Annotated in this window: 17 protein-coding genes and 2 rRNA genes (2 of these 19 only partly in view); 12 read left to right on the plus strand and 7 right to left on the minus strand. The window is 47.0% G+C overall.

Annotated features, from left to right (window positions below; translation table 11 throughout):
* From GSF04_RS05610 to GSF04_RS05620, 3 genes are all read left to right on the plus strand, one after another.
* A 23S ribosomal RNA gene (locus tag GSF04_RS05610) occupies positions 1-961 on the plus strand (it extends 1924 nt beyond the left edge of the window).
* Positions 962-1078: 117 nt separating this feature from the next.
* Positions 1079-1192, plus strand: a 5S ribosomal RNA gene (gene rrf, locus GSF04_RS05615).
* 1118 nt (positions 1193-2310) lie between these two features.
* Positions 2311-5202, plus strand: a complete 2892-nt coding sequence (locus tag GSF04_RS05620; protein ID WP_211858981.1) for a TonB-dependent receptor — start codon at positions 2311-2313, stop codon at positions 5200-5202.
* 128 nt (positions 5203-5330) lie between these two features.
* On the opposite strand, the gene GSF04_RS05625 is transcribed toward GSF04_RS05620, so the two are convergent.
* Positions 5331-6143, minus strand: coding sequence for a helix-turn-helix transcriptional regulator (locus GSF04_RS05625; RefSeq protein WP_211858982.1), 813 nt, complete (start codon positions 6141-6143; stop codon positions 5331-5333).
* Between the two features lie 80 nt (positions 6144-6223).
* On the opposite strand from GSF04_RS05625, the gene GSF04_RS05630 reads away from it, so the two are divergent.
* Positions 6224-7396, plus strand: a complete 1173-nt coding sequence (locus GSF04_RS05630) for an MFS transporter (RefSeq protein WP_211858983.1) — start codon at positions 6224-6226, stop codon at positions 7394-7396.
* 34 nt (positions 7397-7430) lie between these two features.
* On the opposite strand, the gene GSF04_RS05635 is transcribed toward GSF04_RS05630, so the two are convergent.
* The gene (locus GSF04_RS05635) at positions 7431-7574 is read right to left on the minus strand and encodes a S24 family peptidase (RefSeq protein WP_249122437.1); all 144 of its coding nucleotides are present in this window, start codon (positions 7572-7574) and stop codon (positions 7431-7433) included.
* A 1048-nt stretch (positions 7575-8622) separates the two neighbouring features.
* On the opposite strand from GSF04_RS05635, the gene GSF04_RS05640 reads away from it, so the two are divergent.
* From GSF04_RS05640 to GSF04_RS05650, 3 genes are all read left to right on the plus strand, one after another.
* Positions 8623-9642, plus strand: coding sequence for a TauD/TfdA family dioxygenase (locus tag GSF04_RS05640; RefSeq protein WP_039491545.1), 1020 nt, complete (start codon positions 8623-8625; stop codon positions 9640-9642).
* 299 nt (positions 9643-9941) lie between these two features.
* Positions 9942-10109, plus strand: a complete 168-nt coding sequence (locus GSF04_RS05645; protein WP_211858984.1) for a transposase — start codon at positions 9942-9944, stop codon at positions 10107-10109.
* A gap of 416 nt (positions 10110-10525) precedes the next feature.
* Positions 10526-10774, plus strand: a complete 249-nt coding sequence (locus GSF04_RS05650) for an integrase core domain-containing protein (protein ID WP_211858985.1) — start codon at positions 10526-10528, stop codon at positions 10772-10774.
* A gap of 200 nt (positions 10775-10974) precedes the next feature.
* Here the strand turns inward: GSF04_RS05650 and GSF04_RS05655 are convergent, their stop codons facing one another.
* The 5 genes from GSF04_RS05655 to GSF04_RS05675 all read right to left on the minus strand — a co-directional run bounded on the left by GSF04_RS05655 (position 10975) and on the right by GSF04_RS05675 (position 17980).
* Positions 10975-12216 carry a PLP-dependent aminotransferase family protein gene (locus GSF04_RS05655; RefSeq protein ID WP_193522629.1) on the minus strand — a complete coding sequence of 414 codons (1242 nt, stop codon included), beginning with the start codon at positions 12214-12216 and terminating at the stop codon, positions 10975-10977.
* A gap of 206 nt (positions 12217-12422) precedes the next feature.
* Positions 12423-13124: a hypothetical protein gene (locus tag GSF04_RS05660; RefSeq protein WP_211858986.1), complete on the minus strand. Its 702-nt coding sequence runs from the start codon at positions 13122-13124 to the stop codon at positions 12423-12425.
* 272 nt (positions 13125-13396) lie between these two features.
* Positions 13397-15847, minus strand: a complete 2451-nt coding sequence (locus GSF04_RS05665; RefSeq protein ID WP_211858987.1) for an ABC transporter permease — start codon at positions 15845-15847, stop codon at positions 13397-13399.
* Positions 15844-16551, minus strand: a complete 708-nt coding sequence (locus GSF04_RS05670) for an ABC transporter ATP-binding protein (RefSeq protein WP_039491551.1) — start codon at positions 16549-16551, stop codon at positions 15844-15846. Before GSF04_RS05670 ends, GSF04_RS05665 begins: the two co-directional genes overlap by 4 nt.
* Positions 16552-16729: 178 nt before the next feature.
* The gene (locus tag GSF04_RS05675; RefSeq protein WP_249122438.1) at positions 16730-17980 is read right to left on the minus strand and encodes an HlyD family efflux transporter periplasmic adaptor subunit; all 1251 of its coding nucleotides are present in this window, start codon (positions 17978-17980) and stop codon (positions 16730-16732) included.
* A 350-nt stretch (positions 17981-18330) separates the two neighbouring features.
* On the opposite strand from GSF04_RS05675, the gene GSF04_RS05680 reads away from it, so the two are divergent.
* From GSF04_RS05680 to GSF04_RS05700, 5 genes are all read left to right on the plus strand, one after another.
* Positions 18331-20763, plus strand: coding sequence for a penicillin acylase family protein (locus GSF04_RS05680; RefSeq protein ID WP_211858988.1), 2433 nt, complete (start codon positions 18331-18333; stop codon positions 20761-20763).
* Positions 20763-22406 (plus strand): cyclic peptide export ABC transporter, encoded by a 1644-nt coding sequence (locus GSF04_RS05685; protein ID WP_130125699.1) that lies wholly within the window; start codon positions 20763-20765, stop codon positions 22404-22406. The genes GSF04_RS05680 and GSF04_RS05685 overlap by 1 nt, the downstream gene beginning before the upstream one ends.
* Positions 22407-22797: 391 nt before the next feature.
* Positions 22798-38844: a non-ribosomal peptide synthase/polyketide synthase gene (locus tag GSF04_RS05690; RefSeq protein ID WP_211858989.1), complete on the plus strand. Its 16047-nt coding sequence runs from the start codon at positions 22798-22800 to the stop codon at positions 38842-38844.
* Positions 38841-48737, plus strand: a complete 9897-nt coding sequence (locus GSF04_RS05695) for a non-ribosomal peptide synthetase (RefSeq protein ID WP_211858990.1) — start codon at positions 38841-38843, stop codon at positions 48735-48737. The genes GSF04_RS05690 and GSF04_RS05695 overlap by 4 nt, the downstream gene beginning before the upstream one ends.
* A protein-coding gene (locus tag GSF04_RS05700; RefSeq protein ID WP_211858991.1) for a non-ribosomal peptide synthetase crosses the window boundary here: on the plus strand, positions 48737-57671 show its 5' portion. The gene runs 923 nt beyond the window's last position; only the first 8935 of its 9858 coding nucleotides appear in the window; it begins with the start codon at positions 48737-48739; its stop codon lies off the right edge, out of view. The genes GSF04_RS05695 and GSF04_RS05700 overlap by 1 nt, the downstream gene beginning before the upstream one ends.

A 57671-nucleotide genomic window follows, 5' to 3' on the forward strand; every position in this document is an offset into this window, starting at 1 on the left:
GTCGGGTAAGTTCCGACCTGCACGAATGGTGTAACCATGGCCACGCTGTCTCCACCCGAGACTCAGTGAAATTGAAATCGCAGTGAAGATGCTGTGTACCCGCGGCTAGACGGAAAGACCCCGTGAACCTTTACTACAGCTTGGCACTGAACATTGACCCTACATGTGTAGGATAGGTGGGAGGCTTTGAAGCAGAGACGCTAGTTTCTGTGGAGCCGACCTTGAAATACCACCCTTGTAGTGTTGATGTTCTAACTTAGGCCCCTGAATCGGGGTTGAGGACAGTGCCTGGTGGGTAGTTTGACTGGGGCGGTCTCCTCCCAAAGAGTAACGGAGGAGCACGAAGGTTTGCTAAGTACGGTCGGACATCGTACGGTTAGTGTAATGGTAGAAGCAAGCTTAACTGCGAGACAGACACGTCGAGCAGGTACGAAAGTAGGTCATAGTGATCCGGTGGTTCTGAATGGAAGGGCCATCGCTCAACGGATAAAAGGTACTCCGGGGATAACAGGCTGATACCGCCCAAGAGTTCATATCGACGGCGGTGTTTGGCACCTCGATGTCGGCTCATCACATCCTGGGGCTGAAGTCGGTCCCAAGGGTATGGCTGTTCGCCATTTAAAGTGGTACGCGAGCTGGGTTTAGAACGTCGTGAGACAGTTCGGTCCCTATCTGCCGTGGGCGTTTGAGAATTGAGAGGGGCTGCTCCTAGTACGAGAGGACCGGAGTGGACGAACCGCTGGTGTTCGGGTTGTGATGCCAATTGCATTGCCCGGTAGCTACGTTCGGAACTGATAACCGCTGAAAGCATCTAAGCGGGAAGCAGGCCTCGAGATGAGTTCTCACTTTGACTTAGAGTCAACTGAAGGGCCGTTGAAGACTACAACGTTGATAGGCGAGATGTGGAAGTGCTGTGAGGCATTAAGCTAACTCGTACTAATTACCCGTGAGGCTTAACCATACAACGCCAAAGTGGTTTATAAGCGACAGAAGTTAATAGACTAAAGTAGACAAAAGAATTTAATAGCTTTTTCCGGATTTACATTGATGAGGGAGACTTCATTGATGAACAGAATTTCCTGGTGACTATAGCGTTTTGGACCCACCTGACCCCATGCCGAACTCAGAAGTGAAACAAAACAGCGTCGATGATAGTGTGGATTACCCATGTGAAAGTAGAACATCGCCAGGGCCAAATAAGAGAAACCCGTTGCAGCAATGCGACGGGTTTTTTGCTGTTTGGGGTGTAGAGGTTTGAGATATAAAACCTCGCAAGCCAATCAACACATCGCGAGGTGAACTCGCTCCTACCACAGTATCAGCATTGTGCAACATGGTAGGAGGTGCTTTACCCGCCGATGGCTTGCAATGAAAGTTTCGGCTCAAGAATAATGTGGAACACCCATGTACATCAAAACCCGTTTCAACAATACGACGGGTTTTTTGCTGTTTGGGGTGTAGAGATTTGAGATATAAAACCTCGCAAGCCAATCAACACATCGCGAGGTGAACTCGCTCCTACCACAGTATCAGCATAGTGCAACATGGTAGGAGGTGGTTCACCCGTCGATAGGTTGCAATAAAAGCTTCGGCTCAGAATAGTATGGAGCACCCATGTACATCAAAACCAGTTGCAGCAACGCGGCGGTTTTTTGCTATGTGTGATTTAAAAATCTCGCGAGGTAAACTCGCTCCTACTCCCACACTCACTCCCACCACCAGATCAGCACAGTGCAGCATGATCGGAGGTGGTTTATCCGCTAAGCACTTGAAAGCATGTTGTATTAGGTTCAGTCAGATTGATTTTTAGCGGCTTAGTTTGTGTGGCTGAGAACTGCGAGTGTTGAATATTTTTTTGAATAAAATGGGATAGTTTTTAATTTAGTGTTCTTGCTTCTAGGCTCATCACTATGTAAAGGTTATAGGCGTTGGTGAGCGAGTTTTTTTAAATGATGCAGGTATCTATTTGCTTTTCAATAGTAATTGAAATTTATTTATTGAATGTAATTTTAAATAACTTGTAACATTTTTGATTTATTTTTCATTACTTGTTTGTTCAATTGGGTATTCTTTTTTAGTTGTTGAAATGTAAAATTAAATTAATTAAAAATATATGGTTTTAACATTTTTGTGATTTTAAGGGTTTTATTTTCTTTTAAATTTCCAATTCCTGGTTTTAAATTCAATTTAACTGCATAGTTATTTTTTGTATAATAGAGAAAAATTATCTTGATTTTTCTATTGTAAAAAAATAGTTTATCTATTGGGTCGTAAAGAATAATACTTATAAATGAAGGTATAAAGTAAGAGATGAACAAAAGTAATCCAGTAATCAAAAGAACGCCTGTATTTTTTGCTGTAAGCTGTGCGCTTGCATCTATCTCGACAAGTGTGCTTGCGGAACAAAACTCCAATGTGGAAGAAGTTGAAAAAATTCAGGTAACAGGTTCTCGTATTTTAAGAGAAGGTGCTATTGCTCCCGCACCAGTTACGGTGATCAGTGGAGAGTCACTGCTCTCAAGTGGTGTAACGAATATTGGTGAAGCGTTAAATGATTTGCCTGCACTTGCAAACACTTACTCTCTCGCGAATGGCGGAAGAAATATCGGTACTGCTGGATTGAGCATGCTAGATTTGCGTGGTATGGGTACTGCTAGAACCTTGGTGCTTGTTGATGGCAAGCGTCACGTAGGAAGCAGTCCTGGCTCTTCTGCAGTCGATGTAAACAATATTCCATCAAACTGGATTGAGCGTGTAGAAATCATTACTGGTGGCGCGTCTGCTGTATATGGCGCAGATGCTGTAACAGGTGTTGTTAACTTTATCTTGAAAAAAGACATTCAAGGGTTTGACCTGAGTGTATCTAAAGGTAGTGCTGAAGAAGGCCCTTATGAAAACGAAAAGTTCAGCCTGTCTTACGGTGTAGACTTTGATGGTGGTAAAGGTAATGTTGGTATCTCTGTTTCTCATGTGAAACAAGATGGTATGACAGCAAAAGATAGGGCTCAAACTCGTGCGCCTATCACTAGTGTGTCAAACCCAGCAGATAAAGATTATAGAGACGAAAACGGTAACTATGTTCACGATGGTGTACCAGATAAACTAACTATTCCTAATGGCGGTTGGTTTGACGATGCTAAAGAAGGTAACTTCTATTTAGTAGAAAATGACCAAGATGTTTGGTATATCTTTAACCCAGATGGCAGTGTCAGACCTCAAAAACTTGGTACAACTTACAGCGATTACGGGAAGTGCTCTGGTGACTGTGACATTCTTGATTTAACTCGTTACACAGAACTGCAACCCACTTTTGAAAATACCAATGTAAATATCAAAGCCAACTACGATATTACGACTGATATTAACGCATATGCTTCAGCGAAATATGTTAAATCAGAAGCGGACTCCATTGGCCAACCATCATTTTTTGAATATGGCAATAGTCGTGGAACGGGTGCATTTATTATCAAACGTGATAATGCTTATATCCATGAATCACTTGCTCAGTTGATGGATAGTAAAGGTGTGGAACAATTTGCTATGCACCGTTTTATGGAAGATGCTGGGCGTCGATATGAGTTTAATGAGCGAGAAACAACTAGATTTGTAGTTGGTGCAACAGGTGTGGTTGCTGACGACTGGGATTTCGATGTTTCGGCTGTATATGGTAAAACAGAAACGTCTCAGACTAATGCCGGCAATACGATTAAAGCACGTGTTAAACAGTCTGCAGATGCAATTAAGCTAGCAAACGGTGATATCGTCTGTCGTGATGTGGAAGCTCGTGCTGCAGGTTGTGTGCCAACGAGCCTCTTTGGTTATGGTGCCGTGAGCGACGAAGCTGCCGCTTGGTTTAATACCACAAGTATTAGTGAATCTACCATCAAGCAAACCGTATTCAACGCTAACATCAGTAATAGCGCTATCTATGAACTACCTGCTGGCTATGTTGGGGTATCCTTTGGTGTTGAATATCGTAAAGAAGAAAGTGATTCGCTACCTGACGCTTTCGCGGCAACAGGTGCAACATTCTTGAATGCAATCCAAGAGGAGCATGGTGACTTCACGGTAAGAGAAGCATTTACAGAGATTTCGATTCCATTACTATCTGATGTATTGCTAGCTCAGGACTTATCATTTGATTTGGCCGCACGTTTTGCTGATTATTCAACGATTGGTGACACTTTAAGTTGGAAAGCCGGTATCAACTGGACTGTGACAGATGAGTTGCGTATTCGTGCTACAAAGTCGCAGGCTATGCGTGCACCAAACATCACAGAATTATACGGCCCTCAGAGCGAAACTTTCTTCAGTAGCATTACCGATCCTTGTCAAAAGGGACAAGTCCAGGATGCAAACCGTAGAGCAAACTGTGATGCGCTAGGGATCCCTGTAGATTTTGATGCTATAGCGACAGTTTCTTCTATTCCTGGATTATCTGGTGGTAACCCTGAATTAAAAGAAGAAGAGTCAGATAGTGTTACTTATGGTGTAGTGTACACTCCAGAGGCGATAGAAGGTTTCACCGTAACACTAGATTACTGGAAAATAGAAATTGACGACGCAATCGATGCGGTAGCTGGACAAGATATTCTAGACAAGTGTGTTGATTCACTTACAGGTATAGATAACCAATTCTGTGCTTTGATCACGCGCGATGCTGATGGTGAGCTGAGAAATATTCGCTCAATCACACAAAACGTAGCAAAGCAAAGTGCTGAAGGTGTTGATTTCGAATTTGGTTACGACTTTGACCTACTTGAAGGGCGTATGACAACTAGCTTGATCGGTACTTACCTAATTAGTAGAAAAGAGTATCCATTCCAAGTTGACCCGACTGACTTTATTCAAAATGCTGGCACTGAGGGTGAAGCTGAGTGGCAGGCAATGCTTTCTCTTGGTTATAAAGTAGGTAATTGGCAGTTCGGTTCAAAGACTCGCTACTTAGATGAAGTAAGTCGATATACCGAGCAAGAGCTTGAGAAAAACCCCGATCCAAATAGTTTGATGGGCTATGGTACCTATTTCATCACGGATATTCGTGGTGGTTACAGTTTCGAGAATGGTATTACGCTTGAATTAGGGGTAGACAACGTATTTGACAGAGACTTGCCTGGTTACACCACAGGAACCGGTGTTGGGACTGCGAGTTACGATAACATTGGTCGTATGTACTACGGTGCAATCACTTATCAATTCTAATTTAGGCGTCATTAAGGCTTAGATAAAGAATGTGAACATAAAAAGGGCATACATTGATATGCCCTTTTTTACATTAAGCAATGTATGGTTAGTTGGGGTACTGGCAATCGCAGTAATCTTGAAAGATGTTATTTCTTGAGGTATTGCCCCGGCGGTTTGCCAAAGACTTTTTTAAACGCATTGCTAAATGCGGCGGTAGATTCAAAACCCAAATATTCAGCTGCTTGTTGCTGAGAATATCCATCTTTCAAAAGTTCAATCGCTTTGATAGCTCTTAGTTTTTGGCGCCAATCACTGAAGCCCATCATAAAACATTTGTGGAATAAGCGGTTGAGTGTCCGGGTTGATGCGCCGACTTGATCACTCCAGGCCTCCAAGCTTATTTTGCATCCTGGATTTATATGTAGCTCGGTCACAATGGGTAAGATCCGAGCATCCTGTGCACTTGGAATAAAAAAGTGGCACGTTGTAGCTGATGTTAATCTATCAATAAAGACCGTAATAAATCGCTCTGTTTTTTCATCTAAGTGGTACTCTTCCTGCCAAGTACAGATCTCCAGTATAAATTGCTTCAGTAGTTCATCTACCGCAATTAGCTTTGCTTTATTCCCTAGCAACTCGGTGTATTTATTGTCGATATAGACGCTACGAAAATCTCCACCGTAGCGACAATACGTCTCATGCGGAAGGCCCGGAGGTAGCCACAAAGCTTGGTCGGGAGGGATCACGAAAGTGCCTTCAGGAGTTACAATTGTGATGACTCCATTGCTTGTATATGCAAGCTGCCCCCACTCATGTTGGTGCCGTTGAACATGCTCCCACTCCGCTTTTTTTACCGCTCTTGGCAGAATTGGTCGACCAAGGGTTGGCTTTAAGAAGCGCTTATATTTGGGCTGAATACGCCAAGGAGAAGTTGTCTGTTTTGATAAAGAACTTGGCATAATTATGTATATCAGAAATTAACGTGTAGCCATATTATAGCCATAACTTTTTAATAGTTGTGCTTTATGTGGAGATAATCATGAAGAATGCTTCTCAAGGATGGCAAAGTCCTTTTAATTTCTTAGTGCTTGCTACCGTAGTTATGGCCGTTACGTTTGCAGGCTGGATGGCCATGCTCAATAACTTTGCGATTGAAACCGCAAACTTCAATGGCGCTAATATGGGAATGTTGCAATCCTTGCGTGAGATCCCCGGGTTTTTAGCGTTTACAGCGGTATTTGTTTTATTGGTGTTAAAGGAGCAGACCTTCGCACTGATCAGTTTATGTTTGCTGTCGCTTGGCGTCGCCATTACCGGCTTGTTGCCTACTATTTATGGTTTGTATGCAACTACAGTGTTAATGTCGATAGGTTTTCACTATTTCGAGACATTGAATCAATCACTCAGTTTACAATGGTTCAATAAAGATGAGGCACCGGCCAAACTTGGTATCTTGCTCTCTATTAAATCCATTGCCTCTCTGATCGCCTATGCAGTTATATGGCTGGGTTTTAGCTACTTCTCCGCAGACTATCAGTGGATGTATCTGCTTATTGGAGGGGTTGGCTTTATCATTGCGCTATTTATGTTTATCGGCTTTCCAACCTTTGAAATGCATACTACGCAGCATAAAAAGCTCATTTTGAGAAAAGAGTACAGCCTATATTACGCCTTGATTTTCTTCTCGGGCGCGAGAAGACAAATATTTATGGTGTTTGCGGGTTTCTTAATGGTGGAAAAGTTTGGTTTTGATGTTGCACAGATCACCGCGCTTTATATGTTGAATCATTTGATAAACATATTTATCGCCCCCAAGATTGGTCAAATGATTGGGCATATTGGTGAGCGTAAAACACTGACAATCGAATATGTGGGACTCATTTTTGTATTTATTGGTTATGCATTAGTAGAGTCAGCAAGCTTTGCAGCAGCGCTTTATGTCATCGACCATCTGTTTTTTGCGATGGCCATTGCACTCAAAACTTATTTTCAAAAAATTGCTCGGCCAGAAGACATCGCAGCAACGGCAGGGGTTAGCTTTACCATTAACCATATTGCAGCAGTAGTGATCCCAGCAAGCTTTGGCTTAGTATGGTTATACGATCAATCCTTAGTATTTTACTTTGGTGCTGCACTTGCGGTGTGCTCATTGGTGTTGAGTCAATTTGTGAATACAGCCAATGTGCAGGAAAAGCTGGCTAAATCAGTGTGATGCTCCAGCATCACACTGATAGTGACATTGCAGTTTAGATACTGCGATCACACCAAACAACACGCCCTGCAATGCCGTGACTGTCGGCATTATCAGCGGTGATCTCCCAGCTCGGGTGATCAGGACTATTACTGATCACTTTGAGCTGATTGTGTTTCTGTTGCACTCGCTTAGCCATTAGATCATCTTCCGTTTGAACGATATTAGGCTGATTGTAAGCGTCACCCAAACCTCATCTAGCCGCTGAAGCGCCAGACTCATAAAGTAAAACTTGGAGCTTATAATGCCTGGCTGCTTATAGAGCAACAAGTAGAAAGCGAGTTATCCGTCGCTGATTTTTGCCTGCAGGACGAAGTTAGTACCAAGAAATTTTATAATTAGCGTACTAAGTTGCGTATAGAGCAAGCAATAGTTGTCTTTTGGTTGTTGAGCACACGGAAGACGTAAATTTAAAGAAGCCACAGACAGGTAGGCTAAAGGTCAAACAGCAAAAAAGTAGATTAGGCGCTTAACCATCTTCAAAAACTATACCGTGTTGAAGCCGCAAGAAAGGTCGCAAGCCTGTAAGAAAAGCAGATGATGAAAGTACAATACACTGTGACTGGCACCGCCATACTGCGATACTAACAGTTTACTGCTCTGGAAAGCTAAGCTCTAGGTGACTGTTTAATAAGGCTCTTCGAATGAACAACATCATGCACTTGCCCACCTGAGAGCTCAAAGTGAACATGTAGACTGCTACTAACAACCAGCAGGTGAATTGTTGTCGTATTATCAGAGCTTCATCAGTCATGCTATTAGCACTACTGCGACCAGAATGGGCTTTGACAAGACTTCCGTCCATAAGCAGCCATTGGGCATCACTAATTGACGACGGCTTTTTAAAAATATTGTCCAATATCCTTTTTCGACTAGAGGTTCAAGCGTCTGAAACCAGCGTTTTATAGGCCAGATTTCTTCGGAAAATTACGTGATTGAACACCAGCTCTCATTCGATACAGTATGTCTTCTAAGGTAGACTTATGCTCTACTTATTATAAACACGACCTATTTCACGTAGAATTTCTTTAAGAAACGCTCACATTTTATCTGTTAACATCGTTCTAGGCATAGCAACATCCATTTATGGGATATGTTTGACTTTTAGCGAAACCATTATACCTTGTTGCTGTACCATCTATTTTTCAGACAAAAATCAACAACCTCTAAGGATAAGTATTGTGAACATGAACAACGTTATTACAGAAGAAGCCGAGCGTTCCATAACTACAAGTTTTATTTCACCGGAGCAAAGCTTGCCACTTGTTATTACAGCAAAAGATACATCTATAAACTTGGTTGAATGGGCTGAGAAAAACAAAAGATATATTACTGCTAAAAAAGAACAATATGGTGCCGTGTTGTTTCGAGGTTTTGATGTTGACTCGGCAGAAGCATTTGAGCAAGTTATTGAAGCCACCAGCTCTAAAGCTATTAAATATATGGAACGTTCTTCACCAAGGGACGCTGTTTCTGGAAATATTTATACATCGACTTCGCAGCCCAAGGAACATGAAATTTTCCTGCATACAGAACAATCATTTAATCTGACTTTCCCGTTACATATCTATTTTAATTGCCACACTGCGGCAGAATCCGGAGGCTGTACTCCACTAGCGGATACTCGGAAAGTTTTCCAACGTATTCCCGAAGCCATCAGAAATAAATTTATTGAGAAAGGCTATTTATACCAGCGAAACTTCATGAAATACATGTATGTTAGTTGGCAGAATTGCTATCAAACTGAAGACAAAGAGCAAGTTGAGAACTACTGTCGCAATAATCAAATTGATTTTTTATGGGGAGAGGACGATATTGCCCTAACTACCAGGCAATTAAGGCCAATAGCTTCTAAGCACCCTGCAACCAATGAAAATTGTTGGTTTAACCATTGCACTTTTTTTAATTTGGCTACTTTAGATCCCAACATGCAGCACTTCCTGCGTGATTCTTTTAGTGATCAAGAATTACCTAATCAAACCTTTTATGGTGATGGTTCGCCGATAGAGCAAGAAGTCATTGAAACCTTAATTCAGGCTTATGAAGCAGAAAAAGTCACTTTTCCATGGCAAGCTGGAGATGTGCTGATGGTGGACAATATGCTGGTTGCTCATGGTCGAGAGTCTTTTACGGGAGAGCGTTTAGTACTGACCGGTATGTCTGAGCCTTGTTTTTTAGATAAGGTTAAACTGTCAGAACCAGCATAAAGTTTTATGACCAGCATTTTTGGTCATCATGGGGACGTGTTTGATTAAATTGATAACAAGGTTCCTCAATCAGGTGGCGCGGTTAGTTTGGATGAATATTTATGAGTTAATCACTAGAGCTAAAGTAAGTGGGAGTATTAACCATTAATAGAAGAGGAAGGCGCTAATTTTCGTAGTGAAAGGTATTACGTTGCATCCTTAAAATGAATTTATGTAGGTAAAAGTCGAGATTGCCTATTGTCTGGATATACAAAGAGACCGCTGGGGAGTTTCTATCAACAGAAGAAGGAAATTTTACGATGCGAAAAAGTAAGTTTACTGAAACACATATCGTGGGCATGATCAAAGAAGCTGAGACTAGTGTTCCAGTGCCAGAGATGTGTCGTAAACATGGTGTTGGTCAGAGCACATTTTATAAGTGGCGTTCTAAATATGATGGGATGGAGCCCATGATGTTCAATGCTTAAAAGAGCTTGAAGATGAAAACCGTAAACTCAAAGATATGTTTGCGACCCTTAGTCTAAAACACCCAATGCTTAGGAAATTATCTCCAGCCGTAAACAAGTAGACACAGAGCTTGAGTCAAGTACTTGCGAGCTTGATTTGGAGTCAGCGTGGCTTTTGCTCGTGAGGTGGCATGGTTAAGTCTCAGTGTTTATACCAACATGCGCTTCAGAGGCAGTTAAGGGCTCTGAACAAGCATAAAGAGTGGCTTTATTAGCGATACGCTCAACTACGGATATCGTTTTAGAACACTGAACGTGCTTGATGACTACAACCGTCAAGTGTCAGCTATTGAGGTTGATAAAAGCCTCATGGCTGAGCGCGTTATCTGAGTGTTGGAACGTGTCATTACATGGCGTGGAAGCCAAGATAAGTTCGGGTGGATAATACTCCTGAATTTGCGTCGATCGCTTTGAAAAATTGGGCTGCTCAAAAGTACATGAGACTTGAGTTTATTAAACTAGGAAGTCCATATCAGAATGGATATGTAGAGCGATTTAATCGCAGCTATCGAGAAGAAGTCTTGGATTTATCTCTGTTTGAGTCACTTCAGCAGGTTCGTGACATTATAGATGAATGGTTAGATATTTATAATTATGAATGGCCTAACGACGCACTGAGAGATTAAACCCCAACGGATTATCTTGAGGTAGCATAACTCTACTAATGAGCTGTACTAAAATTGGAGCTATAGGTATACCCTGAGAGGCCGAAAATGGACATACCAAGCCCTAGCTACATTGCCCTGCCGACAGGCTTCACCAATTTGTGCTGATGTTGTTACTGGTAGCTCTTTAATATTTGTGTTTAGCAAGAAATAAAAAGAGCTTAGCTATGTCTGGCTAAATACCGGCTGAAGTTTGTTACTCCCTCATGAATTTTATCCGGATCATAATAACTAAATGAAAGCCTTACATAGCGATCCCAAATCTGAGGGGATAGAGAGAAAAAACTGACCGGCATGCAGATGACCTTATTTTGTTTGGCACAAGCTGTGACGTGCTCTTTGGTAAAATCAAATGGAGTTTTAATTACATAAAAGAAACCACCGCTAGGGCTATTCCACTTAATATCTTCATAATGTTGGAAGTTTTCCGTCAGGGCAGTTTGCATGGCATGGCATTGGTTAGAATAATGTTGGTTTATAGGCTTCATCCAATTGTTGAGGGAGTATTGCTGCTCTATCAGCCAGCCGCCGATCACACTTTGTGATATCGAGCTGGTATTGACCGAGGTTAAGCTTTTTATGGTGGCCAATGCCTGGGCTATGACTTCATTAGGAGGCACAATGTAACCTATACGTACACCGGGGCAGAAGGTTTTGGAAAAGGAGCCTATATGGTATACGAGGCCAAAATTATCCAGATTTTTTAAAGATGGCTGCCGACTGTTAGTAAATCTGAATCTGGAATAGGGATCGTCTTCTATAATGCGCAAATTCAATTCGTGGCAGATATTGAGCAGCTCTTGGCGTTCTCGTAGCGATAATTGGTAGGCGAGGGGATTATTGAAATCAGGATTGATATAAAGAAGTTTTGCGGTAATATTTTGTTGTTTTAATTGGGCGACTTTCTCTTTCAAGTAGTCCCAGTTAAATTGAAAAGGGGTTTGCTGAATATCGGTCAGCTTGTGCAATTCTAATGGTTCTACACGCTTGCCTAGGGTATTTACCATAGCGGAAAACCCGACATAACTCGGATCTATTGTTAGGGCGCAATCCGAAGGTGCTTTAAGTTCATTCAGGCAGGCCAGCAGCAGGGCTTCTTGGCAGCCATTAGTGATCACTATGTTGGCTTCATCCACCTGTATATCTTCATCGTTTGCCAGATATTTTTGTATTATCGGGTTAATGATACCTGCGCTTGGCCCATAATGGCAAATTTGATTGGCTGCTGTTGCAAAGCTAATTCCCCTCTGTTCGGCAATATAATCAGTGAAAACGGCCTGATGCCTTTCCCAATTAGAGTGATTTAAAAACTTTGCATGGGGTCTGCCTGCGGCAAAAGATATTGCATCTGGGAATTTCATGGCAACTTCATTCAGAAAGTTCATGACTTGAGCTTGTGACATACCATTTCCTTATTGAGAAAAACATTAGTGGATGGAGGTTGCGGTTAAAGATAATTCAATCGCCAGACCAGTATCTATGCCCCGTGAGAGATGAAGCTTTGGCAACCTGCTCAGTAATCTGCCAGATATTGGTTAATCGTTAGCAGAAATGAACAATATGATCCCGTACGCTTATCTTGCAGTCGAAAGCTGGGAGCCAGTCGTCCTTATTCAATCAGCGGGGTACGGCTTTGATATTTGCAATTCAAGTATTCAATGTTTTCAAGCTCGCTGTTTTCATAGGGTTCTAATTGCATAACCAGCTCTCTTGCGACCCCGTTTCTTTCATATTTGTTCGAATAGGTAAATTTTTGCCTGTTACCTTGTTGTGAAATGCTCAAAGTATCTCCATTTCTTGACCAGAGCAACGGTATTTTATTAACCATTGCATTTCCGCCTTTGTCAAAAGTGAGTCTGTAGAGCTTGGAACAGTTCGTGCTTGTAAATTCGACTTCTGAAATATCAACTGCAAACTCAGCAGCCAACTGCTCCTGCATAGACATCAGGCCGTCGGTTTCTACCAGATAAAGGCCAATGTTGTTACTGTCCCAGTATTCGTGATTTCTGACCCTGTTTTTGGCAATTAATCCTGTAGAGTATCCCTTTTCATTAATGATATTGAGAATTTTAACTAAATCGTCATTGTCGCCATTATCTTTTGGATAAATAATGAAGCTGCCCAAAGCCAGTAATGGTGGCTTGCGTTCGCTTATCAAAACCTTAAATCCAGTTGCTTTCAATGCCATTACTATTTCGTTTTTTTTGGCATCAGGCACTTTATAGCTATGAAGATGAACTGTGCTGGGGGCACAAGCTGTTAAAGTGAACATGAAAAAAATAGAATAAAGTTTGACCAACATCTTCGACATAATGGTATCTCTTCCTTCAAAAAATTGTTGGACTGGCCTGTTCAAATAAAAAAACAGATAAGGCTGTGATTTTAAAGATAAATGTTATCGAGTTTTTTTATGAAAATATAGCTTTATTTAACGCATACAAACCTGGCAAGGGATAAAATGATAAAGGCACCGTAAACATGATATGACACCTTTAACCTTAGGCATGGTTTTATCCCTACTTCTATGTTGTAAATACTGTAACCGGATCACCCAGAAGTTCTCTGGTTACAGTTGTCAGTCTGCTATTGCGCATTTTGTAAAGAGTGAATAGCCGGCTTGCTGATTATTTGCCATACCGAAAATAAGCTGGCCAGAGCCGTTAATATTATGATCAACAGCACGGGAAATAGAGCACCCCAGACACTTAGTTCGTCAACAAATGAGGTGTTTTCCAGCCATAGCCAGAGTCCGGCAAGTATTACTCCTGCCGCAGCAAGTCCTGCCAAAACAGTGATAAAACTCTCACGTATGATTTCTATGTAAATGGTTGCGGGTGTGGCACCAATTGCCATACGAATTCCTAACTCAGAGCGGCGTAGCTGGATGCTGTAGGTTAATATTCCGTAAACCCCTACAGAGGCTAGAAATATTGTCAACAGGGTCAATACTGCGGCAGCACTGGCAAGAAATTTATCATGATGAACTAGCCTGTCATGGGCATTTTTAATATCAATTAATTTTGATACTTTAAACTCTTTGTTTACTTTCGCCATCATTTGGTTCAGTTCGATGGCTGACAGGCTTTGCTTGGGCAAGACTTCTAGCAAGAACTCAGGGAAATCAAATGCCATATAAGGAATAAATACCCTAGGTAGCTCTTCCGTGTTGGGCAAGGTCAGATCCCTGACAATACCAATCACCTCATAGGGGGAATTTCCTGGCGCATTAAGCCAATAATAGCGTTTGCTTATCACCTCATCCCCGGGTGCTAGTTTATCTGCGAAAGCCTGATTGATTATTATGACATTCTTAACATTATCATAATCACTGGAGGTGAAATTTCTGCCTTTAATCAGCTCAAATTGTAGTATATCCAGATAGTTCTCATCAATTAATGAAACCACGCCCTGCTGCTGTTTTTGGAATTCGGCATCTTCGGATAAATAACTGAAAAAATACTCATCCGTTGATGCCGACAGTGGAAAACCCATGGCAATACTGGCACTGCTGATTTTAGGGTTCTCGGTAAACAATTTGCGAGTGGCTCTTAAATTATCTTCCAGCACTTTGGTGGAGGCAAGTCTTGTGATACCGATATCGACTTTAACCTGATAAACGTTATCTGTGGCAAGACCTGACGGCTGGATGATATTGCTTATTGACTGATGAAAAACCTGTACGCCGACGCAAAGCATAGTGGTAGCAAGGGCAACCTGACTCAGTATTAATATGTTTCGTACCTTTTTCGATACTTGCAGCGCTGTGCCTTTACCGCCGCTTTGCATCATCTGGCTTAGCTTGCGGTAGTCAAGTTGCCTGTTAACTAGGATGGTTGTGACTAATGCGATCAGCCCGGAGACCAAGGTTGAAAAAACAATGGAGAGCCAGTTAAAACTCAATTCATTTGCTCTTGGCAGCCAATCGAGTTTCAGCTGTTTAATCAGGTCTATGCCAGCATAGGAAAAAATCAGAGAGAATACAACGGTGGCAGACATTAACAGGGACATTTCAATTAAGATGGATCGGAACAAATCGCTTTTTTGTGCACCCAAAGCTGCTTGAATGGCCATGATCCTCTGTCTGTTCGCCGCTCTCGCCAAGATCAAATTCATGGTATTGGCGACAGCGATCATCAATAACAGAAAAACACCGGTAAAGAGCAACAGGGTTTGCTGATAACTGTCGCCAATAATTTTTTCCCGAAAAGAAGTGAGCACGAAATCTATACTCGATGATTTAAAAAATGAGCGTCCAGCCAGCTCTTGACGATAGCGGTTATTTAATCGGCTCGTTAACTGGTGGGATACCTGTTCTGGATTTACCCCTGGTTTTAACAGTCCGATAAGGTGATGGTTCGATAATTGTCCCCCCCAGGAGTGGCGCCAACCCTCTTCGGTTAAGTTAAAGTCCCAGGCTAACCACACATCGGTTAACCTGCCAACGGACACAAGCTCGGGTTCAACAAAATTTTTCGCGGTGACACCGATGATTTTAAAGTTTACCTCGCCAAAACGTAACGTTTGGCCAATAGTGTCTTGGCGTTTATTAAATAGCTTATCCCAGGCTTCGTAACTGATGACGGCAACTGGTGCTTTTGCTCCTAGTCCTTCCTGGGCATTGAAATTCCGGCCAAGGGCAAAAGGGGTTTGGAGCATATCCAGGTATTCCGGCGTAATATAGCTCAGGTTAACTCTGGGAGAGGCAGGGAAGTTGCGAATAACATCGACATTAAAATTAATTAAGGCTTTTTTTTCGAAATCAGTATCTTTGAAGCTATAGGCATCTATAAGCGCTGGATATGGTGAAGTGTCGCTGAGTTTTATTTCACTATCCCTAAATGAGCTGCCTTTGGAGATAAACAACCTGTCCTGATTATCATAAGGTAAGGGGGCCGAAAGTAGCTGGTAATTAACCATAAAAATAGCGACTAAAGCGCCAAGAGTAATCCCTAAAGTTAAGATAATAGCTGCACTGTAGCCTTTCACTCGGGATAAAGAGTTAAGGGCGAGTTGAAATTCCCTGATCATGCTCATACAGAAATCTGCTCTACTATCGATGAGTTTTCAAGTTTACCGTCAAGTAAATCTAGCCTTCTTTTCGCCATATCAGCACAGTGGGTATCATGAGTAACCATACACAAGGTGGTTCCTTCGTCATTTAACCGAATGAACATCTCCATAACCTGATCGCTGTTTTTAGAATCCAGATTTCCGGTAGCTTCATCAATCAATAAAAGCGTCGGCGAGCCAACAAGTGCCCGGGCAATCGCTGCCCGTTGCTGCTGTCCCCCGGACAGTTGATTTGGCTTATGTGCAGATCTGTGGGTCATATCCACTGTGCTTAAGCTATGCATTACCTTTTCTTGGATCGCTTTCTCACTCAGTTTTTCTCTTCGATAACGCAACGGCATAGCAACATTTTCAAATAAAGAGAGTTCGTCAATTAAATTGAATGACTGGAAAACAAAACCGAGTTTCTCACATCTAACATAAGCCGCTTCCGTTAATGAAAGATTGGAGACGTCCTGATCACCGATGAAGTACTGACCGCTATCAGGCACATCCAGTAAGCCCAATAAGGAGAGCAAGGTTGACTTACCACAGCCGGAAGGACCGCTGATTGAAATAAAATCTCCTTGGTTTATGGTTAAATTGATGTCTTTAAGTGCATAGGTATCCATTTCCCCCGTGCGATAAACCTTACTGATCCCCTTCATGGTAAGAATAGGCTTGCTCATTATCTTTCCTTTTTCTTTATAATAATTGTTATATTACATTGGCTAATCTGCTCGAGAATGTGTAGCCCTTTGGTGACTTGAGCACAGAACAGATTTTTCAGGGCCTTTTTAACTAGTTTTAGATGCCATAGGAATTCTCCTTAAGCGGGCTAGTAGATAATCTTATTCATTGACTGTGTTAATTTAAAATGTGAATCCGATCGGCATCTTTGAAATTTGTCAGATTGGACAAAATCAACCGATCATTTTCTACCGCACCACCGTATATTTCTATTTGATTGCCCGATTCATTGCCAAAGCTGATCAACTTTTTCTCAGCCCATTCGTTTTCAGGGTCTAATTTGAATAATTCCATTTGGCTACCTTTTTGGGCATTGATGGGGCGTTCAATAAAGAGGGTATCTCTTAAAGTGGTGATAACGATTTCTGCGTCGACACTTAATTCAGGGCGAGCCGAAGGTGGCGCTGGAGCGTCAAAGGTAATTTCAACCTCGATTGTCCCCTCATTGACTTGTGGAGCGATTCGGCTTATTTTTCCGGCCATTTTGTCTTGTATTGATTTCACGCTGACTTGCTGACCAATTTGCAGCTGGTCCGCATTTGACTGAGAGACTTTTATCATCGCCAATAAGTCATCTTTGCTGCCGACTAAGGCTAATTCCTGGCCAGCGGTGACACTTTGTCCTAATTCAACAGGCATGCGTTGTAAAATACCCGCCAGGCCGGCTCTAACCGTTAACTGTTCGACTTGCTCGGCTGCGCTACGGTATAAATTGGCATATTCATTGATTGCTTCTTGCTGAATGTTTTCAACCTCTTGGTTTACTGCTTTGTATTGCTCCAAAGCTTCTTCGAGTAAATTAACCCGCAATTTCATTTGTTCTACGTTCAGCACTGTGGTTTGGTAGGTTATACTGGAGACGATACCGTTTTGCACCAGCTTCTGTTCGGCAATTTTTTTCAGTTTTGCCACCTCATATTCAGAGCTCAATTCGGCGAGCTTGGATTTCTCTGCTAATAATTTCTGACGGTTACTGAGTTTTAGCCTTCTCAGGTTCGCTTTTTCTTTTGCTAAGGCTATTCTAGCTGCTTCTAGGTTTTTAAGTGCTTCAGGATTATTAAGTTGCATAATCACACTGTCTGGCTCAACTTTTGCTCCGGGGCGCAAATATATTTCTTTCACCGTAGCCGGAGTCTGGGAAGTGATAAGAGTTTGCTTTTTAGAACGTAAGACACCATAGCCGCCAACGAGTACTTGCAAATCTCCCCGTTGAACAGTGCCCCAGATGAGTTTGTCTCGTTCAATGTTAGGTATGCTGTCAGATTGTCCTCTTGCCGATACATATAAGACCCCAAGGAAAATAAGGCTCAGCAGAAATATGATGGATTTCTTCTTGTTTTTTTTGGCGGGGGATCTAATGACGTCCATTGGCTGAAAATATTCCTAATTTTGATATTTAAACTGATTTTATAACATGAATATTACATAATTAAAAGCCATCAAATCAGGAGATAATAGATATACTGCCAGCTCCTTTGCCTCCGTGCTTTTAACTTGATTTTGGCTATAGTCAGTTAAGGGGGATTTTAGCATTTTGTGAAGTTCACTATAAAAATGTTTGTATTTTCAGTTGACTAATGTGCTAGTATCTTTAACCACTATTTTACGGTATAGCAACTTAAAAGGCTTAATTCGCGCAACCTTTATTTGGTTTTATATGCTGGACTTAAGCCAAGTATTGGGTTTGAGTATTGGAAAATTAAGTAGGTATTAATGGGATGTTAACTAGATTTCCGATAGTTTCTCGCTTTGGTTTATTCATTATTACTCCGCTTTTTGCTGTATTTCTCACTGGCTACAATATGCTGTGCGAAAGTGTCTCTGACGCAGAGCAGCCGGTATTATTAAACGGCATTAACGATGAAGTGGTCATTGTTAGAGATGAAGCTGGTATTCCGGCGATCACTGGTAAGAGTGATAATGATGTGTTTTTTGCCATGGGCTTTATTCAAGCTCAGGATCGGCTCTGGCAGATGGAGCATAACCGAAGACTGGCTCAGGGGCGCTTAAGTGAAATCTTTGGTATTGACCAGCTGGACACGGATAAATGGATGAGAACTTTAGGGCTTTACCGTGCCTCTGAACGAGCTCAGCAAAGGTTGGGAGCCGGAGCTAAACAAGCTCTGGAATCATATTCGCAGGGAGTTAATGCGTGGATCAATCAAGCTGAGCAATTACCAGCTGAATTTGAGCTGTTTGATTATCTCCCTGAACCCTGGTCGCCTGCTGATTCCATTGCTATGGGGAAACTATTTGCGTTAACCCTTGGAGGCAACGCTTTTCTCGAATCCCAGCGACAGATTTCGCAAAAAATGTTATCCGAACAGCATTATGCGAGCTTATTTCCCGATGTCGTCACCTCGAATAATAATTACGCCTTTGCATCAGCATCAATAGCGGATATCGCTGTCAATGTCAGCCAGCAACACTTGCTTGGTGGTAAAAATGTTGGTAGTAATGCTTGGGTAATTTCAGGAAAGTTAACGGCAAACGGTTCTCCGATTCTGGCCAATGATCCCCATCTGGCCCTACAAATTCCTTCTGTGTGGTATGCCGCAAAGTTAAAAGGGGACAATATAACGGCCAGTGGTATGACTTTGGTAGGTATGCCGATCATTGTGTTTGGCACAAATGAGCATATTTCCTGGGGGGGGACAAGTTTACCTGCCGATGTTCAGGATCTTGTCTCTTTGAGAATGAATCCTGATCAGGGAAGTTTCTATCAAGCTCGGGGTAAATGGCTCAAATTTGAAGAGCGGCAAGAAGTGATTCATATTGCCCCGGGTTTTCCTGAGATACTAAAAAAGAAAATTAAACCGGTAAAAATGAGGGTGCTCAGCTCTGTTTACGGACCTGTGGTCAGTGACTTTATCGGTGCTTCTGGCCAGACTCTTTCGTTGCAGTGGTCTGCACTTGAAGCTGGCGATACGACTTTTGAAGCTCTATACAAGTTGAATTATGCTCAGGATTGGCAACAATTCCGACAAGCGTTAAGTCTGCATGTGGCACCTTCTTTAAATATCTTGTATGCAGATAAAAACAATAATATAGGTATCAGCGCGGCAGGGAAAATACCGGTCAGAAACAGTAGCTCTTTTGGTATGCTACCGACATCCAGTGATCATTTCTCATGGAATGGTTATCTTGATTGGGCCGATATGCCTTATGAATATAACCCGGCTCGAGGTTTTATTGTTAATGCTAATAATAAAAGTGTCAGTGATGACTATCTTCATTTTATCTCTAACGATTGGGCGGATCCTGCAAGGGCTGAAAGAATAGCCGATCTCATTAATGAAAAGGTAGCGAAGCATGAAAAAATAGATGTCGCTTATGTTGCCAAAATGCAGAATGACCTGTTTGACTTAAGCGCTGAAAGTTTACTCCGAACACTAGCAAGCATCATTCGGGAGCAAGATACTCAAGATGAATTATTAATATCCCTTTATCGCTGGAACCGGGACTTTAGCGAAAAGAGTAATGCCGCCGCGATTTACATGTCATTTTTACGCCATCTTAAATTAAGGTTGTTTAAAGATGAGTTTACTCAATACTATGGCTCGTCTGGGCTTATGGCGCTGACCGAGCAAATCATCAAGGGGCTAGAGATTGATATCGTCAATAGAGCATTAACCGTTGATGCTTTTTGGTGTGATAATGTTGCTACTGCGCAAGAAGAAACTTGCAAAGATATCATATCGCTGGCGCTAAAAGATGTGAGAGACGAATTAACCAAACTGGGCGGCAGTAATATAGACGATTGGCGTTGGCAGCAATTTAGTCGGCGTACCTATAAGCACCAACCTTTTAGTCAGTTCAAGCACTTGGACCATGTTTTTGAAAGAGAAGCCGCGAGCAACGGCTCTGCCAACACTATTAATGTCGCTAGTTATGCCTTCGACGAATCGGAAGGTTATATCCAATCTCTTGGTGCAACCTTTAGGCAAGTTATTGAAATGTCATATGATACTAACCATCTAATGACAAATTCTACCGGACAGTCCGGCAATGTATTCAGCCAGTTTTATGACGATATGCTAAGTTCGTTCGACGTAAATGAGCTACACTCCATGAAGGCCTCCTTAGCCGGGAAACCCATCATCTTGCGGCCTGTTCCTCTCTCACAGTCAAGTCATGTGGAGGGGAAATAATGAAGATCATGAGTGAATTTGGTAAAAATGCCCCTAATAAGGTGTTTATTTCTCTGATGTTAGGTGTAAGTGCAGGGATTCTCTATGTCGGCTTGATCCCCCTGGTGTTGTCGAGCCTGGATGAACTGCCCGGGATCATGTATACCGATTCTGCACCAGCAGAATTATTCGGTTATCAGATTTCTAATCTGCCAATCGCATTCGCTTTTTTCTCTCTTTGTCTGCTGATCTTAATTTTTAGAACTGTATCTCAAATTATGCTGACGGCGGTTTCCCTTAACCTGACGATGAAGGTGAGAGAGAATTTATATCAGCGTGTTAGCAGCTCGCCAATAGATGTCTTGGAAAAGATCGGTTCGCCGCGCATTATCAATACCATGACTATGGATGTCAGAAGGATTGTAGATGGCGCGAGTATGGCGCCCCCAATGCTAGTTAGCTTGGCAACCGTCGCCGGTATGATGTTTTATATCTGGATTGAAAACTCAAAAGTATTCTATTTTGTTTGTTCAGCGTTATTGGTCGGTGTTATCAGCTATCAAATTCCTATTTTTATCGGACGTAAATATATGTTGCGAGCGAGGGAATTAATGGATGAATTACAGGAAGGCTTTCGCGGCGTGATTTTAGGGGCAAAGGAATTAAAGCTGAATAGAAAAAAGAAGGACAACTTTATCAAAGATGAGTTGTTGGCGGTGGAATCAAAAATTGAATCTACCAATATCAGGGCAGAGACCGTATTAACTTCAGCCATGAATTACGGCGACATGATCGGCTTTTTTGCAATTGGTTTGCTGGCATTTGTTTACGTTAACTATGAACAGGTCAGCAATTCAGAGCTCATTGCCATCATCATGATCTTACTTTATATCTCCAGCCCAGTTGGTGCTATTTTGTCAGCTATCCCTGTTTTTATCAGCGCAAATGTGTCCTATAAAAGGATGGAGGAAATTTATGCTGAAATGGTGGACGAAGACAGTTTTGATGAAGAGCTTGAATTGCCTTGCTGGCAGCAGATACAGCTAAAAAATGTAACTTATACCTATAACGACGAGCATGCATTCAAAGCCGGACCTGTTGATTTAACGATTAAAAAAGGGCAGATCACCTTTATTGTCGGCGGTAACGGTTCAGGTAAGTCTACGATAAGTAAAGTTATCACCCAGCATTATTACCCGACTACGGGACATGTCTGTTTTGATGATGTACAAATCAACAGAAGTAACATCAATAGCTATCGCCAGACGATCTGTTCTATCTATAGCGATTATTATTTATTTAAAACCCTGCATGGCATAGATCTGCAATGCCCGAAAGTGAATGCAAAAATCCATCAATTAATCAAAGATCTGGCTTTAGATGGAAAGATTAAATTTGAAAATGGCAGGTTTTCTACGACTAAATTATCGGATGGCCAGCGTAGACGCCTAGCGTTATTGGTGGCGGTGATGGAAGATAAAGATTTATATGTTTTTGATGAGTGGGCCGCAGATCAGGATGCAGTGTTTAGAAAAGTCTTTTATGAACAAATATTGCCTGAGCTTAAACAGAAAGGAAAAGCAGTGGTTGCTATCAGCCATGACGATCGCTATTTCCATCTTGCCGACCAGATTATTAAATTTGAATCCGGGTTGAGGGTTTGATAAAAAACATACAATCCCACCCTTTATTCTTTTGAATGATTGGTTTATGATTGTTTCTTCTGGGTTATTTTTATGTTAAGTTTGGGTTGTATGGATGATGAACAAATTAGACGTAGTGATGGACTGTAATAAAGTTAAGTCTCTTGTGAGATTTTCTAATAAAACCCCTCGTGTGCTAGTAGCATTTTCCTTACATAACCTCTTCGGCTCACCTGCATATCCAATTAAAAACTTATTCTCTAGGTTTTGTCTGCCAAGTTTCTTTTAACACTTTGGCGTAATTTTCAAGCTAAGCCCTTTTTGTCCCGAAAACCCAGTGCTAGCTTGGCTTAAGCACACTCTGAGCAATAATTATTAAGCATTTATCAATAACATAATTAGAAGAATAAATATGAATAAACCACGGACAAGGCTTCCTTTATCATTACCCCAGTCAGATATCTTTTGGGACCAGCTTAGAAATGAAAATTCTCCAGTTTATAATATTGGCGGCTATATAAAATGCCGTAAGCTGGATCTTGAAAAGATCAACTGGGCTCATGAAAAAGTAATTAATGGCAACGACGCTTTCGGTATTAGAGTAAATTATGACGCTGATGAGGTTTATCAATATATCAGTGACGAACGCGAGACCGACTTGGTCTTTATCGATTTTTCAGTGCACGTTGATGCTTTAGCGAAAGCGAAAAGCTGGCTTCAACAAGTTTTTGAATCCCCTTTACCCTTTATTGATACTTCCCTGTTTAAAACTTGGCTGGTTAAAGTTGAAGAAGATCAATATTGGTATGTTGGTTTTGCACATCATCTCATCATGGATGGCTGGGGCTTCTCCAACTGGGCCAAAGAAATATCCCGTTTATACAATCAGTGTGACGGCGATGAAGATACGACTATAACGCCCCTAGCTTTAAACACTGTCCTGCTCAAAGATGCAAAGTATCTAAAAAGCCAGCGATATCTCAAAGATAGAGCTTACTGGCAGACTCGGTATCATCAGGATAATAGTAGTATAATTCGGGCCAACTACGCCAGTGAATTTGCTCATTCCCGCGCTTGTCCCAGCCGTCGTTTTGAATTACCTCTTTCCAGAGATTTTTACCGGCAAATTAAAGGTCTTTCACAAGAGTTCAAAGTAAGTATCTCTCATATTTTTTTGGGCGTTTTGAGCAAATATTTTTCTTCAGCATATTCAGCATCAAGTCTGTGTTTTGGTATTCCGGCACATAACCGGGGAAACTTTGCTGAGAAAAAAATGATAGGTGTGTTTACCGGAGTAAATCCTTTTAGCGTGGAAGTTGAACCGGGGCAAACTTTTCGTGATTTGGTCAGCAAAATTGCCAGTCAACAAAAATCTGATTTCAGGCATCAAAAGTATCCTATCAGCCATATAAGCCGTGATTTAGGAATAACGGCACATGGCAATGCCATTTATGAAATTATGTTTAATTTCTTGCAGCTGGATTACAGAGACTTATTCTTTGATTCATACCAGGGCGAATTGAATTATGTCAGCCATAACCATCACAAAACACCGTTGGCTATTACATTATGGGACGGCGGAGCGGAACAGGTTGAGCTTCAGTTCGAGTATTCATTGGCGTGTTTTGTAGAGCAGGAAATTCAGGTATTATCCGAGCGTATTTTACTTTTATTACAATCTCTCCTTAGCTGCCCAGATACCCTTTTATCAGATGTTGATATCTTGACGCCAGCAGAGAAGGCATTGCTGTTAACCGAAAACCACTACCAAACAGAAAGTTCCCTCAGTTGCTTGTGCATTCATGAGTTTTTTGAAACCAGAGTGTCACTCCACCCCGAGCAGGAGGCTGTGCTTTGCAATGGCGCTTCTTTAACTTATGAGGATTTAAACCGCCGTGCCAACCAGCTGGCCCATTATCTGAAAGCACAGGGGGTGAAGCCCGAGACCTTAGTCGGGGTGTGTGTCGAGCGCTCTTTGGATATGGTGGTCGCTATTCTGGCCATCCTCAAGGCTGGCGGTGCTTATCTACCTTTAGATCCTGACTATCCTGAATCCCGGTTGGCCTATATGCTCAGTGACAGCGGCGTAGATATTGTGTTGACACAAAGCCAGGTGCTGGACAGCTTACCGTTTCTTGAGAGTTGGGCCCTGTGTCTGGATGATGCACAGCTAGCAATAAGATTAACGGCCATGCCGTCGGATAATCTGTCGGTATCATCTGTGGGATTATGCGCTGAGCATCTGGCGTATGTGATATATACCTCAGGCTCTACCGGGCAACCTAAGGGGGTTATGGTCGAGCACAGAAACACTGCAGCCCTGTTGGCCTGGGCGTTGGATTTTTATAGCCGGGAAACCTTAGGGTGCGTGCTGGCTTCAACTTCGATGTGCTTCGATCTGTCGATTTTTGAAATATTTGCACCTCTGGCCGCCGGAGGTTCGGTTTTGATAGTTAAGAATATTCTTAATTTCTTTGAGACTGATGCCCTAGACAAAGTTACTTTAGTCAACACGGTGCCTTCGGCGGCTAAGATTTTACTTTCTGGTAAAAAGCTGCCAGTAAAATTAAAAACGATAAATCTGGCGGGAGAAGCATTAAAGCAAGATTTGGTTGATAGCCTATATCAGGCAGGTTTTAGCTCTGTGTATGACCTATATGGGCCATCAGAAGATACCACCTATTCCACCTATAAATTGCGAACAGCCAAGGGGCGGGCGAGCATAGGTATCGGGATAGCCAATACCCAGCTTTATGTGTTAACGCAATCAGGCCAGCTAGCCCCAAAAGGGGTGAGTGGGGAACTATACATAGGCGGAGCGGGATTAACTCGGGGTTATCTGAACCGGCCAGAACTGAATGATGAAAAGTTTGTTACCAATCCATTTTATGACGGTTTGGGCAGTAACAGCAGTAAACGCTTGTATCGAACAGGGGATCTTGTGCGTTGGCTGCCCAGCGGTGAGCTGGAGTACTTGGGTCGTATTGACCATCAGGTGAAGGTGAGAGGATATCGCATTGAGCTGGGGGAAATTGAACATGTCCTAGAAGAGTGCGATGGGATTAAAGAAGCCGTGGTGCTGGCTCGCGAAGCGGGAGGAAATGACAAACGCTTGGTAGGCTATCTGGTTGCCACGGGTGCAGATAGTCATGAAGCGCGGTTAATCGAAGAAGCGCGTCAGCATGCGCGTAAAACCTTACCTGACTATATGGTGCCCAGCGCCTTTGTGTTGCTAGAGCATTTGCCGTTAACCGCTAATGGTAAGGTTGACCGTAATGCTCTACCAGAGCCTGAAGCAAGCTCCTTAAGCGGTGAGTATGTTGCACCGCAAACCGTGACCGAAAAAACCTTATGCCGGATCTGGCAGGAAATACTGTTGCTTGAACGGGTTGGTATCCAGGACAACTTTTTTGAGTTAGGGGGACATTCCTTGCTGGTCACCAAACTGGCCGCCCGCTGCAGCGAAGCCTTTGAGGTGACTTTGCCGCTGCGGGAGATTTTCAACCAGCCGAAGCTGGCAGCGCTAGCGGCCTTTATCGACAGCTGTGACCAGGGACTGCAAGGTCCGCCGCTCCTGCCGGTGTCCCGAGAGCAAGCCTTACCCCTGTCTTATGCACAGCAAAGGCTATGGCTGCTGGATAAAATCGACGGCGGCAGCGCCCATTACAATATGCCGGCGGCGTTAAAACTGACTGGCACTCTCAACCAGGACGCCTTGAAGCAGGCCTTTAGCGCTATCGTTGCGCGTCATGAAAGCCTGCGTACGTGTTTTATCGGCGGTGATGACGGCGAGCCGATCCAGGTGCTCCAAGAAGCGGACACTTTTGATATCCCGTTTACGGACTTATCGACACTTACGATAGGGATCCGCGAGGCTGAAATTGCTGAAGTGATCGCTAAAGAGGCGGTCAGTGCTTTTGACCTGAGCCAGGATTTAATGCTTCGGGCACGACTGCTAAAAGTCTCCGATCTAGAGCATATTTTGCTGGTGACCATGCACCATATCGCTTCAGATGGTTGGTCCATGGGCATATTGGTGAATGAGTTTAGCCAGCTGTATCGTGCTTATGTTCAGGGAGAAGAAGCGTCTCTGGCTCCCTTGGCCATTCAGTATGGCGACTATGCTTACTGGCAGCGCCAATGGTTGCAAGGCGACGTGCTAGAGCAGCAGTTGGACTACTGGCAAAATCAGCTGTCGTACTTGCCTGTGGTGCATAGCCTGCCGTTGGATTATGCCAGACCTATGGTGCAAAGCTTTACCGGTGATGTTCATGCCAGCAGTCTTGATAAAAACGATGTCGCGCGTTTGACGGCCTTGTGCCAATCCCATGGCGCCACCTTGTTTATGGGACTGCATGCTGCGTTTTCGGTTTTATTATCCCGCTATAGTAATGAGCAGGATATCGTGGTCGGCACGCCGGTGGCGAATCGGGAGCAGTCAGAAGTTGCCGAGCTAATAGGCTTTTTTGTCAATACGCTGGTGCTGCGTAGCGATTTATCGGGCAGCCCAAGTTTTCATGATTTACTGGGGCAGAGCAAGCGCTGTTTGCTCGATGCTTATGACCATCAGCAGGTGCCGTTTGAACAAATCGTCGACCGTTTGCAGCCTGAGCGCAGCCTAAGTCACAGCCCGCTGTTTCAGGTGATGCTATCGCTGCAAAACAATGACCAGGGCAGCTTATCGTTGCCGGGATTAGAGTTGTCGATGGTGGAAGGCGGCGGACAAACCGCGAAGTTCGACCTAACCCTGAATATGGCAGAGGAGGCCGGTGGCCTCGGTCTCTATTGGGAGTTTAATACGGCTGTCTTTAAAGATGAGACAATAGTGCGTATGGCGGAGCACTTTGAGGTGTTGCTGAGCGCCCTGTTGCAGTCACCTGAGCGAGATGTGTTCAGTCATGAACTGGTGACCAGCCGGGAGCGTGAACAGCTGCTTGAAAGCCGTCAGGATATTGAGTGCTTCACCCCGTCAAGGCGCTGCCTGCATGAACTATTTGAAGAGCAGGCTGCGCGCCACCCAGAGAAAATTGCCCTAGTATATGAAGCAAGCCGTCTTAGTTATGGCGAGTTAAACCGCCGCGCCAACCAATTAGCTCGCTACCTGACGGCACAGGGAGTGAAGCCGGATACTTTAGTGGGACTTTGCGTTGAGCGCTCGCTGGAGACGGTGGTCGGTATGTTGGCTATTCTCAAGGCAGGCGGGGCCTATGTACCGCTTGACCCGGCCAATCCACAGTCCCGCCTGACGTATATGCTTGAAGACAGCGGTGTGCAAACCGTGCTGACTTCACAAGCGGTGCTGGCGCAATTACCGGTGTTGGCGGATAAGGCCCTGTGTCTGGATGACGAAGCCGTACAGGCACAGTTGTCGGACATGTCGGTGCAGAACCTGTCAGTATCTTCGCTGGGCCTTGCGTCCCATCATCTGGCTTATGTTATTTATACCTCAGGCTCTACCGGGCAACCTAAAGGGGTGCTGGTACAGCATAACAATGTGACCCGCCTACTAGGCACCTCACAAGCGCATTTTGACTTTAGTGAAGCTGATGTCTGGACCCTGTTCCATTCCTACGCCTTTGACTTCTCGGTGTGGGAGATTTGGGGTGCATTGGCCTATGGCGGACGTTTAGTGATAGTGCCTTACTGGGTATCGCGCTCGAGCGGAGATTTCTACCAGTTGTTGGTGCAGGAAAAAGTGACGGTCTTAAACCAGACCCCGAGCGCCTTTAACCTGTTGATTGCCGAAGACAGCCGTCGGGATGAACCACTGGCGCTGCGCTATGTGGTTTTTGGCGGGGAAGCCCTGAATTTCACTCAGCTTAAACCTTGGGTGGCGCGCCATGGCGATAACACCCCAGAGTTGGTCAATATGTATGGGATCACCGAAACCACAGTGCATGTTACCTATCGACGTATTCGGGAACAAGATCTGACGCAAGGTCGGGGTGCGAGCCCGATAGGTAAGCCACTGGCAGATCTGGATATTCTGTTGTTGAATGAAAAACAAGTGCTGGTACCGGACGGTATTGGTGGTGAAATGTATGTCAGCGGCCACGGGGTTAGCCGGGGTTACTTAAATCGGGAAGAGTTGAGTGCTGAGCGTTTTGTGTGTTTGCCGGGACAGGGTGTGAAACGCTTTTACCGCACCGGCGATCTGGCGCGCCGACAGGAGGGAGGTGAGCTTGAATATTTGGGACGAATAGATCACCAGGTGAAGGTACGGGGCTTTCGTATAGAGCTGGGTGAAATAGAGCATGCTCTAGCAACTCATAGTGACATTCAGGAAGCCCTAGTGTTGGCTCGGGACAATGGAGAAAACAACAGCCAGCTGGTCGCTTATCTAGTGGTTGGCGACAGTGAAAGGGAAACAGGGGCCTTGATAGAGGATGTTAAGGGGCATATTCGTCAGGCTTTACCGGAGTACATGGTGCCGTCGGCGTATATGATACTGGAAGCTTTGCCGTTGACAGCGAATGGTAAAGTCAATGTTAAGGCACTGCCGGAGCCAGATATTGGATTATCCAGAGCGGAGTATGTAGCCCCTAAATCGGATACGGAACGGGCGTTATGCAGCATTTGGCAGCAAGTGCTGGAGGTGGAACGAGTCGGAATTATGGATAACTTTTTCCAGTTAGGCGGCCATTCCTTATTAGCGACTAAACTGGTGGCCAGAATTAATGAAACTTTTGATATCTCATTGCCGTTGCGTGAGGTTATCAGCCGACCCATATTGGCTGAGCTTGCAGCTGTTTTATCCGGTTATGAGCGCGATCCAAATCGGCTGCAACTAACACCTGTTTGCCGAGAGCTTGCTTTACCCCTGTCTTATGCACAGCAAAGGTTATGGTTACTGGACCGGATCGACGGCGGAAGTGCCCATTATAATATGTCGGGTGCTCTGAGGCTGGAGGGTAAATTAAATGTTCAGGCGCTGGAGCGGGCTTTTTTCACTGTGGTCCAGCGCCATGAAAGCTTGCGCACTCGTTTTATTTCAATGGGAGATGGCGATCCGCGGCAAGAGATTCAGGAGAATTTTACTTTCCATGTACCAGTAACCGATTTATCCACTTTTACGGCAGGGGAGCAGCAAGTACAACTTGCTGTTGCGGTTTCTGCTGAAGCTTCACGAACTTTTGATCTAAGCCAGGAACTTATGCTGCGGGCGCAGTTGCTTAAGCTTTCTTCTCGGGAGCATATTGTGCTGGTAACTATGCATCATATTGCCTCAGACGGCTGGTCTATGGGTATATTAGTGAATGAGTTTAGCCGTTTATATCGTGCTTATGTACAGGGAGAAGATAATCCCCTAATACCACTTGCCATCCAGTATGGCGATTACGCCCACTGGCAACGTAACTATCTGCAGGGACCTAGACTGGATGAACAGTTGGCTTTTTGGCAAGACCGGTTAGCGGGCTTGCCTGTGGTCCATAATCTGCCGCTTGATCGCCCCAGAGCTGCGAGGCAGAGTTTTGCCGGCAATGTGCATTACTCTAGTGTGGATAAAGCCTGCCTGAGAAAATTAATGCAATTATGCCAGGCCCAGGGCGCAACCTTATTTATGGGGCTGCATGCCTCATTTTCCGTGCTTTTGTCACGGTACAGCAATGAAAATGACATAGTGGTAGGCACGCCAGTAGCCAATCGGGAGCAGTTGGAAGTAGCAGATTTGATCGGCTTCTTTGTTAATACCCTGGTACTGCGCAGTGACACCTCTGGCAATCCGGGCTTTCGGGAGCTGCTGGCGCAAAGTAAACAGATGTTGCTGGATGCTTATGCTCACCAACAAGTGCCTTTTGAGCTTTTAGTAGAGAGACTACAGCCGGAGCGTAATCTGAGTCATATGCCTTTATTCCAGGTAATGCTGGCCTTACAAAACAATGATGGAGGCAGTCTGTCCCTACCCGGATTAACCTTATCGGCTATGGAAGATCAAGGGGTAGGTACCGCCAAGTTTGATTTAACTTTAAATGTGATTGAAAGTGAGCAGGGGCTGCAACTTAAATGGGGCTTTAATATCGATCTCTTTGATATAGAGACCATAAAGCAGATGGCCGGTCATTTTGAAACTTTATTGCTCGCCATGGTGCAGTCGCCGGAGAAGGACGTTTTCGCCCATGAACTGGTCACCGGACAAGAGCGCCGTCTGCTCCTCAATGCTGGCAAAGACAGGGTATCGAGTGTTGTTCCACAGCTGTGCATTCATGAATTATTTGAAGCACAAGCTGCGTCGCAGCCAAATAAAATCGCCCTGATAACGCAAGAGGGTAGTCTGAATTATGGCGAGCTTAACCGCCGTGCCAACCAACTCGCCCATCACCTTAAGCTGCAAGGGGTGAAACCGGATACCTTAGTTGGTCTTTGTGTCGATCGCTCTATGGATATGGTTATCGGTATATTGGCGATCCTCAAAGCTGGGGGTGCTTATGTGCCGTTTGATCCGAGCTATCCTGAATCACGCCTACTTTATATGCTTAAGGATAGCGGTGTGGATACCGTATTGACCCAAGAGCGGGTCTTGGCTGACTTGCCTTCATTGGCTGCGCACGCCCTATGTCTGGATAAAGAGTCAGTGCAAACCGAGCTTGTAAATATGTCGGAAGATAACCTGCCTGTATCTTCGCTGGGACTAACTGCTTCTCATCTAGCCTATGTCATTTATACTTCAGGCTCGACCGGACAAGCTAAAGGGGTCTTGATCGAGCATCAGGGAATTGTCAATCTTGCCGCAGAAATACAGAGGATGGATATAGTGCCGGAAGGTGCTTGTTGGGGGTTAAACGCTTCTTATGCCTTTGATTCTTCGGTTAAGGGTCTATCCCAGTTGATGTCGGGTGTGCCGTTGCGTATTTTACCCAGATATGCCGATCAGGAGTCACAAACTATAGGGAGAACCTTTGGACAGTGCGGTGTTCTCGACTGTACTCCGTTAATGGTGGAAGCCTGGTTTGATTTGGGTCTAGAGAGTACTTTACCTAACTTAATCATTGGCGGCGAAGCTATTTCTCCCCAGTTATGGGCCAGACTATGTGACTGGCAACAGCAGTATCAACGCAAGGCGGTGAATGTATACGGTCCAACAGAATGTAGCGTTAACACCCATTGGACGCCGATATCCGGCGACTTGCCCCATATTGGATATCCGCTGGGTAATGTTCGGGCATTGATCCTGAATGAAAATACCTTAGCGCCAGGTGGCGTGCCGGGTGAACTATGTATTGGTGGTATCGGGTTGGCTCGGGGTTATCTGAACCAGGATAAGCTGACGGCTGAAAAATTTATCACCAACCCTTATTTTAATGAACAAGACAACAATAGTTGCCAGCGTCTGTACCGCACCGGAGATTTGGTGCGTCGCTTGGCAGATGGCCGTCTTGAATTTATCGGCCGTACCGATCATCAGGTGAAAATCCGGGGCTTTCGCATCGAGCCGGCTGAAATAGAACATGTCTTGGCAGATTTTAGCCGTGTCAAGGAAGCCGTCGTACTTGCCCGTGACGCAGGGGAAAAGGGGAAGCACCTGGTGGGCTACCTGCTTGCCGAAGATGCCGAAAGCGATAAGAGTGGCCTGATTGAAGCAGTGCGCCAGCATGTAGGTAAACTTTTACCTGAATATATGGTGCCTTCGGATTTTGTGGTACTGGAGTCTTTCCCCTTAACCGCCAACGGCAAGTTTGATCGCAATGCTTTACCTGAGCCGAGCAATGAAATGTCAGACGACGGCTTCAGCGCCCCGCAAACCGAAGGAGAAAAAGCCTTAAGCGTTATCTGGCAAGAGCTGCTGGGGCTTGAACGGATTGCCCTCACGGACAACTTTTTTGAATTGGGAGGGCACTCACTGCTGGCCACTAAGTTGGTGGCTCGGGTTAGCGAGTCATTCGATGTGAAAATTAAATTGCGGGATATTTTTAAACAGCCTGTTCTGGCGAGCCTGGCAGAATTTATATCAGCTCAAAAGCAGGGGAAGAATCATCCGCCTTTGATACAGGTTTCCCGGACTCAGGCGTTGCCCCTGTCTTTTGCCCAACAAAGGCTATGGTTGTTAGATCAAATCGACGGTGGCAGCGCCCATTATAATATGCCGGCGGCGTTAAAACTGACCGGTACCCTCAATGAGGACGCTCTGCAACAGGCGATTACCACTATCCTGTTACGTCATGAAAGCCTGCGCACCTATTTTGTTGCCGGCGACGATGGTAAACCGATACAACTGATCCGTGAGTTAGACAGCTTTGAGGTGGCGCTGACGGATCTGTCCGCCCTTTCGCAGCAAGCGCTACAGACCCGAATAGCCGAAGCCGTTTCAACGGAAGCTGGGAAACGGTTTGATCTGACACGGGATTTGATGTTGCGGGCGCAGCTGCTGAAAATTTCAGCTAAAGAGCATATCTTGCTAGTGACCATGCATCATATCGCTTCCGATGGCTGGTCCCGGGAGATCTTAGTCAATGAATTTAGCCGTTTATATACGGCCTATGCCCAAGGGCAGGACAACCCTCTGCCGCCGCTGGCGATCCAGTACGGCGATTATGCCCACTGGCAGCGCAACTACTTGCAGGGAGCTGTGCTGAATGAACAGCTGGCTTACTGGAAAAAACAGCTTGCTGACTTGCCGGTGCTGCACAGCCTGCCGCTAGATCACCCCAGACCGGCAGTGCAAAGCTTTGCCGGTAATCTCTATGTCTCAAGGATAGAACAAGCGACACACCAGCGCTTGATGGCCATGTGCCAAGAACGAGGCGCCACGTTGTTTATGGGATTGCATGCCGTTTTTTCTGTGTTATTAGCCCGCTACAGCAATGAGCAGGATATCGTTGTCGGCACGCCAGTGGCAAACCGGGAGCAGGTGGAAGTAGCCGGTTTGATCGGTTTCTTCGTCAATACTCTGGTGCTGCGGAGTAACTTATCTGATAACCCGAGTTTTCATGCGCTGTTAGAACAAAGTAAAAACATGCTGCTTGACGCTTATGCCCATCAGCAAGTGCCGTTTGAACAAATCGTCGAACGCTTGCAACCCGAGCGTAGCTTGAGCCACAGCCCGTTATTCCAGGTGATGATTGCCCTGCAAAACAATGAAACGGGTCATTTATCGCTGCCGGGACTTGAGCTTTCTGAAGTTCAAAAACAGGGGCCGGGGATCGCCCAGTTTGATCTGACCCTGAATATCTCAGAAGCAGCAGACGGCCTGATACTAGCCTGGGAATATAATACTGATTTGTTTGAGGCTCAAACCATCGAACGTATGGCGGGACATTTTGAGGTTTTGTTGTCCTCCCTTTTAACGTCCCCTGAATTGGATGTTTATGCCCATGAATTAGTGACGCCACAGGAGCGTGAGCAGTTACTGGATACCTGGAACGATACCGCAGCTAAGTACCGCTCGGAGCTGTGTCTGCATGAATTATTTGAACGTCAGGTCGATACCCATCCAAAGAAAACCGCCCTGATCTGTGAAGAGACAAGCCTCAGTTATGAGACGTTGAACTGCCGCGCCAACCAGCTGGCCCATTACCTGAAAGCACAGGGGGTGAAGCCGGATACCTTAGTGGGGCTTAGCGTCGAACGTTCAGTGGACATGGTGATTGCCATTTTGGCCATCCTCAAGGCTGGCGGCGCTTATGTGCCTTTAGATCCCAGCTACCCGCAAACGCGGCTGAGGCATATGCTCAGCGACAGTGGCGTCACTTTAGTGCTGACGCAGCACAGTGTTCGGGAGCAACTACCTGACTGTTGCGGACAGGTGTTGTGCCTGGACGATGGTGCACTGCAGGAGGCGCTGACGAAGATGGTGGCGGATAACCTGCCGGTATCTTCGCTGGGACTGGCGCCCCGTCACCTGGCGTATGTTATCTATACCTCGGGCTCTACCGGGCAACCTAAGGGGATCATGGTGCAGCATCAGGCGATGCTTGTGCGCCAGGATGGCTGGAACCGGGTGTTTGACTTGGAAAAGCGCCCGCCTGTGGTATTACAAATGGCGGGACTGTCAGTCGATATCCTGCTTGGCGATATGATGAAAGCCCTCGGCTGCGGCGGACGGCTGGAGATTTGCCCGAAAGAGGTACTGCTTTCGCCGGATAAGCTGTATCAGATGATCCAAAGCCGGGAGATCACCTATGGCGACTTTGTTCCGGCGGTGATCCGCGCTTTGACGGATCATTTGCTTGAAAGCGGGCAAAAGCTGGATGCGATGGCGTATATTTCAGTGGGCTGTGAGGCCTGGTACGGACGGGATCTGCGGCGTTTAAAAAGGGTTATCGGGGAAAATACAGAATGTTTTAACCTTTACGGGCAGACAGAATCGGTGATAGATGCCAGTTACTGCCGTGCCACGGAGCTGGTGTTAGCGGATGTGGACACGGTGCCAGTGGGGCAGCCGCTGGCCAATACCGGGTTGTATGTACTTAACGAGCAACAACAATTGCAGCCTTATGGTGTTGCAGGGGAATTGTGCGTTGGCGGTAAAGGACTGGCATTAGGTTATGCCGGACGTGCGGGGTTAACGGCAGAGAAGTTTTTGGCACATCCTTTTACAGAGGAAGTGGGGCAAGGTTTATACCGCACCGGCGATCAGGCGGTGCGGCGGGCGGACGGCAGTCTACATTTTGTCGGCAGGGATGATGAGCAGGTAAAAATCCGTGGCTTCAGGGTTGAGGTAAAAGAAGTCGAAGGCAGATTGTTGGCACTGGAAGCGGTAAAAGCGGCGCTAGTGTTAGCGCGGCAGGACGAGGGGCAGCACAAACGGTTGGTGGGATATTTATTATTCGAACCAGGGCAAAGCTGCTCGCTGGCGGCGCTTGCCGAGCATATGCGGGCGGGGCTGCCGGATTATATGGTGCCTTCGGCCTTTGTGGTGTTGGAGTCTTTTCCGTTGACGGCCAACGGCACGGTTGACCGTAAGGCGCTGCCGGCGCCGGAAGGGGATGTATTAGGCGGCGAGTATATTGCGCCGCGCACTGAAACAGAAAAAACCTTATGCCGGATCTGGCAGGAGGTGCTGGGGCTTGAGCGGGTTGGTATTTCAGACAACTTCTTTGATCTGGGTGGGCACTCCCTGCTGGTTACTAAACTGGTGGCCCATATTGGTGAAGCTTTTGAGGTCACACTGGCGCTGCGGAAGGTCTTTGAGCAGCCGAGGTTAATGGATCTGGCGGCTTTATTGTCCGGTGAGCACTCAGGTGGTATGCGTCCGCCGTTAACTGCGGTTTCCCGGGAGCAGGCTTTGCCTTTATCTTTTGCCCAGCAAAGGTTGTGGCTGCTGGATAAAATAGACGGCGGCAGTGTCCATTACAATATGCCTGCGGCGTTAAGATTAACGGGTAGTCTGAACAGTCAGGCGCTGCAGCAGGCCTTTAGTACAATTGTAGGACGTCATGAAAGCCTACGGACTTGCTTTGTTGTCGGCGATGACGGCGAGCCAGTTCAGGTGATTAATACGCCGCAGGCGTTTGAAGTGCCGCTTACGGATTTGTCTGTGCTGCCTGAAACCGTGCAACAAACACAGATTGATGAAGCTGTTGCCAAAGAGGCGGCCGCGGCCTTTGAGCTGAGCCGAGATTTAATGCTGCGGGCGCACTTGCTTAAAGTTGCCGAGCAGGAACATATTTTGCTGGTGACCATGCACCATATCGCCTCGGACGGTTGGTCGATGGGTATACTGGTGAATGAATTTAGCAGCCTGTATACGGCTTATGCCAAAGGGCAGGAAAATCCGCTGGCGCCTCTGGCGATCCAGTACGGCGATTATGCTTACTGGCAGCGCAACTGGTTACAAGGAGCGGTGCTGGATGAACAGCTAGGGTACTGGGAAAAGCAGCTTGCCGGCTTACCAGTGGTGCATGCGTTGCCATTAGATCACGCCAGACCTGCGGTGCAGAGCTTTGCAGGTGCTTTCCATATCACTCATATCAATAAAAGTACTTATAAGGCTTTGACTGGCTTGTGTCAGGCGCAGGGGGCCACTTTGTTTATGGGACTGCATGCTGCATTTTCGGTGTTGCTGTCCCGTTACAGTGATGAACAAGATATTGTTATTGGCACGCCGGTGGCGAACAGAGAGCAGGTAGAAGTGGCTGGTTTGATAGGTTTCTTCGTCAATACCTTAGTGCTGCGGAGCGACTTATCCGGTAAGCCGAGTTTCCAGGCGCTGCTAGAGCAAAGTAAAAACATGCTGCTGGACGGTTATGCCCATCAGCAGGTGCCGTTTGAACAAATTGTTGAACGTTTGCAGCCGGAGCGGAGCTTGAGTCACAGCCCGTTATTCCAAGTGATGCTGGCGCTACAAAACAATGACGACGGTCAGTTGTCCTTGCCGGGCATAGAATTGACGACATTAGGGGGCGCTGGCGGTAAAAATGCCAAATTTGACTTAACGCTGAATTTGGTTGAAGAGGAAGACGGCCAGACCTTGAGCTGGGTGTTTAATACCGATTTGTTTGAGCGCGACACAATAGCGCGTATGGCGGAGCATTTTGAGGTCTTGTTATCCGCTCTGGTACAGGCACCTGAGCAGGATGTCTTTAGCCATGAGCTGGCGACGGCGCAGGAGCGGGAACAGTTACTTGGGCGCTGGAATAATACCGAGGCAGAAGTCCCATTGGAGTACTGTCTCCATGAACTCTTTGCGGAGCAGGCTGATCGTTTTCCGAAGAAAACCGCTCTAGTCTGTGATGGCATGAGCCTTAGTTACGGTGAGTTAAACCGCCGCGCGAATCAGTTGGCCCATTACCTGAAAGCGCAGGGGGTGAAAGCGCAGACGTTAGTCGGGCTTTGTGTTGAACGCTCGGTGGATATGGTGGTAGGCATTCTGGGGATCCTCAAAGCTGGTGGGGCCTATGTGCCGCTTGACCCGGCTTATCCGCAGGCACGACTGGCCTATATGCTTAGCGACACGAACGTCGCTCTGGTACTGGCCCAGCAAAGTGTGCTGAAGCAATTACCTGTATTTGATGGCCAAGTGATATGCCTAGACGATGAAGCATTACAGGCCGAACTGATGACTATGCCAGTACAGAGTCTAATCGTCTCGGGATTAACGCCCTCTCATCTAGCTTATGTGATTTATACTTCAGGTTCTACTGGGCAGCCCAAAGGGGTAATGGTAGCGCATGAGTCGGTGACTGCTTTTGCTGTGAATAACCGCTATGTGGCGGTGTCCGAGGTTGAGCATGTAGCCAGCCTATCGTCTTATGCCTTTGACGGTTTTGTGTTTGATTTATTCTTTTCGCTGTTAAATGGTAAGACCGTGAGCCTGCTTGGGAAGAATCATATTTTAGATAGCGGGTCATTTAAATCGGCATTAACGGCCAATGGTATAGATACCTTTTTCACCACAACCGCATTATTTAACCAAATGATCCTCAATGACACCTTAGGGGATAGCGGGGTGAAAAACGTCTTGTTTGGTGGTGAAAAGGCGGATCCCGGCTTGGTTGAAAGGGCAGTTCAGCGCTATCCAAGCATTGCCTTTACTCATGTGTACGGGCCGACGGAAACCACGGTTTTTGCTTCAGCCCATCATTTTGGCGATGAAGTGGACCCGGCGATCCCGATAGGAAAGCCTTTGCACAACAAGCAATGTTATGTGCTCGATGCTGCCTTGAACCCTGTGCCGGTGGGCGTAGTCGGAGAGCTATATATAGGGGGACTGGGATTAGCCCGAGGTTACCTGAACCGTCCAGCATTGACGGCAGAGAAGTTTGTTATCAATCCTTTTTATGATGAAAAGAACAGCCGCAGCAGTAAACAGCTCTATCGCACAGGGGATTTGGTGCGCTGGCTGGCGAATGGCTCTTTAGTCTTTATAGCGCGAGCGGATCACCAGGTGAAGGTGCGGGGATTTCGGATTGAATTGGGGGAAATTGAGCATGCACTGACAGGGCAGAGTGAGATCAAAGAAGCCGTGGTGCTTGCTCGTGAAATCGGTGATAACAATACACAGCTGGTGGCCTACCTGGTGAGTAGTGAAGCAGGGCAGCAGGATGCGGAATTGATTGAGCAAGTACGTGGGCATTTACGCCAGGTATTACCAGATTATATGGTGCCGGCGGCTTTTGTTGTCTTGGATGCTTTACCGCTAAGTGCCAACGGCAAAGTAAACCGTCATGCGTTGCCGGAGCCGGATATGGAGGCTTTAAGGGCAGAGTATATCGCTCCGCAAACGGAGACGGAAATACGCCTGAGTGAAATTTGGCAGCAGGTGCTGGGTTTAGAAAAAGTAGGTATCACCGATAGCTTCTTTGAGCTTGGCGGCCATTCGCTGTTGGCAACTAAGCTGGTGGCCAGAATTAATGAAACTTTTGCAATTAACTTCCCTATTAAGGTTTTTTTCGAGCACAACACCATAGAAAAGCAGGCAAAACTTATAGGAAACAACTTATTTGATGAAACGCAAATCGTCATACCACAAAGAAATAAGATGATTTCAAATCAGGATGAATTAGAAGAAATAGAACTATGACACTGTTAACCGAATTAAAAGAATTATTAAAAAACGGCATAGAAGTAAAACTGGTTGGCGAGAAACTAAAAGTTGAGGCCATGCCAGGTGCGTTGAAGGCAGAACAAATCGCTCTTCTCAAACAGCAAAAAGAAAATATTCTTCGACTGTTTCATTCCCTGACGATTAAGTCTAATCGGGATTATGAGTTTCTATCTTTTGCCCAGCAAAGGTTATGGTTGTTAGATCAAATCGACGGTGGTAGCCACCAATATAATATGCCGATGGCCTTGAAGCTCAGTGGTGTTTTTGATGAAAGAGCAATGCAACGGGCATTTGCGGACATAATGGAGCGCCATGAAAGCTTGCGTACCTGTTTTGTTGCTGCAGATGATGGTGAGCCTGTACAAATTATCAAGGAGAAAAGCGGTTTTGACGTGCCGCTAACGGACTTGTCGGCACTGCCAAAAGAGGTGCAACAAACACAGATTGATCAAGCCGCTTCCGCCGAAGCCGAAGCCATCTTTGATCTAAGCTGGGATTTTATGGTGAGAGCACGGGTACTTAAATTATCCTCCCAGGAACATATTTTGCTGGTCACCATGCATCATATTGCTTCAGACGGCTGGTCAATGGGGATACTGGTAAACGAGTTCAGTCGTTTGTATAGCGCTTATGTGCAGGGAGAAGAGAGTCCCCTGACGCCACTTGCTATCCAGTATGCCGATTATGCCAACTGGCAGCGGGAATGGCTGCAGTCTAATAAGCTGGACGAGCAACTGGCTTATTGGCAAGATAAACTTTCGGGTTTGCCTGCATTACATAACCTGCCGCTGGATAAGCCTAGGCCTTTAGCTCAAGGTTTTAGTGGTGAAACCTATGTGTCCTGTATTGCTAAAACCGAGTTAGCAAGTTTAAAAAAAATTTGCCAAACCCGAGAGGCAACCTTATTTATGGGGCTACATGCCGCATTTTCTGTGTTGTTGTCTCGTTACAGCAATGAAAAGGATATCGTGGTTGGGACGCCAGTAGCCAACCGTGAACAGATGGAAGTGGCGGATCTGATCGGCTTTTTTGTCAATACCTTAGTACTGCGCTGTGATTTATCCGGTGAGCCCAGATTTTTTGATGTTCTGGCACAAAGCAAACAAATGTTGCTGGATGCCTATGCCCATCAACAGGTCCCTTTTGAGCAGGTGGTCGAACGGCTGCAGCCTGAGCGTAGCCTGAGCCACAGCCCGTTATTCCAGGTGATGCTGGCGCTGCAAAATAATGAACAAGGCAATTTGTCATTACCGGGAATAAGTTTATCTCAGTTAAATTTAAACCAGGGTGACGTGTCACAATTTGATTTAACCTTAAATGTTGCTGAAAAACCGGATGGGTTGACCTTGAGCTGGGTGTTTAATACCGATTTGTTTGAGTGCGACACAATAGCGCGTATGGCGGAGCATTTTGAGGTCTTGTTATCCGCTCTGGTACAGGCACCTGAGCAGGATGTCTTTAGCCATGAGCTGGCGACGGCGCAGGAGCGGGAGCAGTTACTTGGGCGCTGGAATAATACCGAGGTAGAAGTACCATTGGAGTACTGTCTCCATGAACTCTTCGCGGAGCAGGCTGATCGTTTTCCGAAGAAAGCCGCTCTAGTCTGTGATGGCATGAGCCTTAGTTACGGTGAGTTAAACCGCCGCGCGAATCAGTTGGCCCATTACCTGAAAGCGCAGGGGGTGAAAGCGCAGACGTTAGTCGGGCTTTGTGTTGAACGCTCGGTGGATATGGTGGTAGGCATTCTGGGGATCCTCAAAGCTGGTGGGGCCTATGTGCCGCTTGACCCGGCTTATCCGCAGGCACGACTGGCCTATATGCTTAGCGACACGAACGTCGCTCTGGTACTGGCCCAGCAAAGTGTGCTGAAGCAATTACCTGTATTTGATGGCCAAGTGATATGCCTAGACGATGAAGCATTACAGGCCGAACTGATGACTATGCCAGTACAGAGTCTAATCGTCTCGGGATTAACGCCCTCTCATCTAGCTTATGTGATTTATACTTCAGGTTCTACTGGGCAGCCCAAAGGGGTAATGGTAGCGCATGAGTCGGTGACTGCTTTTGCTGTGAATAACCGCTATGTGGCGGTGTCCGAGGTTGAGCATGTAGCCAGCCTATCGTCTTATGCCTTTGACGGTTTTGTGTTTGATTTATTCTTTTCGCTGTTAAATGGTAAGACCGTGAGCCTGCTTGGGAAGAATCATATTTTAGATAGCGGGTCATTTAAATCGGCATTAACGGCCAATGGTATAGATACCTTTTTCACCACAACCGCATTATTTAACCAAATGATCCTCAATGACACCTTAGGGGATAGCGGGGTGAAAAACGTCTTGTTTGGTGGTGAAAAGGCGGATCCCGGCTTGGTTGAAAGGGCAGTTCAGCGCTATCCAAGCATTGCCTTTACTCATGTGTACGGGCCGACGGAAACCACGGTTTTTGCTTCAGCCCATCATTTTGGCGATGAAGTGGACCCGGCGATCCCGATAGGAAAGCCTTTGCACAACAAGCAATGTTATGTGCTCGATGCTGCCTTGAACCCTGTGCCGGTGGGCGTAGTCGGAGAGCTATATATAGGGGGACTGGGATTAGCCCGAGGTTACCTGAACCATCCGGCATTGACGGCAGAGAAGTTTGTTATCAATCCTTTTTATGATGAAAAGAACAGCCGCAGCAGTAAACAGCTCTATCGCACAGGGGATTTGGTGCGCTGGCTGGCGAATGGCTCTTTGGTCTTTATAGCGCGAGCGGATCACCAGGTGAAGGTGCGGGGATTTCGGATTGAATTGGGGGAAATTGAGCATGCACTGACAGGGCAGAGTGAGATCAAAGAAGCCGTGGTACTTGCTCGTGAAATCGGTGACAACAATACACAGCTGGTGGCCTACCTGGTGAGTAGTGAAGCAGGGCAGCAGGATGCGGAATTGATTGAGCAAGTACGTGGGCATTTACGCCAGGTATTACCAGATTATATGGTGCCGGCGGCTTTTGTTGTCTTGGATGCTTTACCGCTAAGTGCCAACGGCAAAGTAAACCGTCATGCGTTGCCGGAGCCGGATATGGAGGCTTTAAGGGCAGAGTATATCGCTCCGCAAACGGAGACGGAAATACGCTTGAGTGAAATTTGGCAGCAGCTACTGGGCATAGCAAGTGTCGGTCTTGGGGATAATTTCTTTGATTTGGGGGGCCACTCCCTGCTGGCCACCAAACTGGCCGCCCGCTGCAGCGAAGCCTTTGAGGTGACTTTGCCGCTGCGGGAGATTTTCAACCAGCCGAAGCTGGCAGCGCTGGCGGCCTTTATCGACAGCTGTGACCGGGGACTGCAAGGTCCGCCACTTCTGCCGGTGTCCCGAGAGCAAGCCTTACCCCTGTCTTATGCACAGCAAAGGCTATGGCTGCTGGATAAAATCGACGGCGGCAGCACCCATTACAATATGCCGGCGGCGTTAAAACTGACTGGCACCCTCAACCAGGACGCCTTGAAGCAGGCCTTTAGCGCTATCGTGGTGCGTCATGAAAGCCTACGTACATGTTTTATTGGCGGCGATGACGGCGAGCCAATCCAGGTGCTCCAAGAAGCGGACACTTTTGATATCCCGTTTACGGACCTATCGACACTAACGACAGGGATCCGCGAGGCTGAAATTGCTGAAGTGATCGCTAAAGAGGCGGTCAGCGCTTTTGACCTGAGCCAGGATTTAATGCTTCGGACGCGACTGCTAAAAGTCTCCGATCTAGAGCATATTTTGCTGGTGACCATGCACCATATCGCTTCAGATGGCTGGTCCATGGGCATATTGGTGAATGAGTTTAGCCAGCTGTATCGCGCTTATGTTCAGGGAGAAGAAGCGTCTCTGGCTCCCTTGGCCATTCAGTATGGCGACTATGCTTACTGGCAGCGCCAATGGTTGCAAGGCGACGTGCTAGAGCAGCAGCTAGACTACTGGCAAAATCAGCTGTCGTACTTGCCTGTGGTGCATAGCCTGCCGTTGGATTATGCCAGACCTATGGTGCAAAGCTTTACCGGTGATGTTCATGCCAGCAGTCTTGATAAAAACGATGTCGCGCGTTTGACGGCCTTGTGTCAATCCCATGGCGCCACCTTGTTTATGGGGCTGCATGCTGCGTTTTCGGTTTTATTATCCCGCTATAGTAACGAGCAGGATATCGTGGTCGGCACGCCGGTGGCGAATCGGGAGCAATCAGAAATTGCCGAGCTAATAGGCTTTTTTGTCAATACGCTGGTGCTGCGCAGCGATTTATCGGGCAGTCCAAGTTTTCATGATTTACTGGGGCAGAGCAAGCGCTGTTTGCTCGATGCCTATGACCATCAGCAGGTGCCGTTTGAACAAATCGTTGACCGTTTGCAGCCCGAGCGCAGCCTGAGTCACAGCCCGCTGTTTCAGGTGATGCTATCGCTGCAAAACAATGATCAGGGCAGCTTATCGTTGCCGGGATTAGAGTTGTCGATGGTGGAAGGCGGCGGACAAACCGCGAAGTTCGACCTGACCCTGAATATGGCAGAGGAGGCCGGTGGCCTCGGGCTCTATTGGGAGTTTAATACGGCTGTCTTTAAAGACGAGACGATAGTGCGTATGGCGGAGCACTTTGAGGTGTTGCTGAGCGCCCTGTTGCAGTCACCTGAGCGAGATGTGTTCAGTCATGAATTGGTGACCAGCCGGGAGCGTGAACAGCTGCTTGAAAGCAGTCAGGATATTGAGTGCTTAACCCCGTCAAGGAGCTGCCTGCATGAATTATTTGAAGAGCAGGCAGCGCGCCACCCGGAGAAAATAGCCCTAGTATATGAAGCAAGCCGTCTTAGTTATGGCGAGTTAAACCGCCGCGCCAACCAATTAGCTCGCTACCTGACGGCACAGGGAGTGAAGCCGGATACTTTAGTGGGACTTTGCGTTGAGCGCTCGCTGGAGACGGTGGTCGGTATGTTGGCTATTCTCAAGGCAGGCGGGGCCTATGTACCGCTTGACCCGGCCAATCCACAGTCCCGCCTGACGTATATGCTTGAAGACAGCGGTGTGCAAACCGTGCTGACTTCACAAGCGGTGCTGGCGCAATTACCGGTGTTGGCGGATAAGGCCCTGTGTCTGGATGACGAAGCCGTACAGGCACAGTTGTCGGACATGTCGGTGCAGAACCTGTCAGTATCTTCGCTGGGCCTTGCGTCCCATCATCTGGCTTATGTTATTTATACCTCAGGCTCTACCGGGCAACCTAAAGGGGTGCTGGTACAGCATAACAATGTGACCCGCCTACTAGGCACCTCACAAGCGCATTTTGACTTTAGTGAAGCTGATGTCTGGACCCTGTTCCATTCCTACGCCTTTGACTTCTCGGTGTGGGAGATTTGGGGTGCATTGGCCTATGGCGGACGTTTAGTGATAGTGCCTTACTGGGTATCGCGCTCGAGCGGAGATTTCTACCAGTTGTTGGTGCAGGAAAAAGTGACGGTCTTAAACCAGACCCCGAGCGCCTTTAACCTGTTGATTGCCGAAGACAGCCGTCGGGATGAACCACTGGCGCTGCGCTATGTGGTTTTTGGCGGGGAAGCCCTGAATTTCACTCAGCTTAAACCTTGGGTGGCGCGCCATGGCGATAACACCCCAGAGTTGGTCAATATGTATGGGATCACCGAAACCACAGTGCATGTTACCTATCGACGTATTCGGGAACAAGATCTGACGCAAGGTCGGGGTGCGAGCCTGATAGGTAAGCCACTGGCAGATCTGGATATTCTGTTGTTGAATGAAAAACAAGTGCTGGTACCGGACGGTATTGGTGGTGAAATGTATGTCAGCGGCCACGGGGTTAGCCGGGGTTACTTAAATCGGGAAGAGTTGAGTGCTGAGCGTTTTGTGTGTTTACCGGGACAGGGTGTGAAACGCTTTTACCGCACCGGCGATCTGGCGCGCCGACAGGAGGGAGGTGAGCTTGAATATTTGGGACGAATAGATCACCAGGTGAAGGTACGGGGCTTTCGTATAGAGCTGGGTGAAATAGAGCATGCTCTAGCAACTCATAGTGACATTCAGGAAGCCCTAGTGTTGGCTCGGGACAATGGAGAAAACAACAGCCAGCTGGTCGCTTATCTAGTGGTTGACGACAGTGAAAGGGAAACAGGGGCCTTGATAGAGGATGTTAAGGGGCATATTCGTCAGGCTTTACCGGAGTACATGGTGCCGTCGGCGTATATGATACTGGAAGCTTTGCCGTTGACAGCGAATGGTAAAGTCAATGTTAAGGCACTGCCGGAGCCAGATATTGGATTATCCAGGGCGGAGTATGTAGCCCCTAAATCGGATACGGAACGGGCGTTATGTAGCATTTGGCAGCAAGTGCTGGAGGTGGAACGAGTCGGAATTATGGATAACTTTTTCCAGTTAGGCGGCCATTCCTTATTAGCGACTAAGTTGGTGGTTCGGATCAACAGTGAGTTAAATGCAAACATACAGGTAAAAGATATCTTTGCCTTAAGCACGGTGCGGGAATTATCCCGATCCCTAGCAATCGGTCAGCCTGGCATTGTTCAGCAGCAGTTGGAGCAGGGATTACAAGAGATAGATAAATTCAGACATAATATTGAAAACCATGCTGTTTTGAAGCAGCAGTTGCCAGACGATTGTGAAACCTTATTTCCGCTAAGTGCTATTCAGCAAAGTATGGTCTATTTCGCCCAGACCCAACCTGAAGTGCCTATCTATCATGATCAATTTCCTTTTGTACTGGAATGGGTGGACTTTGATTTAGCGCTCTTCAATCAGGCGTTCGAATATATATGTCAGGCACACTCTATTTTAAGAACGAGCTTTGCCGTTAATGGTTTTGATGAGCCGGTGCAATTTGTACATAGGAAATCACAGTTAAATATCGGCATCGAGGACATATCCGATGCTGCGCCAGACATTCAAAAGCAACAGATAGAGGACTATTGTCGGAAAGATCTAAATAATAAGTTTACTTTCAAAGTCAACGAGTTGTTATGGAGGGTGAAGCTTTTCTCCCTAAGCTCAGGCCGAGTATGTATTATCCTGACAGTACAGCATGCTATTTTGGACGGGTGGAGTTTAAATCTTATGGTGTCTGAACTCTTGGCTAATTATGCCCGCTTGAAAGATGGTCACCGGGACTTGATCCCAGCGCCTGAGTCCACTTACCGGGATTATGTCGCGATTAACTTGTATCGTAGCTGCTCCGATCAGACACAGGTCTTCTGGAAAGACTACTTACAAAATTATAACCGCATGAAGTTACCTTTTAATTATGCCGGTAAGCCGATTTCAAGCTCTAAAATGATGACGGCGGTCAAAGGTGAGGTCGATGCCTCATTGCTGCGTAAATTGCAGCAGCTGACGCAGAGTAAAGGTTATACGATAAAAGAAATCTGTTTGGCCGCACATGTGTATCTATTGTCCCTGATTACCGGAGACTCGGAAATCCTGACTGGTGTTGTGACCCATAACCGGCCCGAGATCAAGGATACCGACAGAGTTCTTGGCTGTTTTCTTAATACTATTCCACTGCGTTTAAATGCACATACTTCAATTAATAAACATGTATTAATTACCCAAGTTCGGGATTTTCTTCGCCAGGTCAAAGCGCATGAAATTTTCCTGGCAGATATCGCCAGGCTAGCCGGGGAAAATGATGCAAACGGCAATCCCTTGTTTGATGTCATTTTCAATTTCACCGACTTTCCTGAGCTGATGCCGGCTGCAGAAAGCAATATGTTAATTAACTCTGAGAAGGAATTGTTTGCCATCAATGGCTCTGAGATGACCAATACCAAGTTCGATCTGGAAGTGCATAAAAATGGTCAGCATGGCATGGCGATACAGATAAAGTATAGTGAAGAATATTTTGATGCCAAAGAAGTAGAGCTTGCCCTAAATCTCTACCTACAGATACTAGAGTTGATGGCGAGCAGTGAAGCACAGTTGTGCTCAACGGATTTAGTGGAATCTGTAGGTACAAAAAACACTCAGTTTAACGAAACCGATAAAGCCTATGCTTATACAAAAACAATGCATGCCTTGTTTGAAGAGCAGGTGGTTAAAGCACCTGATGCAATAGCTTTAAGGCACAATGGTAAGAGTTATAGCTATCAGGAGTTGAACGCTAAAGCGAACCGGATTTCCTGGATGCTGATCGGCAAAGGCATACAATCAGGCGATCATGTGGGTCTGGTGATGTCAAGATCCTTTGACATGATTGCCACCCTGTTAGCTATATTAAAAGCAGGAGCGGTTTATGTGCCTATGGAGCCGGATTATCCCGAGGCAAGAATCCAAGCAATAGAGGAAAGCGCACAGCTGAAACTGGTTATATTTGACAGACCAACGCAAGCCACCAATGCGCATCACCTCTATCTGCAAGAAGAAAATTACGCGACATTTTCAATAGAAAACCCGGGTCTGACAAAAGATGCCGGCGAGCTGGCATATATTATCTATACTTCCGGTTCCACAGGTAAACCTAAGGGGGTCAGGATTGCGCATCATCAGGCGGTAAATCTCATTAGCTGGGTGAACACAGAATTCACTGTCACCTCGTCTGATGTGATGCTTTTTATTACCTCGGTGACCTTTGACCTTTCCGTTTATGACATCTTTGGCACCCTAGCGGCCGGAGGGCGTATTGTGATTGTGGAACAATCACAGTTGCATAATTTTGAAGCTCTTTATGAAATAATAATTACTGAAAAAATCACTTTCTGGGATTCGGTACCCAGTACGTTAAACCATCTGGTCAGCGACCTGGATGAAAGACAAGCCGAGCTCCTTGGGCATCATTTACGCTTGATTTTCTTAAGCGGTGATTGGATCCCGACTATGCTGCCTTCCGCTGCAAAACACTGGTTCCCCAATTCCGAATTTATCAGTTTAGGGGGAGCGACAGAAGGAACCGTCTGGTCTAATTTTTATCGTGTGTCGGGTAAGGTAGAGCATTTAAGCAGTATTCCGTACGGCGTTCCTATTGACAATAACAGGTTCTATATTCTGGATGCACAACAGCAGCCTGTTGTTGAAGGTGTTGTTGGCGAGCTTTATATCGGCGGAGTTGGGGTTGCCTATGGTTACCAGAATGATCCCGTGAAAACCGAACAGGCCTTTTTTGATGATCCCTTTATTGAAACTAATATCAATGGTGAAAGGGCCCGCATGTATAAAACCGGCGACTTAGGACGAATTCTTCCCGACGGCAATATGGAATTGCATGGCCGTACTGATCATCAGATCAAGCTAAGGGGTTATAGAATCGAGCTGAATGAAATAGAGTCGGTGTTAAACCTTCATACTGGTATAAAAGAAGCGCTAGTAAATGTAGTTGAACTAGAAATTAACGGTAAAAAGAATCAATACCTCGTCGGTTATATTGTTTCTAAAAACAATAACAACCTTGAGACAGAGGTGCTCATGTCTTATTTATCTCAATATCTGCCTGAGTATATGGTACCTAAAGTGTTTGTCGATCTGGAGCAACTGCCGTTATCTGTAAACGGGAAAGTCGATCGTAGGGCACTGCCTATTCCTGAAATGGGGATGATTGATGAAGGATATCTCGCTCCCGAAACCGAGACAGAAAAAAGCCTGTGTGACTTGTGGCAGGAAACCCTGCAAGTTGAGCGAGTCGGTATCAAGGATAATTTCTTCTTGCTTGGCGGACACTCTTTATTGGCAACAAAATTAATAGCAAAAATGAATGCCGGATTCGGTGTGACTGTGCCTTTTGCCATACTGTTATCAGAAGCCAATGTCCAAAGTATTGCACAATACATAGATGCCGTAAGTTTAAATGATGCCAACCTCGATACGCTGGCTGAAAATGAAAATGTAGAAGAGGGATTATTCTAATGGTAAGTAATATCATATTAAAGGCAGCCACTAAAGGCATTCACCTCTACCTGAAGGATGGAAACTTAGCCTATAAGGCTCCAGAAGGGGCGCTTACCAAAGAGTTTAAAGAGCTTATCATCGAGAATAAAACGCAGATCATTGCCTCCTTGAAGTTACAGGAGCTAGAAACCTCCTTTGAGTATGCTCAATTAAAGCCTGTGTCGAGAAACGAGAGTTTACCCCTGTCTTTTGCCCAACAAAGGCTATGGTTGTTAGATCAAATCGACGGTGGCAGCGCCCATTATAATATGCCGGCGGCGTTAAAACTGACCGGTACCCTCAATGAGGACGCTCTGCAACAGGCGATTACCACTATCCTGTTACGTCATGAAAGCCTGCGCACCTATTTTGTTGCCGGCGACGATGGTGAACCGATACAACTGATCCGTGAGTTAGACAGCTTTGAGGTGGCGCTGACGGATCTGTCCGCACTTTCGCAGCAAGCGCTACAGACCCGAATAGCCGAAGCCGTTTCAACGGAAGCTGGGAAGCGGTTTGATCTGACACGGGATTTGATGTTGCGGGCGCAGCTGCTGAAAATTTCAGCTAAAGAGCATATCTTGCTAGTGACCATGCATCATATCGCTTCCGATGGCTGGTCCCAGGAGATCTTGGTCAATGAATTTAGCCGTTTATATACGGCCTATGCCCAAGGGCAGGACAACCCTCTGCCGCCGCTGGCGATCCAGTACGGCGATTATGCCCACTGGCAGCGCAACTACTTGCAGGGAGCTGTGCTGAATGAACAGCTGGCTTACTGGAAAAAACAGCTTGCTGACTTGCCGGTGCTGCACAGCCTGCCGCTAGATCACCCCAGACCGGCAGTGCAAAGCTTTGCCGGTAATCTCTATGTCTCAAGGATAGAACAAGCGACACACCAGCGCTTGATGGCCATGTGCCAAGAACGAGGCGCCACGTTGTTTATGGGATTGCATGCCGTTTTTTCTGTGTTATTAGCCCGCTACAGCAATGAGCAGGATATCGTTGTCGGCACGCCAGTGGCAAACCGGGAGCAGGTGGAAGTAGCCGGTTTGATCGGTTTCTTCGTCAATACTCTGGTGCTGCGGAGTAACTTATCTGATAACCCGAGTTTTCATGCGCTGTTAGAACAAAGTAAAAACATGCTGCTTGACGCTTATGCCCATCAGCAAGTGCCGTTTGAACAAATCGTCGAACGCTTGCAACCCGAGCGTAGCTTGAGCCACAGCCCGTTATTCCAGGTGATGATTGCCCTGCAAAACAATGAAACGGGTCATTTATCGCTGCCGGGACTTGAGCTTTCTGAAGTTCAAAAACAGGGGCCGGGGATCGCCCAATTTGATCTGACCCTGAATATCTCAGAAGCAGCAGACGGCCTGATACTAGCCTGGGAATATAATACTGATTTGTTTGAGGCTCAAACCATCGAACGTATGGCGGGACATTTTGAGGTTTTGTTGTCCTCCCTTTTAACGTCCCCTGAATTGGATGTTTATGCCCATGAATTAGTGACGCCACAGGAGCGTGAGCAGTTACTGGATACCTGGAACGATACCGCAGCTAAGTACCGCTCGGAGCTGTGTCTGCATGAATTATTTGAACGTCAGGTCGATACCCATCCAAAGAAAACCGCCCTGATCTGTGAAGAGACAAGCCTCAGTTATGAGACGTTGAACTGCCGCGCCAACCAGCTGGCCCATTACCTGAAAGCACAAGGGGTGAAGCCGGATACCTTAGTGGGGCTTAGCGTCGAACGTTCAGTGGACATGGTGATTGCCATTTTGGCCATCCTCAAGGCTGGCGGCGCTTATGTGCCTTTAGATCCCAGCTACCCGCAAACGCGGCTGAGGCATATGCTCAGCGACAGTGGCGTCACTTTAGTGCTGACGCAGCACAGTGTTCGGGAGCAACTACCTGACTGTTGCGGACAGGTGTTGTGCCTGGACGATGGTGCACTGCAGGAGGCGCTGACGAAGATGGTGGCGGATAACCTGCCGGTATCTTCGCTGGGACTGGCGCCCCGTCACCTGGCGTATGTTATCTATACCTCGGGCTCTACCGGGCAACCTAAGGGGATCATGGTGCAGCATCAGGCGATGCTTGTGCGCCAGGATGGCTGGAACCGGGTGTTTGACTTGGAAAAGCGTCCGCCTGTGGTATTACAAATGGCGGGACTGTCAGTCGATATCCTGCTTGGCGATATGATGAAAGCCCTCGGCTGCGGCGGACGGCTGGAGATTTGCCCGAAAGAGGTACTGCTTTCGCCGGATAAGCTGTATCAGATGATCCAAAGCCGGGAGATCACCTATGGCGACTTTGTTCCGGCGGTGATCCGCGCTTTGACGGATCATTTGCTTGAAAGCGGGCAAAAGCTGGATGCGATGGCGTATATTTCAGTGGGCTGTGAGGCCTGGTACGGACGGGATCTGCGGCGTTTAAAAAGGGTTATCGGGGAAAATACAGAATGTTTTAACCTTTACGGGCAGACAGAATCGGTGATAGATGCCAGTTACTGCCGTGCCACGGAGCTGGTGTTAGCGGATGTGGACACGGTGCCAGTGGGGCAGCCGCTGGCCAATACCGGGTTGTATGTGCTTAACGAGCAACAACAATTGCAGCCTTATGGTGTTGCAGGGGAATTGTGCGTTGGCGGTAAAGGACTGGCATTAGGTTATGCCGGACGTGCGGGGTTAACGGCAGAGAAGTTTTTGGCACATCCTTTTACAGAGGAAGTGGGGCAAGGTTTATACCGCACCGGCGATCAGGCGGTGCGGCGGGCGGACGGCAGTCTACATTTTGTCGGCAGGGATGATGAGCAGGTAAAAATCCGTGGCTTCAGGGTTGAGGTAAAAGAAGTCGAAGGCAGATTGTTGGCACTGGAAGCGGTAAAAGCGGCGCTAGTGTTAGCGCGGCAGGACGAGGGGCAGCACAAACGGTTGGTGGGATATTTATTATTCGAACCAGGGCAAAGCTGCTCGCTGGCGGCGCTTGCCGAGCATATGCGGGCGGGGCTGCCGGATTATATGGTGCCTTCGGCCTTTGTGGTGTTGGAGTCTTTTCCGTTGACGGCCAACGGCACGGTTGACCGTAAGGCGCTGCCGGCGCCGGAAGGGGATGTATTAGGCGGCGAGTATATTGCGCCGCGCACTGAAACAGAAAAAACCTTATGCCGGATCTGGCAGGAGGTGCTGGGGCTTGAGCGGGTTGGTATTTCAGACAACTTCTTTGATCTGGGTGGGCACTCCCTGCTGGTTACTAAACTGGTGGCCCGTATTGGTGAAGCTTTTGAGGTCACACTGGCGCTGCGGAAGGTCTTTGAGCAGCCGAGGTTAATGGATCTGGCGGCTTTATTGTCCAGTGAGCACTCAGGTGGTATGCGTCCGCCGTTAACTGCGGTTTCCCGGGAGCAGGCTTTGCCTTTATCTTTTGCCCAGCAAAGGTTGTGGCTGCTGGATAAAATAGACGGCGGCAGTGTCCATTACAATATGCCTGCGGCGTTAAGATTAACGGGTAGTCTGAACAGTCAGGCGCTGCAGCAGGCCTTTAGTACAATTGTAGGACGTCATGAAAGCCTACGAACTTGCTTTGTTGTCGGCGATGACGGCGAGCCAGTTCAGGTGATTAATACGCCGGAGGCGTTTGAAGTGCCGCTTACGGATTTGTCTGTGCTGCCTGAAACCGAGCAACAAACACAGATTGATGAAGCTGTTGCCAAAGAGGCGGCCGCGGCCTTTGAGCTGAGCCGAGATTTAATGCTGCGGGCGCGCTTGCTTAAAGTTGCCGAGCAGGAACATATTTTGCTGGTGACCATGCACCATATCGCCTCGGACGGTTGGTCGATGGGTATACTGGTGAATGAATTTAGCAGCCTGTATACGGCTTATGCCAAAGGGCAGGAAAATCCGCTGGCGCCTCTGGCGATCCAATACGGCGATTATGCTTACTGGCAGCGCAACTGGTTACAAGGAGCGGTGCTGGATGAACAGCTAGGGTACTGGGAAAAGCAGCTTGCCGGCTTACCAGTGGTGCATGCGTTGCCATTAGATCACGCCAGACCTGCGGTGCAGAGTTTTGCAGGTGCTTTCCATATCACTCATATCAATAAAAGTACTTATAAGGCTTTGACTGGCTTGTGTCAGGCGCAGGGGGCCACTTTGTTTATGGGACTGCATGCTGCATTTTCGGTGTTGCTGTCCCGTTACAGTAATGAACAAGATATTGTTATTGGCACGCCGGTGGCGAACAGAGAGCAGGTAGAAGTGGCTGGTTTGATAGGTTTCTTCGTCAATACCTTAGTGCTGCGGAGCGACTTATCCGGTAAGCCGAGTTTCCAGGCGCTGCTAGAGCAAAGTAAAAACATGCTGCTGGACGGTTATGCCCATCAGCAGGTGCCGTTTGAACAAATTGTTGAACGTTTGCAGCCGGAGCGGAGCTTGAGTCACAGCCCGTTATTCCAAGTGATGCTGGCGCTACAAAACAATGACGACGGTCAGTTATCCTTGCCGGATCTCAACCTCTCTATAGTGGAGGCTCGGGAAGGGGAAAGTGCAAAGTATGATTTAACGCTAAATGTGGTTGAAAGTGAGGATGGCCTAGGTTTAGGGTGGGGCTATAATACCGCTTTGTTTGAGCGCGACACAATAGCGCGTATGGCGGAGCATTTTGAGGTCTTGTTATCCGCTCTGGTACAGGCACCTGAGCAGGATGTCTTTAGCCATGAGCTGGCGACGGCGCAGGAGCGGGAACAGTTACTTGGGCGCTGGAATAATACAGAGGCAGAAGTCCCATTGGAGTACTGTCTCCATGAACTCTTTGCGGAGCAGGCTGATCGTTTTCCGAAGAAAACCGCTTTAATCTGTGATGGTATAAGCCTTAGTTACGGTGAGCTAAATCGCCGCGCTAATCAGTTGGCCCATTACCTGAAAGCGCAGGGGGTGAAAGCGCAGACGTTAGTCGGGCTTTGTGTTGAACGCTCGGTGGATATGGTGGTAGGCATTCTGGGGATCCTCAAAGCTGGTGGGGCCTATGTGCCGCTTGACCCGGCTTATCCGCAGGCACGACTGACCTATATGCTTAGGGACAGCGGCGTCAAATTGGTTCTAAGCCAATCATGGCTGACACTGCCTCAGGAGCAGGCTGTAGAGACCCTTTATCTGGATAAAGAGGATATCTTTGCCGAGCAGGCACAAGACAATCCAGAGATTATTGGTGATGTGGGGCCTAAGAGCGCTGTCTATATGATTTATACCTCAGGTTCAACTGGGCGGCCTAAAGGGGTAGTTATCGAGCAAAGGAATTTGTTGAACTTCCGCCAGGTTTTTGAACATCAGCTTGAACAGCTGGATGCGCAAAAGAGCAACTGGTTGTGGCACGGCAGCTTTGCTTTTGATGCCTCGGTTAAAGGGATTCTAGCCCTGTGCTCAGGCAATACCCTAGTGGTTGCAAGTGAGCGAGAAGCCTTGGAACCGTCGCAACTGCTAGCTCTGACGGCGCAACATGATATTCAAGTATTGAACCTGACACCGGCACTGGTTCCGGTGATGCTGGATTGCTTGGAGCAGGGAGATAGGGGCCATTTGCACCTGATGATAGGCGGGGAAGCGTTAGGTAAAGCGTTATGGGACAGGGTAGCGGCCTACGGGGCTCGTCATGACCGCCAAGCGCTGAATCTATACGGCCCGACTGAAACGACCATTAATGCCTCTTATGCTGTAATTGACGGGGAAGTGATGCCTCATATCGGCAAGCCTGTGGCCAATACCCAGTTTTATGTGATGGACAGTCGCCAGCAGCTGGTGCCGACTGGGGTGGTGGGTGAGCTTTATATCGGGGGGGCGGGTGTTGCCCGCGGCTACCTGAACAGAGATGAGCTGACAGCGGAGAAATTTGTGGCCAACCCTTATTTTGACGCTAAGGACAGCAACAGCTGCCGGCGTTTATATCGCAGTGGCGACTTAGTGCGCTGGCGGGCAGATGGGGAGCTGGAATTTATTGGCCGTATCGACCATCAGGTGAAGGTGCGTGGTTTACGTATCGAGCTGGGTGAAATAGAACAGTGCTTGGTGGAAGATGCAGGAGTCAGGGAAGCAGCGGTGCTTGCCCGCGAAGCAGGAAATAATGACAACCGCTTGGTGGCCTACCTGGTCCCGGGTGAGAGCCTGAAGGATGAAGCAGCCTTTATCGAGGCGGTGCGTGAACAGCTGCGTAAGGCGCTGCCTGATTATATGGTGCCGGCGGCTTTTGTTGTTCTTGAGGCTTTGCCGTTAACGGTCAACGGTAAGCTCAACCGCCATGCTTTGCCGGAACCGGATCTTGATAAATTCACTGCTGAATATAGTGCGCCGCAGACCGAGACCGAAAAAACCTTGGCGCTTATCTGGCAGCGGCTACTGGGCATAGCAAGTGTCGGGCTTGGGGATAATTTCTTTGATTTGGGGGGCCACTCCCTGCTGGCCATAAAACTGGCCGCCCGCTGCAGCGAAGCCTTTGAGGTGACTTTGCCGCTGCGGGAGATTTTCAACCAGCCTAAGCTGGCAGCGCTGGCGGCCTTTATCGACAGCTGTGACCGGGGACTGCAAGGTCCGCCACTTCTGCCGGTGTCCCGAGAGCAAGCCTTACCCCTGTCTTATGCACAGCAAAGGCTATGGCTGCTGGATAAAATCGACGGCGGCAGCACCCATTACAATATGCCAGCGGCGTTAAAACTGACTGGCACCCTCAACCAGGACGCCTTGAAGCAGGCCTTTAGCGCTATCGTGGTGCGTCATGAAAGCCTACGTACATGTTTTATTGGCGGCGATGACGGCGAGCCAATCCAGGTGCTCCAAGAAGCGGACACTTTTGATATCCCGTTTACGGACCTATCGACACTAACGACAGGGATCCGCGAGGCTGAAATTGCTGAAGTGATCGCTAAAGAGGCGGTCAGCGCTTTTGACCTGAGCCAGGATTTAATGCTTCGGACGCGACTGCTAAAAGTCTCCGATCTAGAGCATATTTTGCTGGTGACCATGCACCATATCGCTTCAGATGGCTGGTCCATGGGCATATTGGTGAATGAGTTTAGCCAGCTGTATCGCGCTTATGTTCAGGGAGAAGAAGCGTCTCTGGCTCCCTTGGCCATTCAGTATGGCGACTATGCTTACTGGCAGCGCCAATGGTTGCAAGGCGACGTGCTAGAGCAGCAGTTGGACTACTGGCAAAATCAGCTGTCGTACTTGCCTGTGGTGCATAGCCTGCCGTTGGATTATGCCAGACCTATGGTGCAAAGCTTTACCGGTGATGTTCATGCCAGCAGTCTTGATAAAAACGATGTCGCGCGTTTGACGGCCTTGTGTCAATCCCATGGCGCCACTTTGTTTATGGGGCTGCATGCTGCGTTTTCGGTTTTATTATCCCGCTATAGTAACGAGCAGGATATCGTGGTCGGCACGCCGGTGGCGAATCGGGAGCAATCAGAAATTGCCGAGCTAATAGGCTTTTTTGTCAATACACTGGTGCTGCGCAGCGATTTATCGGGCAGTCCAAGTTTTCATGATTTACTGGGGCAGAGCAAGCGCTGTTTGCTCGATGCCTATGACCATCAGCAGGTGCCGTTTGAACAAATCGTTGACCGTTTGCAGCCCGAGCGCAGCCTGAGTCACAGCCCGCTGTTTCAGGTGATGCTATCGCTGCAAAACAATGATCAGGGCAGCTTATCGTTGCCGGGATTAGAGTTGTCGATGGTGGAAGGCGGCGGACAAACCGCGAAGTTCGATCTGACCCTGAATATGGCAGAGGAGGCCGGTGGCCTCGGGCTCTATTGGGAGTTTAATACGGCTGTCTTTAAAGACGAGACGATAGTGCGTATGGCGGAGCACTTTGAGGTGTTGCTGAGCGCCCTGTTGCAGTCACCTGAGCGAGATGTGTTCAGTCATGAATTGGTGACCAGCCGGGAGCGTGAACAGCTGCTTGAAAGCAGTCAGGATATTGAGTGCTTAACCCCGTCAAGGAGCTGCCTGCATGAATTATTTGAAGAGCAGGCAGCGCGCCACCCGGAGAAAATAGCCCTAGTATATGAAGCAAGCCGTCTTAGTTATGGCGAGTTAAACCGCCGCGCCAACCAATTAGCTCGCTACCTGACGGCACAGGGAGTGAAGCCGGATACTTTAGTGGGACTTTGCGTTGAGCGCTCGCTGGAGACGGTGGTCGGTATGTTGGCTATTCTCAAGGCAGGCGGGGCCTATGTACCGCTTGACCCGGCCAATCCACAGTCCCGCCTGACGTATATGCTTGAAGACAGCGGTGTGCAAACCGTGCTGACTTCACAAGCGGTGCTGGCGCAATTACCGGTGTTGGCGGATAAGGCCCTGTGTCTGGATGACGAAGCCGTACAGGCACAGTTGTCGGACATGTCGGTGCAGAACCTGTCAGTATCTTCGCTGGGCCTTGCGTCCCATCATCTGGCTTATGTTATTTATACCTCAGGCTCTACCGGGCAACCTAAAGGGGTGCTGGTACAGCATAACAATGTGACCCGCCTACTAGGCACCTCACAAGCGCATTTTGACTTTAGTGAAGCTGATGTCTGGACCCTGTTCCATTCCTACGCCTTTGACTTCTCGGTGTGGGAGATTTGGGGAGCGTTGGGCTATGGCGGACGTTTAGTGATAGTGCCTTACTGGGTATCGCGCTCGAGCGGAGATTTCTACCAGTTGTTGGTGCAGGAAAAAGTGACGGTCTTAAACCAGACCCCGAGCGCCTTTAACCTGTTGGTTGCCGAAGACAGCCGTCGGGATGAACCACTGGCGCTGCGCTATGTGGTTTTTGGCGGGGAAGCCCTGAATTTCACTCAGCTTAAACCTTGGGTGGCGCGCCATGGCGATAACACCCCAGAGTTGGTCAATATGTATGGGATCACCGAAACCACAGTGC

Source organism: Pseudoalteromonas sp. A22 (assembly GCF_018141345.1).
Classification (GTDB): domain Bacteria; phylum Pseudomonadota; class Gammaproteobacteria; order Enterobacterales; family Alteromonadaceae; genus Pseudoalteromonas; species Pseudoalteromonas maricaloris.

Bases quoted from the DNA above. Each gene is read 5' to 3' on its own strand.
- GSF04_RS05620 (WP_211858981.1), top strand. From the start codon at position 2,311: ATGAACAAAAGTAATCCAGTAATCAAAAGAACGCCTGTATTTTTTGCT.
- GSF04_RS05655 (WP_193522629.1), bottom strand. From the start codon at position 12,216: ATGTCACAAGCTCAAGTCATGAACTTTCTGAATGAAGTTGCCATGAAA.
- GSF04_RS05630 (WP_211858983.1), top strand. From the start codon at position 6,224: ATGAAGAATGCTTCTCAAGGATGGCAAAGTCCTTTTAATTTCTTAGTG.
- GSF04_RS05680 (WP_211858988.1), top strand. From the start codon at position 18,331: ATGTTAACTAGATTTCCGATAGTTTCTCGCTTTGGTTTATTCATTATT.
- GSF04_RS05625 (WP_211858982.1), bottom strand. From the start codon at position 6,143: ATGCCAAGTTCTTTATCAAAACAGACAACTTCTCCTTGGCGTATTCAG.
- GSF04_RS05640 (WP_039491545.1), top strand. From the start codon at position 8,623: ATGAACAACGTTATTACAGAAGAAGCCGAGCGTTCCATAACTACAAGT.
- GSF04_RS05645 (WP_211858984.1), top strand. From the start codon at position 9,942: ATGCGAAAAAGTAAGTTTACTGAAACACATATCGTGGGCATGATCAAA.
- GSF04_RS05635 (WP_249122437.1), bottom strand. From the start codon at position 7,574: ATGGCTAAGCGAGTGCAACAGAAACACAATCAGCTCAAAGTGATCAGT.
- GSF04_RS05670 (WP_039491551.1), bottom strand. From the start codon at position 16,551: ATGAGCAAGCCTATTCTTACCATGAAGGGGATCAGTAAGGTTTATCGC.
- GSF04_RS05695 (WP_211858990.1), top strand. From the start codon at position 38,841: ATGACACTGTTAACCGAATTAAAAGAATTATTAAAAAACGGCATAGAA.
- GSF04_RS05675 (WP_249122438.1), bottom strand. From the start codon at position 17,980: ATGGACGTCATTAGATCCCCCGCCAAAAAAAACAAGAAGAAATCCATC.
- GSF04_RS05690 (WP_211858989.1), top strand. From the start codon at position 22,798: ATGAATAAACCACGGACAAGGCTTCCTTTATCATTACCCCAGTCAGAT.
- GSF04_RS05660 (WP_211858986.1), bottom strand. From the start codon at position 13,124: ATGTCGAAGATGTTGGTCAAACTTTATTCTATTTTTTTCATGTTCACT.
- GSF04_RS05685 (WP_130125699.1), top strand. From the start codon at position 20,763: ATGAAGATCATGAGTGAATTTGGTAAAAATGCCCCTAATAAGGTGTTT.
- GSF04_RS05665 (WP_211858987.1), bottom strand. From the start codon at position 15,847: ATGAGCATGATCAGGGAATTTCAACTCGCCCTTAACTCTTTATCCCGA.